The sequence below is a fragment of the Arthrobacter sp. 2MCAF15 genome (assembly GCF_052115605.1).
In the GTDB taxonomy this organism is placed as follows: Bacteria; Actinomycetota; Actinomycetes; order Actinomycetales; family Micrococcaceae; genus Arthrobacter.
In genome coordinates this window covers 227,273-281,779 of record NZ_JBFRGZ010000003.1, presented here as the reverse complement: position 1 = coordinate 281,779, position 54,507 = coordinate 227,273, and the positions used below count along the sequence as shown (strand labels likewise).

At 68.9% G+C, this 54,507-nt stretch carries 55 protein-coding genes, 4 tRNA genes and 1 pseudogene (2 of these 60 only partly in view); 41 read left to right on the top strand and 19 right to left on the bottom strand.

Annotation, left to right across the window (positions count from 1 at the left end; genetic code table 11):
• The 4 genes in view from narH to AB4089_RS04960 are tightly spaced (at most 59 nt apart) and all read left to right on the top strand, a layout consistent with a single transcriptional unit that may run on beyond the window.
• Window positions 1-926 carry the 3' portion of a nitrate reductase subunit beta gene (gene narH, locus AB4089_RS04975; protein ID WP_441408177.1) on the top strand. 775 nt of this gene lie to the left of the window's left edge, so 926 of the gene's 1,701 nt are visible here — the last part of the coding sequence; its start codon lies beyond the left edge, outside the window; it ends in the stop codon at window positions 924-926.
• Window positions 923-1,543 (top strand): nitrate reductase molybdenum cofactor assembly chaperone, encoded by a 621-nt coding sequence (narJ, locus tag AB4089_RS04970; RefSeq protein ID WP_441408176.1) that lies wholly within the window; start codon window positions 923-925, stop codon window positions 1,541-1,543. The genes narH and narJ overlap by 4 nt, the downstream gene beginning before the upstream one ends.
• A gap of 2 nt (window positions 1,544-1,545) precedes the next feature.
• Window positions 1,546-2,391, top strand: coding sequence for a respiratory nitrate reductase subunit gamma (gene narI / locus AB4089_RS04965; RefSeq protein ID WP_441408175.1), 846 nt, complete (start codon window positions 1,546-1,548; stop codon window positions 2,389-2,391).
• 59 nt (window positions 2,392-2,450) lie between these two features.
• A complete protein-coding gene (locus AB4089_RS04960) occupies window positions 2,451-3,674 on the top strand; it encodes an MFS transporter (RefSeq protein ID WP_441408174.1) in 1,224 nt (407 codons plus the stop codon).
• A gap of 24 nt (window positions 3,675-3,698) precedes the next feature.
• Here AB4089_RS04960 and AB4089_RS04955 read toward each other — a convergent pair whose 3' ends face one another.
• A complete protein-coding gene (locus AB4089_RS04955) occupies window positions 3,699-5,033 on the bottom strand; it encodes a DUF445 domain-containing protein (RefSeq protein ID WP_441408173.1) in 1,335 nt (444 codons plus the stop codon).
• Window positions 5,034-5,083: 50 nt separating this feature from the next.
• Here AB4089_RS04955 and AB4089_RS04950 point away from each other — a divergent pair, with 50 nt between their 5' ends.
• From AB4089_RS04950 to AB4089_RS04930, 5 genes are all read left to right on the top strand, one after another.
• Window positions 5,084-5,983: a glycerophosphodiester phosphodiesterase gene (locus AB4089_RS04950; RefSeq protein ID WP_441408172.1), complete on the top strand. Its 900-nt coding sequence runs from the start codon at window positions 5,084-5,086 to the stop codon at window positions 5,981-5,983.
• A 105-nt stretch (window positions 5,984-6,088) separates the two neighbouring features.
• A complete protein-coding gene (locus tag AB4089_RS04945) occupies window positions 6,089-6,535 on the top strand; it encodes a DoxX family protein (protein WP_441408171.1) in 447 nt (148 codons plus the stop codon).
• Entirely contained in the window at window positions 6,496-7,323 is an 828-nt protein-coding gene (locus AB4089_RS04940) for an AzlC family ABC transporter permease (RefSeq protein ID WP_441408170.1), read from the top strand. The genes AB4089_RS04945 and AB4089_RS04940 overlap by 40 nt, the downstream gene beginning before the upstream one ends.
• Window positions 7,320-7,631: an AzlD domain-containing protein gene (locus tag AB4089_RS04935; RefSeq protein WP_441408169.1), complete on the top strand. Its 312-nt coding sequence runs from the start codon at window positions 7,320-7,322 to the stop codon at window positions 7,629-7,631. The genes AB4089_RS04940 and AB4089_RS04935 overlap by 4 nt, the downstream gene beginning before the upstream one ends.
• 102 nt (window positions 7,632-7,733) lie before the next feature.
• Entirely contained in the window at window positions 7,734-8,024 is a 291-nt protein-coding gene (locus tag AB4089_RS04930; protein ID WP_441408168.1) for a hypothetical protein, read from the top strand.
• 16 nt (window positions 8,025-8,040) lie between these two features.
• Here the strand turns inward: AB4089_RS04930 and AB4089_RS04925 are convergent, their stop codons facing one another.
• Window positions 8,041-8,673: a TetR/AcrR family transcriptional regulator gene (locus AB4089_RS04925; RefSeq protein ID WP_441408167.1), complete on the bottom strand. Its 633-nt coding sequence runs from the start codon at window positions 8,671-8,673 to the stop codon at window positions 8,041-8,043.
• Between the two features lie 174 nt (window positions 8,674-8,847).
• Here AB4089_RS04925 and AB4089_RS04920 point away from each other — a divergent pair, with 174 nt between their 5' ends.
• The 3 genes from AB4089_RS04920 to AB4089_RS04910 all read left to right on the top strand — a co-directional run bounded on the left by AB4089_RS04920 (window position 8,848) and on the right by AB4089_RS04910 (window position 10,381).
• Window positions 8,848-9,210, top strand: a complete 363-nt coding sequence (locus AB4089_RS04920; protein ID WP_441408166.1) for a thiamine-binding protein — start codon at window positions 8,848-8,850, stop codon at window positions 9,208-9,210.
• Between the two features lie 141 nt (window positions 9,211-9,351).
• Entirely contained in the window at window positions 9,352-10,029 is a 678-nt protein-coding gene (locus AB4089_RS04915) for an O-methyltransferase (protein ID WP_441408165.1), read from the top strand.
• Window positions 10,030-10,162: 133 nt separating this feature from the next.
• Window positions 10,163-10,381: a three-helix bundle dimerization domain-containing protein gene (locus AB4089_RS04910; RefSeq protein ID WP_441408164.1), complete on the top strand. Its 219-nt coding sequence runs from the start codon at window positions 10,163-10,165 to the stop codon at window positions 10,379-10,381.
• A gap of 147 nt (window positions 10,382-10,528) precedes the next feature.
• Here AB4089_RS04910 and AB4089_RS04905 read toward each other — a convergent pair whose 3' ends face one another.
• Window positions 10,529-11,536 carry a zinc-dependent alcohol dehydrogenase family protein gene (locus AB4089_RS04905; RefSeq protein ID WP_441408163.1) on the bottom strand — a complete coding sequence of 336 codons (1,008 nt, stop codon included), beginning with the start codon at window positions 11,534-11,536 and terminating at the stop codon, window positions 10,529-10,531.
• A gap of 53 nt (window positions 11,537-11,589) precedes the next feature.
• Window positions 11,590-12,648, bottom strand: a complete 1,059-nt coding sequence (locus AB4089_RS04900) for a universal stress protein (RefSeq protein WP_441408162.1) — start codon at window positions 12,646-12,648, stop codon at window positions 11,590-11,592.
• 233 nt (window positions 12,649-12,881) lie between these two features.
• Between AB4089_RS04900 and AB4089_RS04895 the strand changes: the two genes are divergently transcribed.
• A complete protein-coding gene (locus AB4089_RS04895; protein ID WP_441408161.1) occupies window positions 12,882-13,823 on the top strand; it encodes a spermidine synthase in 942 nt (313 codons plus the stop codon).
• A 28-nt stretch (window positions 13,824-13,851) separates the two neighbouring features.
• On the opposite strand, the gene AB4089_RS04890 is transcribed toward AB4089_RS04895, so the two are convergent.
• Window positions 13,852-14,793, bottom strand: coding sequence for a LysR family transcriptional regulator (locus tag AB4089_RS04890; protein ID WP_441408160.1), 942 nt, complete (start codon window positions 14,791-14,793; stop codon window positions 13,852-13,854).
• Window positions 14,794-14,924: 131 nt separating this feature from the next.
• Here AB4089_RS04890 and AB4089_RS04885 point away from each other — a divergent pair, with 131 nt between their 5' ends.
• The gene (locus tag AB4089_RS04885; RefSeq protein ID WP_441408159.1) at window positions 14,925-16,307 is read left to right on the top strand and encodes an MFS transporter; all 1,383 of its coding nucleotides are present in this window, start codon (window positions 14,925-14,927) and stop codon (window positions 16,305-16,307) included.
• Between the two features lie 95 nt (window positions 16,308-16,402).
• On the top strand, window positions 16,403-17,152 hold the full coding sequence (locus tag AB4089_RS04880) for a 3-hydroxybutyrate dehydrogenase (RefSeq protein WP_441408158.1): 750 nt from the start codon (window positions 16,403-16,405) through the stop codon (window positions 17,150-17,152).
• A 99-nt stretch (window positions 17,153-17,251) separates the two neighbouring features.
• On the opposite strand, the gene AB4089_RS04875 is transcribed toward AB4089_RS04880, so the two are convergent.
• Complete coding sequence (locus tag AB4089_RS04875) at window positions 17,252-17,887, bottom strand: LysE family translocator (protein ID WP_441408157.1); 636 nt, start codon at window positions 17,885-17,887, stop codon at window positions 17,252-17,254.
• 129 nt (window positions 17,888-18,016) lie between these two features.
• A complete protein-coding gene (locus AB4089_RS04870) occupies window positions 18,017-19,522 on the bottom strand; it encodes an amino acid permease (RefSeq protein WP_441408156.1) in 1,506 nt (501 codons plus the stop codon).
• A gap of 277 nt (window positions 19,523-19,799) precedes the next feature.
• Between AB4089_RS04870 and AB4089_RS04865 the strand changes: the two genes are divergently transcribed.
• Window positions 19,800-20,771, top strand: a complete 972-nt coding sequence (locus AB4089_RS04865) for an NAD(P)-dependent alcohol dehydrogenase (RefSeq protein WP_441408155.1) — start codon at window positions 19,800-19,802, stop codon at window positions 20,769-20,771.
• A 40-nt stretch (window positions 20,772-20,811) separates the two neighbouring features.
• On the opposite strand, the gene AB4089_RS04860 is transcribed toward AB4089_RS04865, so the two are convergent.
• Window positions 20,812-21,252: a protein-tyrosine phosphatase family protein gene (locus tag AB4089_RS04860; RefSeq protein WP_441408154.1), complete on the bottom strand. Its 441-nt coding sequence runs from the start codon at window positions 21,250-21,252 to the stop codon at window positions 20,812-20,814.
• A gap of 68 nt (window positions 21,253-21,320) precedes the next feature.
• A complete protein-coding gene (locus AB4089_RS04855; protein ID WP_441408153.1) occupies window positions 21,321-22,238 on the bottom strand; it encodes an SDR family oxidoreductase in 918 nt (305 codons plus the stop codon).
• A 509-nt stretch (window positions 22,239-22,747) separates the two neighbouring features.
• On the opposite strand from AB4089_RS04855, the gene AB4089_RS04850 reads away from it, so the two are divergent.
• The 4 genes from AB4089_RS04850 (at window position 22,748) to AB4089_RS04835 (ending at window position 27,613) form a co-directional block, all read left to right on the top strand.
• Window positions 22,748-23,545 (top strand): IclR family transcriptional regulator, encoded by a 798-nt coding sequence (locus AB4089_RS04850; protein WP_441408370.1) that lies wholly within the window; start codon window positions 22,748-22,750, stop codon window positions 23,543-23,545.
• A 273-nt stretch (window positions 23,546-23,818) separates the two neighbouring features.
• Window positions 23,819-25,516, top strand: a complete 1,698-nt coding sequence (gene hutU / locus AB4089_RS04845) for a urocanate hydratase (protein WP_441408152.1) — start codon at window positions 23,819-23,821, stop codon at window positions 25,514-25,516.
• 116 nt (window positions 25,517-25,632) lie between these two features.
• Window positions 25,633-27,225, top strand: a complete 1,593-nt coding sequence (hutH, locus tag AB4089_RS04840) for a histidine ammonia-lyase (RefSeq protein WP_441408151.1) — start codon at window positions 25,633-25,635, stop codon at window positions 27,223-27,225.
• A gap of 151 nt (window positions 27,226-27,376) precedes the next feature.
• A complete protein-coding gene (locus tag AB4089_RS04835) occupies window positions 27,377-27,613 on the top strand; it encodes a hypothetical protein (protein WP_090579075.1) in 237 nt (78 codons plus the stop codon).
• A gap of 161 nt (window positions 27,614-27,774) precedes the next feature.
• On the opposite strand, the gene AB4089_RS04830 is transcribed toward AB4089_RS04835, so the two are convergent.
• From AB4089_RS04830 to AB4089_RS04820, 3 genes are all read right to left on the bottom strand, one after another.
• Window positions 27,775-27,845 (bottom strand) — tRNA-Cys (locus tag AB4089_RS04830).
• Between the two features lie 173 nt (window positions 27,846-28,018).
• The gene (gene hutG, locus AB4089_RS04825; RefSeq protein ID WP_441408150.1) at window positions 28,019-28,996 is read right to left on the bottom strand and encodes a formimidoylglutamase; all 978 of its coding nucleotides are present in this window, start codon (window positions 28,994-28,996) and stop codon (window positions 28,019-28,021) included.
• 234 nt (window positions 28,997-29,230) lie between these two features.
• Window positions 29,231-30,673 carry an NCS2 family permease gene (locus tag AB4089_RS04820; protein ID WP_441408369.1) on the bottom strand — a complete coding sequence of 481 codons (1,443 nt, stop codon included), beginning with the start codon at window positions 30,671-30,673 and terminating at the stop codon, window positions 29,231-29,233.
• 121 nt (window positions 30,674-30,794) lie between these two features.
• On the opposite strand from AB4089_RS04820, the gene AB4089_RS04815 reads away from it, so the two are divergent.
• Window positions 30,795-31,397: a copper resistance CopC family protein gene (locus tag AB4089_RS04815; RefSeq protein ID WP_441408149.1), complete on the top strand. Its 603-nt coding sequence runs from the start codon at window positions 30,795-30,797 to the stop codon at window positions 31,395-31,397.
• Between the two features lie 26 nt (window positions 31,398-31,423).
• On the opposite strand, the gene AB4089_RS04810 is transcribed toward AB4089_RS04815, so the two are convergent.
• Window positions 31,424-32,053: an FAD-binding protein gene (locus AB4089_RS04810; protein ID WP_441408368.1), complete on the bottom strand. Its 630-nt coding sequence runs from the start codon at window positions 32,051-32,053 to the stop codon at window positions 31,424-31,426.
• 472 nt (window positions 32,054-32,525) lie between these two features.
• Between AB4089_RS04810 and AB4089_RS04805 the strand changes: the two genes are divergently transcribed.
• From AB4089_RS04805 to AB4089_RS04780, 6 genes are all read left to right on the top strand, one after another.
• Entirely contained in the window at window positions 32,526-33,563 is a 1,038-nt protein-coding gene (locus AB4089_RS04805; RefSeq protein ID WP_441408148.1) for a universal stress protein, read from the top strand.
• Between the two features lie 41 nt (window positions 33,564-33,604).
• Window positions 33,605-36,319: a PEP/pyruvate-binding domain-containing protein gene (locus AB4089_RS04800; protein ID WP_441408147.1), complete on the top strand. Its 2,715-nt coding sequence runs from the start codon at window positions 33,605-33,607 to the stop codon at window positions 36,317-36,319.
• Window positions 36,320-36,383: 64 nt separating this feature from the next.
• Window positions 36,384-37,241 (top strand): hypothetical protein, encoded by an 858-nt coding sequence (locus tag AB4089_RS04795; protein WP_441408146.1) that lies wholly within the window; start codon window positions 36,384-36,386, stop codon window positions 37,239-37,241.
• A 113-nt stretch (window positions 37,242-37,354) separates the two neighbouring features.
• A complete protein-coding gene (locus tag AB4089_RS04790) occupies window positions 37,355-38,443 on the top strand; it encodes a LolA family protein (protein ID WP_441408145.1) in 1,089 nt (362 codons plus the stop codon).
• A 115-nt stretch (window positions 38,444-38,558) separates the two neighbouring features.
• Window positions 38,559-39,578: an ABC transporter ATP-binding protein gene (locus tag AB4089_RS04785; RefSeq protein ID WP_441408367.1), complete on the top strand. Its 1,020-nt coding sequence runs from the start codon at window positions 38,559-38,561 to the stop codon at window positions 39,576-39,578.
• 76 nt (window positions 39,579-39,654) lie between these two features.
• The gene (locus AB4089_RS04780; RefSeq protein WP_441408366.1) at window positions 39,655-40,455 is read left to right on the top strand and encodes an ABC transporter permease; all 801 of its coding nucleotides are present in this window, start codon (window positions 39,655-39,657) and stop codon (window positions 40,453-40,455) included.
• 57 nt (window positions 40,456-40,512) lie between these two features.
• On the opposite strand, the gene AB4089_RS04775 is transcribed toward AB4089_RS04780, so the two are convergent.
• The 5 genes and pseudogenes from AB4089_RS04775 to AB4089_RS04755 form a co-directional block, all read right to left on the bottom strand.
• Window positions 40,513-41,991, bottom strand: coding sequence for a C40 family peptidase (locus AB4089_RS04775; RefSeq protein WP_441408144.1), 1,479 nt, complete (start codon window positions 41,989-41,991; stop codon window positions 40,513-40,515).
• Between the two features lie 237 nt (window positions 41,992-42,228).
• Window positions 42,229-43,161 carry a cation diffusion facilitator family transporter gene (locus AB4089_RS04770; protein WP_441408143.1) on the bottom strand — a complete coding sequence of 311 codons (933 nt, stop codon included), beginning with the start codon at window positions 43,159-43,161 and terminating at the stop codon, window positions 42,229-42,231.
• Between the two features lie 10 nt (window positions 43,162-43,171).
• On the bottom strand, window positions 43,172-43,648 hold the full coding sequence (locus AB4089_RS04765; protein ID WP_441408365.1) for a metallopeptidase family protein: 477 nt from the start codon (window positions 43,646-43,648) through the stop codon (window positions 43,172-43,174).
• Between the two features lie 12 nt (window positions 43,649-43,660).
• Window positions 43,661-44,638 (bottom strand): annotated as a pseudogene (locus tag AB4089_RS04760) (DMT family transporter); the annotation flags it as partial.
• Window positions 44,639-44,724: 86 nt separating this feature from the next.
• Window positions 44,725-45,606, bottom strand: coding sequence for an ArgP/LysG family DNA-binding transcriptional regulator (locus AB4089_RS04755; protein ID WP_441408142.1), 882 nt, complete (start codon window positions 45,604-45,606; stop codon window positions 44,725-44,727).
• A 68-nt stretch (window positions 45,607-45,674) separates the two neighbouring features.
• Between AB4089_RS04755 and AB4089_RS04750 the strand changes: the two genes are divergently transcribed.
• Both AB4089_RS04750 and AB4089_RS04745 read left to right on the top strand, forming a co-directional pair.
• Window positions 45,675-46,277 carry a LysE/ArgO family amino acid transporter gene (locus AB4089_RS04750; protein WP_441408141.1) on the top strand — a complete coding sequence of 201 codons (603 nt, stop codon included), beginning with the start codon at window positions 45,675-45,677 and terminating at the stop codon, window positions 46,275-46,277.
• Window positions 46,278-46,358: 81 nt separating this feature from the next.
• The gene (locus AB4089_RS04745) at window positions 46,359-46,904 is read left to right on the top strand and encodes a methyltransferase family protein (RefSeq protein ID WP_441408140.1); all 546 of its coding nucleotides are present in this window, start codon (window positions 46,359-46,361) and stop codon (window positions 46,902-46,904) included.
• 4 nt (window positions 46,905-46,908) lie between these two features.
• On the opposite strand, the gene AB4089_RS04740 is transcribed toward AB4089_RS04745, so the two are convergent.
• Complete coding sequence (locus tag AB4089_RS04740) at window positions 46,909-47,928, bottom strand: PHP domain-containing protein (protein WP_441408139.1); 1,020 nt, start codon at window positions 47,926-47,928, stop codon at window positions 46,909-46,911.
• Window positions 47,929-48,104: 176 nt separating this feature from the next.
• Between AB4089_RS04740 and AB4089_RS04735 the strand changes: the two genes are divergently transcribed.
• The 12 genes from AB4089_RS04735 to AB4089_RS04680 all read left to right on the top strand — a co-directional run.
• Window positions 48,105-48,177: transfer RNA gene (locus AB4089_RS04735), tRNA-Glu, on the top strand.
• Window positions 48,178-48,289: 112 nt separating this feature from the next.
• Window positions 48,290-48,363, top strand: a tRNA-Asp gene (locus AB4089_RS04730).
• A gap of 48 nt (window positions 48,364-48,411) precedes the next feature.
• A tRNA-Phe gene (locus AB4089_RS04725) sits at window positions 48,412-48,487 on the top strand.
• Between the two features lie 261 nt (window positions 48,488-48,748).
• Complete coding sequence (locus AB4089_RS04720; protein ID WP_441408138.1) at window positions 48,749-49,207, top strand: hypothetical protein; 459 nt, start codon at window positions 48,749-48,751, stop codon at window positions 49,205-49,207.
• 363 nt (window positions 49,208-49,570) lie between these two features.
• Complete coding sequence (locus AB4089_RS04715) at window positions 49,571-49,981, top strand: Asp23/Gls24 family envelope stress response protein (RefSeq protein ID WP_441408364.1); 411 nt, start codon at window positions 49,571-49,573, stop codon at window positions 49,979-49,981.
• Window positions 49,978-50,169, top strand: coding sequence for a hypothetical protein (locus AB4089_RS04710; RefSeq protein ID WP_390201824.1), 192 nt, complete (start codon window positions 49,978-49,980; stop codon window positions 50,167-50,169). Before AB4089_RS04715 ends, AB4089_RS04710 begins: the two co-directional genes overlap by 4 nt.
• A complete protein-coding gene (locus AB4089_RS04705; protein WP_441408137.1) occupies window positions 50,166-50,549 on the top strand; it encodes a hypothetical protein in 384 nt (127 codons plus the stop codon). Before AB4089_RS04710 ends, AB4089_RS04705 begins: the two co-directional genes overlap by 4 nt.
• Window positions 50,546-51,205 (top strand): DUF6286 domain-containing protein, encoded by a 660-nt coding sequence (locus AB4089_RS04700; protein ID WP_441408136.1) that lies wholly within the window; start codon window positions 50,546-50,548, stop codon window positions 51,203-51,205. Before AB4089_RS04705 ends, AB4089_RS04700 begins: the two co-directional genes overlap by 4 nt.
• The gene (locus tag AB4089_RS04695; protein ID WP_441408135.1) at window positions 51,202-51,813 is read left to right on the top strand and encodes a hypothetical protein; all 612 of its coding nucleotides are present in this window, start codon (window positions 51,202-51,204) and stop codon (window positions 51,811-51,813) included. The genes AB4089_RS04700 and AB4089_RS04695 overlap by 4 nt, the downstream gene beginning before the upstream one ends.
• 149 nt (window positions 51,814-51,962) lie before the next feature.
• Window positions 51,963-53,246, top strand: coding sequence for an ABC transporter substrate-binding protein (locus tag AB4089_RS04690; protein ID WP_441408134.1), 1,284 nt, complete (start codon window positions 51,963-51,965; stop codon window positions 53,244-53,246).
• Window positions 53,247-53,253: 7 nt separating this feature from the next.
• Complete coding sequence (locus AB4089_RS04685) at window positions 53,254-54,291, top strand: carbohydrate ABC transporter permease (protein ID WP_441408133.1); 1,038 nt, start codon at window positions 53,254-53,256, stop codon at window positions 54,289-54,291.
• Window positions 54,288-54,507, top strand: the 5' end (the start) of a protein-coding gene (locus tag AB4089_RS04680; protein ID WP_441408132.1) for a carbohydrate ABC transporter permease. Its footprint extends 680 nt past the window's final position; only the first 220 of its 900 coding nucleotides appear in the window; the start codon lies at window positions 54,288-54,290; its stop codon lies beyond the right edge, outside the window. Before AB4089_RS04685 ends, AB4089_RS04680 begins: the two co-directional genes overlap by 4 nt.

Sequence of the window (54,507 nt, the reverse complement as noted above, 5' to 3'; positions counted from 1 at the left end):
CGGTCTGCTCCGAGACCTGCGTTGGCCGGCTGCGGTACCTGGGATTGTTCCTGTACGACGCCGACGCGGTCACCGGCGCGGCCGCCGTCACGGACCCGCAGGAACTCTACGACGCCCAGATGGACGTGCTCCTGGACCCGGACGACCCCGCCGTCCAGGCCGAGGCCCGCGCCCAGGGCATCCCGGAGGACTGGATCGACGCCGCCCGGCGCTCGCCGGTCTACGCCCTGGCCAAGGTCTACAAGGTGGCGCTGCCGCTGCACCCGGAATACCGGACCATGCCGATGGTCTGGTACGTGCCGCCGCTCTCGCCCGTGGTGGACCTGCTGCGCGACCAGGGGCACGACGGCGAGGACGCCGGCAACCTCTTCGGCGCCATCGACGCGCTGCGCATCCCGGTGGAATACCTCGCCGAACTCTTCACCGCCGGCGACGCGGACCGGGTCACCGCTGTGCTGAAGAAGCTCGCGGCCATGCGCTCCTTCATGCGCGGCATCAGCCTGGGCAACGACCCGGACGACTCCATCCCCGAGGCCGTGGGGATGGACAGCCAAAGCATGTACGAGATGTACCGGCTGATGGCAATCGCGAAGTACGAGGAGCGCTACGTCATCCCGAAGGCCCACGTGGAGCAGGCCCACGACCTCGAAGAGATGGGCTGTTCCCTCGATTTCGAGGGCGGACCGGGCATGCAGGATTCCGCCCCGTTCGGCGAGGCCAGCGGCCGGCCCGTCCCGGTGGCGGTGGAGACCTTCAACGCCCTCCGCGACCGGCAGACCTCCGGCTCCGCGCCCGGCGAGTCCACCCTGCGCGGCAGGGTGAACCTGCTGAACTGGGACGGCACCGGTGCGCCCTCCGGGCTCTTCCCTCCTCCAACCAAGCCCGCTGGCTCCGCGGCGGTCCCTCCGGAGGGGGAGCAGCCGTGACCCGCCGCCAGCAGGTCCTCTACCTCGCCGCAGCGTGGTGCCTGTCCTACCCGGATGAGGAACTGATCGGCCGGGTCCCGCTGATGCGGGCCGCGCTGGCCGAGTTTCCGGGGGCCGCGGCGGACTTCGCGGAGGTCCTGGATCAGCTGGAGTCCACGCCGCCGATGCAGCTCCAGGCCCACTATGTGCGCGAGTTCGACCTCGGCAAGCGGCACGCCCTGCACCTGTCCTACTGGACGGACGGGGACACCCGGCGCCGCGGCGAGGTCCTGGGCAACTTCAAGAAGACCTACCGGCAAAGCGACATCCTGGTGGACACGCACGGCGAACTGCCCGACTACCTCCCGATGGTCCTCGAGTACGCGGCCCTGGTGGATCTCGCCGCCGGCCGCGAGCTGCTGACGCGCTTCCGGGCGAGCCTTGAGATGCTCCGCTTCGGGCTGCTGCGGGACGAGCTTCCGCACGCCCGGATCCTGCAGGCCATCTGTGCCACGCTGCCCGGGAAATCCCCGGCGGACGAGCAAGCCGTCATGCGGATGGCGGGCTACGGCCCGCCCACCGAGGCCGTCGGCCTGGACCCCTACGATCCGCGCCTGCTGCCCGTGAAGGGGGCCTGACCATGCTGCCATCCGAAGCGGAGCCCGGATCCGCCGTCGAACTCTCCGCACTGGACATCCTGCTTTGGGGCGTGCTGCCGTACGTCATGGTGGTGGTCCTAGTCGGCGGGCTGGTCTGGCGTTACAAATACGACCAGTTCGGCTGGACCACAAGGTCCTCCCAGCTCTACGAGTCCAGGCTGCTGCGGATCGCGTCCCCGCTGTTCCATTTCGGCCTGCTCGCCGTGATCGCCGGCCACTTCTTCGGTCTTGTCATTCCGATGGTGTGGACCCAGGCGGCGGGGATGAGCCAGGAGTTCTACCACTTCAACGCCCTGCTGGTGGGCGGTGTGGCCGGGGTGGGGACCCTGGGCGGGATCATCCTGCTGATCTACCGCCGCCGCACCACCGGGCCCGTCTTCATGGCCACCACCGGGAATGACAAGACCATGTACGTGGTGCTGACGGCGGCGATCGTCTTCGGCCTGTGGACCACGCTCGCCAGCGTCTTTGAGGGCGAACACGGGCACAATTACCGCGAGACCGTAGCCCCGTGGTTCCGGTCGCTGTTCATCTTCCAGCCCGACATCGCGGCCATGGCCGCGGCGCCGTTCTCCTTCCACCTGCACACCCTCGTAGGCATGGCGCTGTTCGTGATCTGGCCGTTCACCCGCCTGGTCCACGCCTTCACGGCACCATTCCACTACCTCTTCCGTCCCTACATCGTCTACCGATCGCGGGACCGGGACACCGGCGGGGCCGGAGCCAAAGGGGCAGCCGGCTCCGCAGGCGCCCGGAGCTCCACGGTCGCCACGCGGCGCGGCTGGTCCGCGGTCGGGACCCGGGACCGGGACACCAGGAACCGGTAGAACGGGTGCCATTTGAAGTGCGTGGAAACCCGCATCACTGAACTGAAAAGGAGACCATCGTGGCCGGAGCAGTGTCCCCGTCCGTCGCTGCCCCCGCCGGGAGGACGCTCAACCTGGTGCTCGCCACCTCGGCGTCGGTGGCGGGCTTCTGGGCCTGGAACTCCATCGCCACGCTGGGCTCGTACTACACCCTGAACCTGCACCTCAACCCGGCCACCACCGGGGTGCTCGTGGCCATGCCCGTGTTCGTGGGCTCGCTGGGGCGGATCGTCGTCGGCACCCTGACGGACAAGTACGGCGGCCGCGTCATGTTCACGTTTGTCCTGCTTGCCTCCATCCTCCCGATCATGCTCGTGGCAGTGGGCGGCACCATCAACTCCTTCGCGCTCGTGCTGGGCGCCGGGGTGCTGCTGGGGGTCGCCGGAACCGTCTTCGCCGTCGGGATCCCCTTCGTCAGTGCCTGGTACGAGCCCGCCCGGAGGGGCTTTGCCACCGGCGTCTTCGGCGCGGGCATGGGCGGAACGGCCCTGGCGGCCTTCCTGAACCCCAGGCTGGTCGCGAGCATCGGCTACTTTCCCACGCACGTGCTGATTGCCGCGGTCCTGGCGGTCATGGCCGCCCTCGTCTGGTTCCGAATGAAGGAGGCACCGGGCTGGACCCGAAGCAACGCGCCCGTGATGCCCAAACTGGTCGACGCCGCGAAGACGCCGGTCACGTGGAAGTTGTGCTTCCTCTACGCCGTCCTCTTCGGCGGCTTCGTCTCCTTCGCCACGTATCTGCCCACCTACCTGCGGGATGTCTACAGCTTTGATCCCAGCGCGGCCGGCGCCCGCACCGCAGGATTTGCGCTGGCCGCCGTGCTGGCGCGGCCCCTGGGCGGGGTGCTGGCGGACAAGGTCGGCCCCAAACCCGTGGTGATCGTCGCGCTCGCCGGCGTCGCGGTGCTCGCCTGGGTGGTGAACCTGCAGCCCGACGGCGACGTCCCCGCCGGCCTGACGTTCGTCGCCATGGCTGCCGCGCTGGGTCTGGGCGCGGGCGGAGTGTTCGCCTGGGTGGGCGTGCTTGCGCCGCAGGGCAAAGTGGGCAGCATTAGCGGGGTGGTCAGCGCGGCCGGAGGCCTGGGCGGCTACTTCCCGCCGCTGATCATGGGAGCCACTTACGACGCCGCAGCGCACAGCTACGCGATCGGGCTGCTGCTGCTCGTGGTCACAGCGCTCGGGGCGCTGGCCTTCACGATCTTCGCCATGCAGGGCCGGACCAAGGCGAAGGTCGCGGCGGCCTGACCTGAGCCGCGAACCGGAAGGCGGCTAGCCGAACAGCAGGGTCGCCACCGTGAAGATGGCCAACCCGGCGAGGGCGCCCACCACCGTGCCGTTGATCCGGATGAACTGCAGGTCCTTGCCGACCTGCAGTTCGATCTTCTGGGACGTTTCCTCGGCATCCCAGCGCGCCACAGTGTCCGTGATGACCCCGGCGATGTCCGAGCGGTAGGTCTTCACCAGGTAGCCCGCTGCGTCGCCGATCCAGGCGTTCACCTTGCCGGCGAGCTCGGGATCGACCACCAGCCGGGTGCCGAAGTCATGCACAGCGGCCTTGAATTTGACGGTCAGTTCGCTGTGCGGATCATCGACGGCGCTGAGCAGGGCCGACTTGATGGTCTCCCAGGTGCGGGAGGCGAGCTCGCGGACCTCGGGATCACCAAGGACCTGCGCCTTGACGCCCTCGGCACGGGCGATCATCACCGGGTCATGCTGCAGGTCCTGCGCGAGTTCCTTGAGGTACTTGTCGATCGACTGGCGGACCTGGTGGTGCGGATCTGACTGCACGGCGCGGGTGAACTTCAGGATCTCCACGTACACCTTGTCGCCCACCAGCCCGTCCACGAACGAGGGCACCCACGTCGGGGAACGGTCGGTGACCAGCCTGTTGACCGTCTCCTGGTTGTCCCGCACCCAGTCCACGGTGCGGTCTACCAGCAAATCCACCAGCGCGTGGTGATGGCCGTCGGCGAAGATCCGTTCCGCGAGCCGGCCCACCGGCGGCCCCCACGGCGGAGTGAGCAGGTGCTTGCGGACCATGGACTCGATCACGGCCTGGACGTCGTCGTCGTTGAGGACCTTGAACGCGCCGCGGATGACGGCGGCACCCTCCTTGGCGACGCGGTCCGGCCCGCCGGGGCTGGACAGCCACGCCCCGGCCTTGCGCGCAATGTCCGCGGACGCCAGCTTCTCCTTGACCACCTGTTCGGAGAGGAAGTTGGTCTCCACGAATTCGCCCAGCGAGGCCCCGATCTGGTCCTTGCGGCGCGGGATGATCGCCGTGTGCGGAATCTTGATTCCCATGGGGTATTTGAACAGGGCCGTGACGGCGAACCAGTCGGCGAGGGCGCCCACCATGCCGCCCTCGGCGGCGGCGCGGACGTATTCGAATCCCGGATACTGCTTCTGCAGGGCGAACGCGATTACGAAGATCACGGCCATGACAACCAGGAGCGAGAGCGCCAGGAGCTTCATCCGGCGCAGCGCCGCCGCCTTGTCGGCGTCGCTGGACGCGGCGGGCCGCCGCCCGGCGGGGCCATCCGGAATGCCGCCGGGGCGGTCCGAGGCGCGGGTCGGGGCAGTTGGCTCAGTGTTCACCTGCATGAGCCCAGCCTAGTCCCGCCGGGGGCCCGGCAGTCCGCTAACGTGGCACCATGACCACAGAGCAGTCCGCCGCCGCCCGTCCACTGGTCTATGCCCACCGGGGCTCCAGCGGGGCCTTCGCCGAGCACACCCGGGCCGCGTACCTGCAGGCAATCGCCGACGGCGCCGACGGGGTGGAGTGCGACGTCCACCTGACCCGGGACCAGCATGTGGTGCTGCTGCACGATTCCACGCTGGACCGCACCTCTGACGGCACCGGGCAGGTCGCGGACCGGACCCTGGATGAGCTCCGGCTGCTGGACTTCTCTTCGTGGAAGGGAGCCCGGATCCCGGAAACCCACGGCGCCAAATCCGAGCAGTTCCTGACGCTGCCGGAATTGCTCGACATCCTGCGCGCGGCCGGCCGCCGGATCGGCCTGGCGATCGAGCTCAAACACCCCAGCCCGTTCCACCTCGGACTTGAGGACCGCGTCCTTGAGGTGCTCAGGAACGAGGGCTGGGATCCGGCGACGTCCATGCTGGAGAACATCAACGTTTCCTTCATGAGCTTTAGCCCCGACGCCGTGCGGCATCTGCTCGAGTCCGTGCCGGCAGAGGCCGTCTGCCAGCTCGTCGACGACGTCAACGTGGCGGAACTCCGTGAGGAACTGGGCCTCGGCGCCCTGACCGGCGGGGCACTGGCAAACGTCATGCGGGCCGCCCAGACCGAAGGCGAACGGATCCTGGACGCGGCCGAGGCAGGCATCGCCGGCCCCGGCATCGGCTACGTCCGCGCGCACACCGGGACCGTTGAGCGCTGGCTCGGCTCCGGTCTCCGGTTCCGGGTATGGACCGTCGACGCCGCGGACGACGTCGAAAAGTGCCGGGAGCTTGGGGTCCAGGAGATCACCACCAACTGGCCGGCCCAGGTCCTGTCCCAGCTCATGGCGGACAGCCAGCCCCTTCGGTAAGAGTCCGGTCCGGCCCGTCCGCGGAGGCCGTGCGGCTCCCGAGTGGACGCCCTGCGGATCCCTTGTGGATTACGGACGGCGGGACCGCTGTGGTTGAGTGGTTGCATGCCATTTCGCTGGTCCGGCCGGGACCTCCAGACGCTGTCCGCGGCAGCGATGAGTGCGCTGCTGCTCACCAGCGCCGCCAAGCACTTCCGCGAGCCCGAATTCTTCCACCCGGTGGTCCCTGGCTACCTGTGCCGTGACGACTCCGGCGCGCAGCCCAACGGCCCCCTGGCCGTCCTGTCTCGCGAGGAATGGGTGGCCGCGAGCGGCCTGCTGGAAGCGGCCACCGCCGTCGGGCTCCTGGTCCCGGCCGCACGGAGGGCCGCCGCCGGCTGCGTCACTGCAATGTTCGCCGCGTTCCTCTCCGGCCACGTTGATGCGCTGATCACGGCCTACGGGCCGGAAGGCACGCCGCGCCGGCGGCGCGTGCATACGCTGCGGCTCCCGCTCCAGGCACCCCTCATCGCGTGGGCCTGGACCCTGACGAGGCGGACCCGGCGGCCGTGAAAATCCTGCGGTCGCCGGCGGTGCGGATCGGGTTGTCGATCAGCATTGCCACCGGTCTCTACGGCGTCTCCTTCGGCGCGCTGTCCGTCACCTCGGGCCTCGACTTCTGGCAGACCATGGCCCTGAGCCTGCTGCTGTTCAGCGGCGGCTCGCAGTTCGCGTTCATCGGCGTGGTGGCCGGAGGCGGGTCCGGCGTCGCCGCGATGAGCGCCGCAACGCTGCTCGGGATGCGCAACGGAATCTACGGCATGCAGATCAACGCCCTGCTGCAGCCGCGCGGGTGGCGCAGGTTTGCCGCGGCCCAACTGACCATCGACGAGTCCACCGCCACGAGCACCGGGCAGGCCGACCCGGACGAGCAAAAGCGCGGCTTCTGGACCGCCGGCATCGGCGTCTTTGTCCTTTGGAACCTGTTCACGGCGCTCGGGGCTCTGGCCGGCGGGGCACTCGGCGATCCCAAACAATGGGGACTCGACGGCGCCGCCGTGGCGGCCTTCCTGGGCCTGCTCTGGCCGCGCCTGAAGGGCAAAGAACCTGTGGCCATCGCGGTTGTCTGTGCACTGGCCACTGTGCTGGCGGTGCCGTTCGTACCCCCTGGAGTGCCGATCCTGGTCGCCGCCGTGGTCGCCGCCGGAATTGGCTGGTTCAGCCACGGCCGCAGCGACGAGGGCCTGGAACCGGACGTCGATCCCTATGCGGAGGACCACGCACACCACCACGATGCGACCGGCGACCATCACGGACACCGCGGTGAACAGCCCGGACACCGCCCTGGAGGTGGCGCATGAACCTTTGGATGTGGCTGCTGCTCTCCTGCCTGCTCGCCTACGCCTGGAAGCTGCTCGGATACCTGGTACCGGCCAGCCTGCTCCAGAACCCGCGGATGTCCAGGATCGCCGGAACCATGACGATTGGGCTGCTGGCGTCCCTGACGGTGGTCAACGCCGTCGCCTCGGGCCAGTCGCTCGTCCTGGACGCGCGGCTGGGCGCATTGGCCGCTGCGGGCATCGCCTTGTGGTTCCGGGCACCATTCCTGGTGGTGGTGATCGCCGGCGCGGCGGCAGCGGCCGGGCTCCGGCTGCTGGGCTGGAACTGACCGGTTTCCTCTGCCCCTGCCTGCGCGGCGGGCCCTGGCAGGTGTAGCCGGAATGGTCTTTAGTCCCTACTTGTCACCGGGCACGCGTGGGAGCATTCGACCATGAGCGAACACGACGGCGGGCAGGACGCTGCGGCCAAAAACGCCGCCGACCATGAGGCTGCCGGGGACGCTGCTGCCGACCCGGAGGCTGCTGCCGACCCGGACGAGGCTGCGGATCAGGACGATGCGGGGCCGCGCAAGGATCAGCGCGCCAAGCAGCACGAGCCGTTTGATTCCGGCGGGGCCGAGTCCACGAGGGAAATGCGCGAGGTGTCCCGCCGCCGTCGGGACGCCGAAGGGAAGCTGCAGCAGCACCTTCAAGAGGCCAAGGAAAAGCCGGCCGAGGACTAGCGACGGCCGAAAGCGGCTAGCCGAGAACGGCGTCGAACGCGGTGCCCGGCAGTGGTGCCTGCGGCGGCAACGCCCGGTCCGGCCGCTCCGTCCGGATGGCGTCCTCAACCAGCGCAACGGGCCGCCGCCACGCGTCGGAGCCGGGTTCCATCGTGTCCACGACGCCGATCAGCATGGCCAGCAGGCGGATCATGTCCGTCATGGAAATATCGCTGCGCAGGGTGCCCTGGCCCTGGCCGCGGCCCAGCAGCACGGCGATGGACTCAATCAGCCCGCCCGTGATGCCGGTCAGCAGCCCGCGCCGGCCGGCGACAGCTCCCAGGAGGTTGGCTTCCTCGCTGGCGACATGCATGGTGGCATCGATGACCCGGAAGAGTCCGGCAGCGGCGTCGGGATCGGCCAGGGCCTCATCGATGGCCGGATCCACCTGGAGCCGAAGCTGACGGTTCAGGGCCGCGAGCACCAGTTCTTCTTTGTCGGCGAAATTCCGGAAGAGCGTGGCCGGGCCCACTCCCGCGGTGACGGCAATAGTTTGCAGCGGCACGTCGGGGCCGTGTTCGCGGAAGCACTGCCGGGCCGCGGCGATGATTTTGTCCACGTTGCGCGCGGCGTCTGCGCGGAGCGGCCTGCCCTCTACTGCCCGGTTCATTTGCCTAGGTTAGCAACGCACGGCCTGCTCGAACCGGTTACCGGCGGGTAGTGATTAATGTGACGGTTTCGGAGGCAAATCCGGGCGCCGCCGCCGGGAATCCCGTGAAAGACTGATGCGGGACAGCCCGGAATTTCGGCCCCGCTGTCCGGACTGAGTGAAGGGAACCACTACATGCTGGTCGCATTCTCCGTAGCACCCTCCGGTGACCCCGCCAACGGGCTGGCGCCCGGCGACGCGTCGGTCCACGACGCCGTCGCAGCCGCCGTGCGGATTGTCCGGGAGTCCGGTCTGCCGAACCGGACGAGTTCGATGTTCACCGAGGTCGAGGGGGAGTGGGACGAGGTCATGGACGTCGTCAAACGGGCCACGGATGCTGTGGGCGCCTACGGTTCCCGCGTCTCGCTGGTGCTCAAGGCGGACATCCGGCCCGGTTACAGCGGCGAACTGACCGGCAAGGTGGAGCGGCTTGAAAGCGCGATTGGCGGACAGGACGGCGGGTCCGTGCCGGACGTTTCAACCCGGCCGGGCACGTAAGGCCCGGTCCGCGCCCAAACCGCGGAGGCCGACCCCCGGGGCGGAGGCCGTCCCCGGAAACCGCGCCCGGAGGCTACCGCCGCGCCGGAAACCGCGCCCGGAGGCTACCGCCGGGCCCGGGCGGCTGGAACACTGGGGGACATGATCGAGCATCTGTCCACCCCCGGCTGGGTCGCCGTCGAGAACTTCCTCTCCGACGTCGTGGTCCGCCCGGACCCTGCGCTCAAGCGCGCCGTGACCACCGCCCTCGAAGCGGGCATGCCGCCCATCGAAGTGGCCCCCAACGCCGGCAAACTGCTGAAATTGCTGGTCCAGCTCTCCGGCGCCCGCCGCGTGCTGGAAATCGGCACACTGGCCGGCTTCAGCACCATCTGGATGGCCCAGGGACTGCCCGACGGCGGCCGGCTGGTCACCTGCGAGTACCTCCCCGCGCACGCCCGCGTGGCACGCGCCAACGTCGACGCTGCCGGGCTGGGCCACAAGGTGGACATCCGGGTCGGCGCCGCGCTCGACACCCTGCACGAGCTCGAAAGCGAAGCCGGGCCGCCCTTCGATTTCGTGTTCATCGACGCCGACAAGGAAAACAACCCCCACTACCTGGACTGGGCCATCCGGCTCGGCCGGCCCGGCACCACCATCGTGGTGGACAACGTCGTGTGGGAAGGTGCCGTGCTGGACGCGTCCATGGACCCGGTGAACGCCCCCGGGATCATCAGCGCACTCCAGATGATCGGCGACGACCCGCGGCTGGACGGCACCGTCATGCAGACCGTGGGCTCGAAAGGCTGGGACGGATTCGCCCTCGCCACGGTCCTCTAGCAGGCAAGAGGCCCTCCGCTGGTGGGCACGGGATGGCCTGTTAGGGCCCTCCCTCCTGTCCGCCGGATCCTGCCGCCTGCCTGCCGCCTGAGGATTCATTGACGCTGGAACCCGGCCGCTCCACACTGAAGGAATGGATGCCGTGGAGAACGAGCCCAGCATTGATAAGGTTGTCGACCGCCTGGCTGCCCGGTTCCCGCACGTACCGCGGCCACACATTGCCGGTGTCGTTGGCGAGGAATTCGACGCCCTGAGCGCCGGCCGGATCAGGACATTCATACCCACGCTGGCCGAGCGCGGGGCCCGCGTGCGGCTCCAAAGCGAGTTCGGGATCAGAGCCGCCAGCGACTGACCAGCCGCGAATACGCCGGATACCTGCCACATCGCCGGAACGTTCCGGCGAGCCCGCACCCCTCCGGCGATTTCGACGTCGGGGTCGTGGACGTCGGGGGGCAGGTCGAGGGGCGTCGTGGGGCCTAGGCCGGGGCCGTCTGGCGGCCTACTCCGGGTCCATGTGCAGCACGGCCGCACCCGTGATCCGGTCCTCCGCGAGGTCCAGCAGGGCCTGGTCCGCGGCCGAGAACGGGTACGCCACGGTGGTGGGGCGGAGCGGGATCTCGGCGGCGATCCGAAAGAACTCCTCGCCGTCTGCCTTGGTATTGGCCGTCACGCTGCGCAGCTGGCGCTCCTGGAAGAGTTCGTCGGAGTAGTGCAGCGGCGGGATGTCGCTCAAGTGGATGCCCGCGACGGCGAGCGTCCCGCCGCGGTCCAGGGCGCGAAGCGCAACCGGCACCAGCCCGCCTGCGGGGGCAAAGAGGATCGCGGCGTCCAGCGGATCCGGCGGCTGCTCCTCGGCCCCGCCGGCGAACGTCGCGCCCAAGATGAGTGCCAGCTTGCGCGCATCCTCGGACCGGGTCATGACGTACACCCGTGCACCGCGGTAAAGGGCGATCTGGGCGGCCAGATGCGCGGAAGCACCGAAGCCATAGATGCCCAGCCGGCCGCCGATCGGCAGCTCCGCCCGGCTCAGCGCACGGTAGCCGATGATGCCTGCGCACAGGAGCGGCGCGGCCTCCTCGTCGCTGAACGCGTCCGGAATCCGGTAGGCGAAGTTCTCGGCCACCGTAATGAGCTCGGCGTACCCGCCGTCGCGGTCCCAGCCGGTGAACGTGGGGGACAGGCAGAGGTTCTCCTGTCCGCGCAAACAAAACCGGCAGGCGCCGCATGTACCGCCCAGCCAGGCCACCCCCACGCGTTCGCCGAGGCCGAACCTGGCCGCCCCCGGGCCGTTCCCGATCACCTCGCCCACAACCTCGTGGCCCGGGATGATCCCCGGATGCCGCGGCGCGAGGTCGCCTTCGGCCAGGTGCAGGTCCGTGCGGCACACACCGCAGACCCGCACTTTCAGCAGGACTTCGCCGTGGCCCGGCACGGGGTCCGGGCGCTCGACGGCCACGAGGGGGCCGCTGGACATCGGCCCCGGAAGTCCAACTTGCCAGGCGCGCACCGCGGCCTCCTTCTCTGCAACCCGTGCAGTTCGAATCCGTGCGTTCGCGGCGGCTAGCGGGTCACCAGCACGTTGAAGCCCGCTTTGTGCAGCACCCCGGACACGGTGTTGCCGGGCCCGGCCAGGGGGCTGTGGGTCCCCAGCACCAGGACGTCGGAGTCGGCCGCGGCGGCGAGCAGCTCCCGGGCGGCGCTATGGCCCTCGCGCAGGACCCCCGAAACCTCGATCGCGGAGCCCAGTCCGCGGGCCTCGTCGACGGCGTGGTCCAGCAACTCCTGGCCGTGGAGCGTGCCGTGGCGGCCGTGTTCTTCCCGGGCGCTTCCCCGCTGCGTAGCGACGTGGACCAGCTGCAGCGGTGCGCCGAGGACGTCAGCGAGCCGGACAGCCTCGGCCACGGTGGCCGGGCTGCGGGGCGAGGCATCAACGCCCACCACGACGGGGTGCTCGGGGCTGCGCCGCCGCCGGACCACCATCACGGGGCAGGGCGCAGAGCCCGCCAGATCAAGGCAGACGGAGCCGGCCACCTGGTCCAGGACAATGCCAAAGCCCCGGCTGCCGACCACCAGCAGCGTTGCGCCGCGGGCTGCATCGCGCAGAACGGGCGCCGGGAGTCCGGCTTCCATGACGCCGTCGACGTCGGGTCCCCAGCGTTCCTGCTCATGAGCGGGAACGGCGCGTTCGACGCCGGGCGGCGAGACGCCGGCGGCGTCAGGGGCCGAGTCAGGGGGCGCTGCGTCGCCGCGTGCTGCTTCAGGACCTGCGGACGGGAGCGCCTGCCCGGGAATTGCGCCGGTCATTGTGTCGGGTTCCGCGACGCCGGCCGCTTGTCCGGGGCGCGTGGCGCCGCCTGCTTCGAGAACCGCGGCGCGGGCCAGTTCGATGCCCTCGGCCAGGATGGCCTCCGCGGAGTGCCGCAGCCCGCTGCCGGCCACGCCCTTGACGGGGCCCAGGTTCTTGGTGAAGACCGGCCACACCCATGCGTGGACCACCAGCAGGTCAAGCCCGGCGGCGGCCGCGTAGCCGGCGGCCCACTGAAGGGCGAGCTGGGCGGCCTCGGACCCGCCGTAGCCGACGGCCACGATGCCGCCCTGCTTCCCTGCGGGTGCCGACATTTTCCCTCCCGGCTCGGCGGACGCACCCGTTGGCCCAGCACCACGTGCAGGCCCAGTACAGCCCCGCTCCCCGGGAATGGCTAGGGGCTTTGGTCCCGCGGATTCTCCTCGTCCGGCGGCCCCGAAAGGGGAGCGGGGGCGTTCCGACCGGGCAGCGGGGACCGGGAAACGGGCGCGGGGGCCGGCCTGCCGGTGAACTAGGGTTGAATCATGCACAATGCGGGGGATATCTGATGGCCAAGCGGGGCAGGGGGCGGGGCGCCGGGACCGCCGAGCCTGGTGTGGTGGAAGTGCCCAAGGGTTCCCGCCCGGCCGGTCCCGTGGCCGGGGTGTATTACATCGACACCGGGGACTGCGAGCTGATCCCGGACCAGGACAATTCCACCGGCTGGCTCCTGCGCATCAACGGCGTCATGAGCTCCCACATTGACCTCGCGGACCCGTTGTTCCTGGACTTCGAGTACATGCGCTGGATGGCCGCGCTGGTGGAGTCGCGCTGGCCCCGCGATTCAAAGCCCAAGCTGCGCGCCCTGCACCTGGGCGGCGGAGCATGCTCGCTGGCCCGCTATTTCCACGCCGCCTACCCGGACGCCCGCCAGGTCGTCGTGGAGTTGGACGGCAAGCTTGCCGACTACGTCCGCGGCTGGTTTGACCTGCCCAAGGCCCCGCTGCTGCGCCTTCGCGTGGGAGAGGCCCGGGAAGTCACCGAGAGCCTGACACCGCAGACCCGGGATCTGATCATCCGCGACGTCTTCGCCGGCTCGCTGACCCCGCGGCCGCTCACCACCCGGGAATTCGCCGAGCACGCCAAGCGCGTCCTGGCGCCGGGCGGAATCTATGTGGTGAACTCCGGCGACGCCCCGGACCTCAGGAATGCCCGCGAAGACGCCGCCACGATCGCGGACGCCTTTGCCCACACCGTGATCATCGCTGATCCGGCCATGCTCAAGGGCCGGCGCTACGGCAACATGGTCATGGCCGGCAGCGACCACCCGTTCGACGACGATCCCGCCCTCGCGCGCCGCCTGCTCGGCGGTGCGGTGCCCGCCCACATCTGGAACGACGGGAAGGTTCGGGCCTTCGCGGCCGGCGCCACCGTCCGCCGCGACCCGAAGCGCTTGATCCTGGAAGAGCCAGCGGCTGAGACCCCGGCTGACTCATCGACTGCTCCGTAACGGCCCTTTTGCGGCCTCATAAGGGCGCCTACGGAGCAATCGATGCGTCAATCGATGGGCCAGCCGACGGCGGCACTCCCCGTCCCAGCAGCGCGTCGCGGTGCGCCGCGGTCTGCTCCCGCAGCGCCTGCACGAGGGCCGCCACTGCCGGCCGGCGCATCGAATCGGGCCGCAACACCATCCAATAGGGGAGCAGCTCCGCGAATTCCTCCGGCAGGAGCCGGACGAGGTCCGGATGCAGGTCGGCGGCGAAGCAGGGCAGGAACCCGATCCCGGCCCCGGCGCGGGTGGCCTCCACATGGACAAAGACGTTGGTGGAGCTCAGCCCGTCCCGCATGGCCGGCACCAGCCGCCGCGGGGCGTCCAGATCGTCCACCTGCAGCATCGAGTCGACAAAATACACGAGGGAATGCTCTGTCAGTTCCTTCACCGTGGCCGGCGTGCCGTACTCGGCCAGGTAGCCGCGGGAGGCGTACATCCCCAGCATGTACTCGCCCAGCTGGGCGGCCTCCGCACGGTGCACCTGCGGCTCCCCGACCACCACTTCGATGTCCAGGCCGGAACGCTGCTGCAGTGCCCGGCGGGTCACGGTGATGATCTCGACGCTGAGGCCCGGATGGTCGCGGCGGAGCCGGGCCACGGCCGGTGCGGCAATATAGGCGCTGAAGCCATCCGTGGCAGTCATGCGGACGACGCCGGTGATCGGATCCGGGGTGTGCCCGGGCTGTTCCAGGGTGCGCACGGCACTCTCCACCTGCTCGGCCACCCGTACGGCCTCGGCGCCGAGCTCGGTGAGCTCCCAGCCGCCGGACGCGCGGGAGAGGACCCGGCCGCCGAGGGCCTTCTCCAGCGCCGCAATCCGCCGCGAGACGGTGGTGTGGTTCAGTCCGAGAGTCTGGGCCGCCGTCGTAAATTTCGCCGAACGGGAGACGGCGAGCAGGACCAGCAGGTCATCAGGATTGGCGTTCATATCTGCAATTCTGCACATACTGGGTGCCGGTTTGGCCATTGAATCGCCGCGAATGTGCAGCAATACTCAATGGAGCCATTTCAGTGCTGTGCGTCACAGCGCGTGTCACCGTGGACACTAAGGAGAATCAGATGAGCGTAAACGAACGCTCTGCAACATCGCCCGCCGCACCCGCATCCAAGGGTTCCGGGCTCAAGAAAATCGTCGCAGCATCGATGGTGGGAACCGTCGTCGAGTGGTACGAATTCTTCCTCTATGCCACCGCCGCCACCTTGGTGTTCGGCAAGTACTTCTTTCCCCCCACCGGCAACGAACTGGACGGCATCATCCAGGCGTTCCTGACCTACGCCGTCGGTTTCGTGGCCCGCCCGCTGGGCGGCGTGGTCTTCGGCCAGATCGGCGACAAGCTCGGCCGCAAGCCCACCCTGCAGCTCACCATCATCATCATCGGTGTCTCCACCTTCCTGATGGGCTGCCTCCCGGGCTTCGCCACCCTCGGCTACCTGGCGCCGGCACTGCTGGTCTTCCTGCGCTTCATCCAGGGCTTCGCCCTCGGCGGCGAATGGGGCGGCGCTGTCCTGTTGGTCGCCGAGCACAGCCCCAACAAGTCCCGCGGCTTCTGGTCCAGCTGGCCGCAGGCCGCCGTACCCGTCGGCAACCTGCTGGCCACCCTGGTCCTGTTCATCATGTCCAACGTGCTTAGCTCCGCCGACTTCCTTAGCTGGGGTTGGCGCGTGGCGTTCTGGCTCTCCGCCGTGATCGTGTTCGTCGGCTACTACATCCGCACCCACGTCTCGGAGTCGCCCATCTTCCTCGAGGCCAAAGCCCAGATGGAAGAAGAGCAGTCCGTCAGCTACGGCGTCCGCGAAGTCATCCGCAAATACCCCAAGGGCATCCTGCAGGCCATGGGCCTTCGGTTCGCGGAAAACATCATGTACTACCTCGTGGTCAGCTTCGCGATCGTCTACCTGAAGAGTGTGCACAAGTACGACACCTCCTCGCTCCTGCTCGCCCTGCTGATCGCCCATGTCATCCACTTCCTGGTCATCCCGCAGGTGGGACGGCTCGTGGACAGCTGGGGCCGGAAGCCGGTCTACCTCGTCGGTGCCATCGCCGGTGCCACGTGGCCGTTCTTCGCCTTCCCGATGTTCGATACCCGCAACCCGGTGGTCATCGTCCTGGCCGTCACGATCGGCCTCTGCCTGCACGCCTTCATGTATGCCGGCCAGCCGGCCCTCATGTCGGAGCTCTTCCCGACCCGGATGCGCTACGCCGGGGTCTCCCTTGGCTCGCAGGTCACCTCGATCTTCGCCGGTTCGCTGGCGCCGCTCCTGGCCACCCAGTGGCTCAAGGACACCGGCTCCTGGCTGCCGACCGCGATCTACCTGGTGGTCGCCTGCGCCATCACCACCGTGGCAGTGCTGAGCCTGAAGGAAACCAAGGGCATTGCGCTGGAGGACGTGGACCGGGCCGACGCCGAACGCGAAGGCCTGCCCGTAGCGGCCATGCGCTGAGCTGCCTGAATCACTGGGCTGCTTGAGTTTTGGGCCGGCTCCAGCCACGCTGGAGCCGGCCGCCTCATCGAATTTTTGATATGGAAGGCAGAGTTATGGAACAGACGCTGAACGGACGCAAGGCCCTGGTCACCGGCGGAGCCGGCGGGATCGGCGCAGCCAGCGTCCGGGCCCTGGCAGCGCGCGGGGCCAAGGTGGTGATCGCGGATATGGACGAGTCCGCCGCCGCCGCGCTCGCCGACGAGGTCGGTGGCACGTCCTGGGCGGTCAACCTGCTGGACGTGGAGTCCCTCGAATCGGTCAGCCTGGACTGCGACATCCTGGTCAACAACGCCGGAATCCAGCGCATCAGCCCCATCGAGGAGTTCGATCCTGCCGACTTCCGCCGCATCATCACCCTCATGCTCGAGGCGCCGTTCCTGCTGATCCGGGCCGCGCTGCCCCACATGTACGCCAACAACTTCGGCCGCATCATCAACCTGTCCTCCGTGCACGGGCTCCGGGCCTCACCGTTCAAGAGCGCCTACGTCTCCGCCAAGCACGGACTGGAGGGCCTGAGCAAGGTAACGGCCCTCGAAGGCGGGGCGCACGGCGTCACATCCAACTGCATCAACCCCGGCTACGTCCGGACCCCGCTGGTGGAGGCGCAGATCGCCGACCAGGCCAAGGTGCACGGCATCCCGGAGTCCGAGGTGCTGGCCAAGATCATGCTGACCGAATCGGCGGTGAAGCGGCTCGTGGAGCCCGAGGAAGTCGCGTCCCTGGTGACGTGGCTGGCCTCGGACGACGCCGGCATGGTCACCGGCGCCAGCTACACGATGGACGGCGGCTGGTCCGCGCGGTAGGCCCCGCCGCTCAAGACCAACACGGGGTCACTTAGCGCCCATTCGGAGGGCATTAGAGGGCGCTAAGGCCCCGCGTTGTGCTGCTCCTGGATCAGGGTGCTAGTCCTTGTTGCCGACCAGGGCCAGGGTGCTGCCCAGCCCGATCATCATCACGCCGCCGGTGGTGCTGAGTGCGGCGATCCGGCGCGGCGAGCGGGCAAACCAGTGCCGGGCCGTTCCCGCCGCGAGGGACCAGGTACTGTCCGACACCAGGGCAATCAGCAGGAAGACCACGCCCAGGGTTCCGAGCTGGACAGGAATCGCGCCGGCGGAATAGTCCACAAACTGCGGAAGCACGGCCACGAAGAACACAATCGACTTGGGGTTGGTCGCACCCACAATGAAGCCCTCCCGCAGCACCCGCGCGGTCGAGGACGGACCGGCGGAAGACGCCCCCGCCGTCCCGCTGCCACGGTGCCGGATTGCCTGGATTCCGAGGTAGACAAGATAGGCAGCACCGGCGAATTTCACCACGCTGAACAGCAGCAGGGACTGGGCCAGCACCACCCCGACGCCCAGGGCCACCGCGGCGATCTGCACCAGCTCGCCTGCCGCATTCCCCACAACGCTCAACAGGCCGCCCCGGCGGCCCAGGGCAAGGGTCCGTCCGATCACGAACAGCACGCTGGGCCCCGGGATGGCGATCAGGACGAAGGCGGCAAGGGCAAAGGCCAGGAGGTTGGCGACTGGAACCATGCCTGATCTTAACCCCGCGGGGCCGCTCGCGGCAGGTGCGCCGGGGGATGGCCGTGCTACCGCCCGGCAGACCGACCGGCAGGCTGCCGGTCGGCCGTGCTACCGACCGGCAGTCTGCCGGCGGCGGTGCTACCGCCCGGCGGGGACCTGCGGCAGCTGGGCCGTTTCGTCGATGAGTTCCGCCCGCACCCGGCCGTGGCCGCGGACCCAGAGCCGGTACGCAACCACCAGGACGCCCAGCCACACGGCGCCCACATACAGCGCCACCCGCGTGTCCTCGAAGGCGCCAAGGATCACGATCACCAGGGCCATGAACGCGATGGTCAGCACCGAAGCGGCCGGCCACCACGGTGAGGGGAACTCCGACGCCGGGAGGCCCTTGCGGTCGATCTCGCGTTTCATGGCGACATGGGAGGCGAGGATCATGGCCCAGACCCACACAGTGGCGAAGGTCGCGATCGAGGCGATCAGCAAGAAGACATCCTCCGGGATCACGGCGTTCAGGACCACGCCCACCAGCAGGATGCCCGTCATCATCACAACGGTCATCCACGGCACCCCGTGGCGGGAAACCTTGCCGAAGCTCGCCGGGGCGTGGCCCTGCCGGGCCAGGCCGAAGAGAATCCTGCCGGCACCGAAGATATCGCTGTTGACGGCCGAGAGCGCCGCCGTGATCACCACGGCGTTGAGAATGTGGGGCGCGGCCGGGATGCCCAGGCCGCTGAAGATCTGCACGAACGGGCTGCCGTTGCTGCCAATTTCGTCCCAGGGGAACAGGCTCATCAGCACGCCGAGGGTCAAGACGTAGAACAGCAGGACCCGCACGGGCACGGTGTTGACGGCCTTGGGGATCACCTTTTTGGGATCGGCGGCCTCACCGGCGGTGATGCCGAGGGTTTCCACGCCGCCAAAAGCGAACATGACCACCGCGAAGGAGGCGAGGAGCCCTTCGAACCCGTTAGGGAACAGGCCCCCGTGCTCCACCAGGTTGCCCAGCCCGGGCGCCACCGTCGCGCCGCCGGCCTGGAAGCCGAAAACGATGATCGCCGCGCCGCCCGCGATCATCGCGATGATGGCCGCCACTTTGATGATGGAGAACCAGAATTCGAGTTCGCCAAAGACCTTGACGCTGAGCAGGTTCAGGGCCGCCAGGAAGAAGATGATGGCCAGGATCCAGACCCAGCGCTCCACCCCGGGGAACCAGAACCCCATGTAGATGCTGAAGGCCGTGACATCCGCGATGGCCACGATTGCCATCTCGAAGACATAGGTCCATCCGGTCACAAACCCGGCCAGCGGGCCCAGGTAACGGCTCGCGTACTGGCCGAAGGATCCTGACACCGGATGCCGCACCGCCATTTCACCCAGGGCGCGCATCACCATGAAAACTGCGGCGCCACCGATCATGTAGGCAAGCAGGACGGCGGGCCCGGCCTTCTGGATGGCGGAGGCGGAGCCGTAGAAAAGCCCCGTGCCGATCGCCGAGCCCAGCGCCATGAACCGGATGTGGCGGACGTTCAGTCCCCGGCTGAGTACGGAGTCGACGGCGGCGCCGACGGCGGTGACGGCGCCCCCGGCGTTGCCGTTGCCTGCTGCGTCGGGTGCCGTCTTCGTGGCGGTTTGGGCTTGTTGCATGCGAATACCTTCTCGTCATTGGGAGGGGGATCGCTATCCAGCAGACCATGTCCGGCCGTGCTGTGATGAGGCTCACGAGGACTTAGTGTCTTTGATTTCAGACTGTGCGGCCGCCGCGGCACCCGCGGCACGGCACCCGCGGCGCCGGCCGCCGTCGTCGTCGCCGGACCCAAACGGAAGTGAGCCGAACCTCTTGACACCAGGTCAGGTTTTCCTTAGTGCTTGAAGCCGCCGCTCGACGACGTCCTCCGGTACCCGACCTTGAAGGAGAAGCACCATGAAAGCGATCGTTCAGGATGTCTACGGTTCCGTTGAGGTGCTGGAACTGCGCGACGTCGAGGTCCCCGTGCCTGGCGATGACGACGTGCTGATCCGGGTCCGGGCCGCCGGCGTGGACCAGGGCGTCTGGCACCTCATGACCGGCCTTCCGTATTTGACCCGCGTGGTGGGCTACGGGCTGAGGAAGCCGAAGACCCGCATCCGGGGACGGGCCGTGGCGGGCCTGGTGGAGGCCGCGGGCCGGAACGTCGTCGGTTTTCGGGCGGGGGACGAGGTGTACGGCACCTGCGAGGGATCGTTTGCCGAGTACGTGTGCGCCAAGGAGGACCGGCTCGCGCTGAAGCCGAAGAACCTCAGCTTCGAGCAGGCCGCCGCCGTCCCGATCTCCGCTGTCACGGCCCTCCAAGCGCTGCGCGACTCCGGAAGGGTCCGGGCCGGGCAGGAGGTCCTGGTCATCGGCGCGGCCGGCGGCGTCGGGGCGTACGCGGTGCAGCTCGCCAAGGCGTTCGGGGCGCAGGTGACCGGGGTGTGCAGCACCGCCAAAACAGACCTGGTCCGCTCGATCGGCGCGGACCACGTGATCGACTACAAGCACGACGACTTCGCGGACGGGGCCCGGCAATTCGACCTGATCGTCGACACGGCCGGCAACCGCCCGCTCAGCGTCCTCCGGCGGGCGCTCAAGCCGAAGGGAACCCTCGCGATCGTCGGCGGGGAAGGCGGCGGACGCCTGGCTGGCGGTATTGGACGCTCGCTTGGCGCGGCAGCCCTGTCCGTGGGTGTCGGCCAGCGGCTGCTGGGCGTCATGTCCACGGAGCGCGCGGAGGACCTTCGGTTCCTGACCGGGCTCATCGAGGCGGGGGCCGTGACCCCGGTCATCGGCAAGGTCTACGCCCTGGCGGACGCACCCGCGGCCATCCGGGACCTGCGCGAGGGCAAGGTGCGGGGGAAGGCCGTCGTCACCGTGTGACCGTCGTTGGGTGTGACCGTCATTTTGGTGGCCGCGACGGCTACGGCGTCCCCGCCCGGAACCGCGCGACGTACTGCCGCTGCCACGGAGTCTCCACCGTCCGGCGCCGGTACTGGCGGCGCACGTAGGACACCGCCTGGCCGGGAGGGACACCGTCCAGGATGGCGATGCAGGCCAGTGCAGTGCCGGTCCTGCCGATGCCGCGCCAGCAGGCCACTTCGACGCGTTCGGCCTCGGCCCGGCGCCAGGCCTCCCGGAACGCCTCGAGGGCATCCGGATGGTCGGCCGGCAGACGAAGGTCCGGCCAGAGCACCCACCGGGACTCCCAGCCCACGGGCGGCGGCTTCTTGCCCAGCAGGTACACGCCGAATTCGGGCGACGGTCCCGCCGGAACCGGGTCATGCAGGCCGCGGCCACGGATGAGCCGGCCGGAGGGAAGGCTCATGACGCCGTCCGCGGAAGCTTCCCACGTCTGCTTCATGTTCCAGATCGTAGTCTTTCCCGCCTTGTGTTGTCCGTGGGCCGCACCCGCCGGAGTCTGGCCGGCAGTCAGCGGTAGCCGGTGGCATCTGCGGCGAGTCCGGCTTCCTGGACTTCCACGAGGTATCGCCAGCAGTCCGGCTGCGAGCCGTCGGCGTCGGTGAAGCCGTACTCGCGTGCCAGGGCCCCGGAGGAATAGGAGCCGCCGGTGCGGCCATGCACGTTGGGGTCCGCCGCGAGGGCCGCCACTGCTCGCCCGACGAACAGCGGGCTTTCCGAGATCGCGGCAAAGTGCGGTTGCGTGCTTGCCGCCTCCCGCCAGTTCGCCTCGGTGACGCCAAAGTGTTCGAGCATCATTTCGGAGCGCATCCAGCCGGGCGTGAGGGCCAGTGCCGTGCACCCGGAGGACTTCAGTTCCTCGGCCTGGCTGAACGCCAGGCGGAGCACCGCGGACTTGACGAGGTCGTAGAACACGGAGACCCGGTAGTGCCGCGCGTTGTATTCGCGCGTGCCGTCGGTCATCTCCACCACGAGGCCGCCGGGCACGCGGGCAAGGAGCGGAAGCGCGAAGTGGCTCGTTATGAGGTGGGTGTCCAGGCCAAGGTGGAGCATCTCCAGGCCGGCGTTCAGATCGTGGGCCCAGAGCGGAGTGTTCCATTCAATGAGGTCCTCCCCTCCCCAGATGTCGTTCACCAGGATGTCCAGCCGGCCCTGCTCGGCCTCGATCCGGCGCACGAGGGCTTCCACCTGGGCTGCGTCGCGGTGGTCGATCCCGACGGCGATGCCCTTGCCGCCCGCGGCGTTGACGAGGCCGGCCGTTTCCTCGATCGTCTCGGGCCGGTTGTAGTCGGAGCGGTAGCGGGAGGTCGTGCGGCCGGTGCAGTACACCACCGCTCCCGCTTCGCCGAGGGCGACGGCGGTGCCGCGGCCGGCGCCGCGCGTGGCCCCGGCGACGAGGGCGACCCTGCCCGACAACGCTGAATCCATGAACTTCCCTTCCCTCCGGACTATCCACTCCGGACTGTCCGGCGATGGAGCGAATGGACTGCCAAGGTACTGCCTTGACCCGGCTCCTGGCCCATCCGAACATCGAGAGCCGGGCCCCGCCAGAGGCAGAAGGCCCCTGCCCTGGCAACAGGAGCTTGTCCGGAATCCCAGACAAGGGATCCCGTGCGAGACTGTCAGCGGACCGCGGCAGGGCGCATGCTTAAGTACGGGATACCGGACACCGCCCGAACCCTGAAGAAGGATCCATGCCAGCCACCAGCACCGCCGAGAGCACCGCCGCAGCGACACAGCCCGCGGCGCCGCCCGTTTTCCAGCCCGCAGTTCAGTCGCCAGCTCAGCCCGCAGCTCAGGCGCCGGCTCAGCCGCCAGTTCAGCCCGCAGCTCAGGCGCCGGCTCAGCCGCCAGTTCAGCCCGCTGGGCCTGGGGTGCCCGGGGCGCCTGAGGCGCCGGCTGAGTCCGCCGTCGTCGAAAAGCCGGCGCCCAAAGCGGTGCACAGGACCGCCGGGGCGAAGGTGGCGTCGAAGGTGCCGGCCGCCGAGAACACCCTGCGCATCCTGAAGCTGCTGGCTTCCAAGCGCGGCCCGATGGCGGCGTCGAACATTGCCACGGCACTGGGGCTGCCGCGCTCCAGCGTCTACCACCTGCTCGGCGTGATGGAGGCGAACGGCTTTGTCCTGCACCTGCACGAGGAGCAGCGCTACGGCCTGGGCATCAGCGCCTTCGAACTCAGCTCGGCCTATTCCCGGCAGGAGCCTCTGTCCCGGCTGGGCCGGCCAATGCTCGCCTCGCTTGTGGATGTGATTGGCGAAAGCGCCCACCTGGCCGTGCTGCACGGCCGCGACGTGCTCTACATCGTGGAGGAGCGGGCCAAGAACCGGCCGTCCTTGGTGACCGACGTCGGGGTCCGGCTGCCGAGCCACCTCACCGCGAGCGGGCGGGCGATTCTTGCTGCCCTGCCGAAGTCCCAGGTGCGGGCGCTGTACCCGAACGCGGCCGCGTTCTCGGCCCGGCACGAGACCGAGTCGCCCATCATGAAGTACTCCGCCCTGTCTTCCCACCTGGACCAGGTGCGGCAGCGCGGCTACGCCACCGAACATGGCGAGGTGACGCCCGGGTTCGGCTCGATCGCCGCCGCCGTGACCGACCACGTGGGGTGGCCCACGGCCGCCGTCGCCGTGACCTTCCTTGAGGAGAAGCTGCCCGCGGACCAGTGGCCGGTCCTGGCCGCCCGGGTCCGGAAGGTCGCCGACGAGCTCTCGATCCGGATCCACGGCCGCCCCGCCTGACCCAACCACCCTCACCCGCCCCAGGTTGCACTATCACTTAGGGCTGCCATTCGCCCGTTTTAGCGACCGGAAGTGATAGCGCAACGGGGGAGAGGGAGGGTCTGGAATCCCGGACAGCACCCCTGCGATCGGCCTGTTTCCTAGGCCGCAAAGGGGCTTTAGTTGATACAGAACCTCATTCCTCCCGATACACCCGGCACAGAAGCAAGCTGGCACAGACGCCAGCCATCCAGACACCATCCAGCTACACAACCAGCCACAAAGGAGATCCTCATGGCACCCGCCGATTTCACCACCGGTGCCCGCCCGGTCAAAGCTGCCCGCGGCACCGAGCTCACCGCCAAGAGCTGGCAGACGGAAGCCCCGCTGCGCATGCTCATGAACAACCTTGACCCCGAGGTCGCCGAACGCCCCGATGACCTTGTGGTCTACGGCGGCACCGGCCGCGCCGTCCGGTCCTGGGCCGCGTTCGACGCCATCACCCGCACCCTGGAAACCATGGAAAAGGACGAGACCCTCCTGGTCCAGTCCGGCAAGCCCGTCGGCGTATTCCGCACCAACGAATGGGCCCCGCGTGTGCTGCTGGCCAACTCCAACCTCGTCGGCGACTGGGCGAACTGGCCAGAATTCCGCCGGCTCGAGGCCGAGGGCCTGATGATGTACGGCCAGATGACCGCCGGGTCCTGGATCTACATCGGCACCCAGGGCATCCTGCAGGGCACCTTCGAGACCTTCGCCGCGATCGCCCGCAAGCTCACCGGGGACGAGAACGGCACCCTCGCCGGCACCCTGACCCTCACCGGCGGCTGTGGCGGCATGGGCGGCGCCCAGCCGCTGGCCGTCACCCTGAACGAGGGCGCCTGCCTGATCGTCGACGTCGACGAGACCCGCCTGCGCCGCCGCGCCGGCAAGCGCTACCTCGACGAGGTCGAAACCGACCTCGACACCGCGATCGCCAAGGTCCTGGCAGCCAAGGAAGAGCGCCGCGGCTGGTCCGTGGGCTACGTCGGCAACGCCGCCGAAGTCTTCCCCGAGATCCTGCGCCGCCACAACGCCGGCGAGCTCACGGTGGACATCGTCACGGACCAGACCTCAGCCCACGATCCCCTGAGCTACCTCCCCGAGGGCATCACTGTCGAGGAATGGCACCGCGAAGCCGCGGCGGACCCGGAAGGCTTCACCAAGAAGGCCCAGGCCTCCATGGCCAAGCACGTCCAGGCCATGGTCGAGTTCCAGGACGCCGGCGCCGAGGTCTTCGACTACGGCAACTCCATCCGCGACGAGGCCCGCATTGGCGGCTACAACCGTGCCTTTGAGTTCCCCGGTTTCGTCCCGGCCTACATCCGCCCCTTGTTCTGCGAGGGCCTCGGCCCGTTCCGCTGGGTTGCCCTCTCCGGCGACCCCGAGGACATCGCGGTTACGGACAAGGCCATCAAGGAGCTCTTCCCCGAGAACAAGCACCTGCACCGCTGGATCGACGCGGCGCAGGAACGGGTCGAGTTTGAAGGCCTGCCCGCCCGCATCTGCTGGCTGGGCTACGGCGAACGCGCCAAGGCCGGCCTGCTGTTCAACCAGCTCGTCAAGGAAGGCAAGGTCAAGGCGCCCATCGTGATCGGCCGCGACCACCTGGACTCCGGCTCTGTCGCCTCCCCGTACCGCGAGACTGAGGCCATGGCCGACGGCTCCGACGCGATCGCCGACTGGCCGCTGCTCAACGCCCTGCTCAACACCGCCTCCGGCGCCACTTGGGTCTCCATCCACCATGGCGGCGGCGTCGGGATCGGCCGCTCCATCCACGCAGGTCAGGTGTCCGTCGCCGACGGCACCGACCTCGCCGCGGAAAAGCTGGAGCGCCTGCTCACCAATGACCCCGGCATGGGCGTCATCCGCCACGTCGACGCCGGCTACGACCGCGCCGTCGAGGTCGCCAAGGAACGCGGCGTCCGCATCCCCATGTCCGAGTCCCGCTAACAAAGCCCGCGAAACCTCGTCGATTGCTCCGTAAGCGCCGTTTTGAGCCCTGAAAAGGGCCGTTACGGAGCAATCGATGAGGGGCCGGCTCAACCATCAGATTTAGGTAGATAACAATGACCATCACCACCCACTCACCGCTCACCGTCACCCTCGGCTCCAGCGGAGTGACCCCCGAGGACGTCGTCGCCGTCGCCCGCCATGACGCCCAGGTGACCATCGCCCAGGACGCCCTCGATACGGTCGCCAAAGTACGCGCCCACATCGACGACCTCGCTCACAGCGAGGTCCCGGCCTACGGCATCTCCACCGGATTCGGGGCACTGGCCAACCGGCACATCCCCAACGAGCTGCGCACCCAGCTGCAGAAGTCCCTCATCCGCAGCCACGCTGCCGGCATGGGCCCGGCCGTGGAACGCGAAGTGGTCCGCGGCATCATGTTCCTGCGCGCCAAGACCCTCGCCTCCGGCCGCACCGGCGTCCGCCCCGTGGTCCTGCAGACCATGGTGGATGTCCTCAACGCCGGCATCACCCCGGTGGTCCGCGAATTCGGCTCGCTCGGCTGCTCGGGCGACCTCGCGCCGCTCTCGCACTGTGCCCTGGTCCTCATGGGCGAAGGCGAAGCGACCGGCCCCGACGGGGAACTGTACGGCGCCAAGGGCGGCCGCACCGTCGCGGAACTCCTCGCCGAGCACGGGATCGAACCCGTCACCCTCGCCGAGAAGGAGGGCCTGGCCCTGGTCAACGGCACCGAGGGCATGCTGGGCATGCTCCTGATGGCCATCGCGGACATCCGCCAGTTGCTCACGACGGCGGACATCACCGCCGCGCTCAGCGTCGAGGCGCTGCTCGGCACGGACCAGGTGTTCCTGCCCGAACTGCACGCGGCCCTCCGCCCGCACCCGGGCCAGGCCGCCTCCGCGGACAACATGCTCCGGGTCCTGTCCAACTCCCCGATCGTGGCTTCACACCGGATCAACGACACCAAGGTCCAGGACGCTTACTCGCTGCGCTGCGCACCCCAGGTGGCCGGCGCCGTCCGCGACACCGTTGACCACGCCGCCCTGGTCGCCTCCCGCGAACTGGCCGCCGCGACCGACAACCCGGTGGTCCTGCCCGACGGCCGCGTCAGCTCCAACGGCAACTTCCACGGCGCCCCGGTGGCCTACGTGCTGGACTTCCTGGCGATCGCCGTCGCGGACCTCAGCTCCATCGCCGAGCGCCGGACCGACCGGATGCTGGACCCGGCCCGCTCGCACGGGCTGCCCGCCTTCCTGGCCTCGGACCCCGGCGTCGACTCGGGCCTCATGATCGCCCAGTACACCCAGGCCGGGCTGGTCTCGGACAACAAGCGGCTGGCCGTCCCGGCGTCGGTGGACTCGATCCCGAGCTCGGCGATGCAGGAGGACCACGTATCCATGGGCTGGCACGCGGCCCGCAAGCTCCGCCGCGCGGTGGAGAACCTGCGGCGTGTCCTGGCGGTCGAACTCGTGACCTCGGCCCGTGCCCTGGACATCCGCATCCAGCTCTCCGGCGGCGAACTGACGCCGGGTCCCGCGGGCGCGGCAGTGATCGCGGCGCTGCGCGAGGTCGTCGACGGTCCGGGCACCGACAGGTTCCTGTCGCCGGAGCTGGAAGGGGCGGACGCCCTGGTGGCGTCGGGCAAGGTCCGGGCGGCGGCCGAATCCGCCGTCGGAAATCTGGCCTGATAACAAACAAAGTGCACGGCAGCTGAACAATTCCCGGCGTCCCCGAAATCTTTGGCGACACGGAAGGCGGGGGCCCGGGAACTGTAGTACAAATGGAAAGTCACACCAATGAAGTTGTGGCAAAGAACACATACAAAGGGGTAAAAGTTCTATGAAAGCACGCGGCACGGTTCTGTCCAGGCGCCTTGCATCCGCAGCGACGGTTTCCGACTGGAGCGGCCTCCGGGTCGGCGAACGGGTCGAAATCGTCAAGCACGCTCAGGTCATTGCGGCCGGCGAGGTCGAAGAAGTCTCACTGAGCGGAAATGTGCTCTGGCTGGTCCCCGCGGGGCCGTCCGAGACGCAGCTTTTCCTGCAGTCCGACGGCGTGCAGGTGCGCCGGGCGTAGCTTTAACACTGCAGCTTCAAAACTGCAGCAGGAAACCGGGGCTCGTTCGCCGTTCCGCACCAGGTGGTGCGGTCAGGCGAGTGGGCCCCGGTTTTCTCTGTGGGGCCTGCCTAGCGGCTGACCACGGCCCGCAGGGACAGGGAATGGACCAGTAACCCCAGACGTGACGGCGGGATTCGAACCCGCGTGCGCTGCTTTGCAGGCAGCTCCCTGGCCGCTCGGGTACGCCACGTGCATCGAGAGTAGGCAGGCCAAGGGGTCCACTCCAAGGTTGGTTTCGCCCGGTTGCCCGGCGTTGAGCCCGGTTGCCCGACATTGAGCACTGTGACTTTCCGCGACACCCATCCGACCACGCTGGGCCGGACGCCCGCGAAACCCGGCTGGCGCCTCCGGACCCCTGCGCGCCTACCCCAGCAGCGTATTGACCAGCCGGGCGGCCACCTTGGCGGTGCGGCCGTCGATATCGAACTCCGGGTTCAGTTCCGCGATATCCAGGTGCAGGAGCTTCCCGCTCGCGGCCACCTGCCGGCACACAGCGCTGATCACCGGCAGCGGCACACCGTAGGCGGCCGGGGCGCTGACACCGGGGGCCACCGAGGCCGGCAGCACGTCCAGGTCGATGGTCAGGTACAGCGCGTCCACTTGCGCCAGGAACTCCGCGACAAACGTCTGTGCGGCCTCCGCCGAGCAGTCCTCGTCCAGCAGGTAGTCCACGCCGAGCTCCTCTGCCGTTCCGAACAGCGCCCGGGTGTTGTTCGGCTCGGAAATTCCGACGACGGCGTACCGCAGTTCGCGGCCGGCCGCGGCTTCCGCCCGGGCCATCTGGAGGAACGGCGTGCCGGAGCTGGGCACGGATTCGTCGCGGAGGTCGAAGTGCGCGTCGAGGTTCAGCACCCCGACCGTGAGGCCTTCCCGGACCGCGGCGGACCCGGCCACGCCGAGGTAGCTCGCAAAGGCGGTTTCGTGCCCGCCGCCCAGCACCACGGGGAGCCTCCCGGCGTCCAGCAGCCTGGTGATGGCGAGCCCGGCACGTGCCTGGCCAGCCTCCAGCGCGTCGCCGGCCACGGTGACGTCACCGGCGTCGAGCACGTCCCGGGACAGGTGGAAGGCCAGCGGGCCGAGTGCGGCGCGGATGGCGGCCGGGGCCGCCGCGGCGCCGGTCCGGCCCTTGTTGCGCCGCACGCCGGCGTCGCTGCCGAAGCCGAGGATGACGGCGGGCCGCTGGCCTGTGCCGGCCGCCGCCGGATCCGCGGGGGGAGTGAGCGTTGGGGGAGTGAAGGGTGTGACGGCCTGCCACCAGCGCCGGTGCTCGACGCCATCGCCGTCGAACCGGCCCGTCCAAGGCTGCGGCGGGACATCAACAGGGAGCGCGGGAGAAACCATTCCCCTAGCTCACCGCAGCCCGGGCCGGAACACCAGCGGCGCCGCCGTCGGGCTGTCCGGAATCCCGGAAACTGCCCTTAAAAGCCGCCGAGGGGGCCCATGCCCGCAGGGTTCCCTGACCGAGCTTGCGAGGTTAGGGCGCGGGTGGGGAGGCACTTCGCGGCAATGTTTTCGAAAAACACTGCCGCGAAGTGCCATCTCCGCGGGCGAAGGGGGCTGGCCGGCGAACGGACCCTAGTGGATGCCGAGGGCCGCCTCGATGGGACCGATCGCGAAGAAGAGCAGGAAAGCGCCCGCGACAGCCCACATGAGCGGGTGCACCTCGCGGGCCCGGCCCTGGAACAGGCGGATCAGCACGAAGGAGATGAAGCCCGCGCCCAGGCCGTTGGCGATCGAGTAGGTGAACGGCATGAGCGTGAAGGTCAGGAAGGCCGGGATCGCGATGCCCCAGTCCTGCCAGTCGATCTTGCCCACCTGGGAGACCATCATGAAGCCGACGATCACGAGCGCGGGGGCCACGGCCTCGAACGGCACGAGGTTGATCAGCGGGGTGAAGAACATGGCCACGAGGAACAGCAGGCCGGTCACGACAGAGGCCAGGCCGGTGCGTGCGCCTTCGCCGATGCCGGCACCGGATTCGACGTAGATCTGGTTCGAGGACACGGAGGCTCCGCCGCCGATGATCGCGCCCAGGGCGTCCACCTGCAGCACACGGTCGACGTTGGGGATGTTGCCGTCCTTGTCGATGGTGCCGGCCTCCGTGGCCAGGCCCACCATGGTGCCCATGGCATCGAAGAAGATGCTGAGCAGGATTACGAACGCCAGCAGGGTCGCCGCGACGAAGCCGAGGTGCTCAAAGGCACCAAACGGGTTGGCCTGGCCGAGCAGGGACAGGTCCGGGGCCGCCCATTCGGAGAATTTCGGCGCCACCAGGGACCAGCCCTGCGGGTTGTGGTTCGTGCCGTCAAAGCTGGGGCCGATGTGCAGGGTGGCTTCCAGGATCACGGACAGGATGGTCGAGGCGACGATGCCGATCAGGATGGCGCCCTTGACCTTGCGGACCACCAGCGCGATGGTCAGGACCAGGCCGAAGACGAACACGAAAGTGGGCCAGCCCAGGAGCTTGCCGTCGAAGCCCAGGCCGACCGGGACGGTGGTGCCGGCGACATCCGGGATGCGCCGCACGAAGCCCGCGTTGACGAGCCCGATCAGGGCGATGAAGAGGCCGATTCCGACCACGATCGCGGTCTTGAGTCCCTCGGGGACGGCCTTGAATACGGCGGTCCGGAAACCGGTGAGGACCAGGATCAGCATGGTGACGCCCGAGAGCATCACCAGGCCCATCATGTCCGGCCAGGACAGTCCGGGGTTGGTGGCCACGGTGACGGCGACGAACGCGTTGACGCCGAGCCCGGTGGCCATGGCGAAGGGATGCTTGGCCCACGCGCCCATGAGGATGGTGAGGATGCCTGCCACGAAGGCGGTGACGGCGGCGACAGCGGGGAAGCCCAGCGTTGCGCCCGTGGAGTCCGGCCCGGAGAGGATCAGCGGATTCAGCACCACGATGTAGCTCATGGCGAAGAACGTGGCGAACCCTCCGCGGATCTCGCGCGAGAAGTTCGACCCCCGTTCGGAGATCTTGAAATACCGGTCGAGTGCGGAGCCCTGCTTGAGCATTAGGTCTTGCATTAGTCCTCCGGGGGTGATGGGTGTTGCCTTAATCCTATTTGGAGCCCAACGGCCAACCCGGCGTTTTCGCCTAGTCTGTAAGGAAGCCAACACTAGGAGTAGCTTGCCCATGCGCCGTTTCCGCCAGCTTCGCAGTGCCCTGCTGGGCGCCGTCGTCCTCATGGCCGTCCTGTTGGGAGCAGTGAGCCCGGCGTCGGCGCACGACACCCTGGAGTCCTCCAGCCCGGCCGACGGAGCAACCCTTGCGGCGCCGCCGGAGCAGGTCGCGGTCACGTTCAACCACAATCCGCTGGCCCTGGGCTCGCAGATCCTGGTCAACGACGCCGCGGGCGCCAACTGGGCGGACGGCCCGGTGGAGATCGTGGACAACGTCGCCGCGCAGAAGCTGAAGTCCGGCGCCCCGGCCGGGAAATACACCGTGCACTGGCGGGTGGCCAGTTCCGACGGCCACCCGATCGAGGGCAGCTTCACCTTCACCGCGACGGCGGCTGCGTCCAGTACGACGACGGCGGCTGCGGTCCCCACGATGGGAACCGCCCAGCCGGGCACCACGCCGGCGCCCGCCCCGGCGCCGGCCGGTTCACAGCCGTTCCCGTGGAGCGTCATGGTCTTCGTTGCCGTCGCGGTCGGCATCCTGGTGGCCCTGGGCCTCATGGCCAAGCGCCGGCTCACGCCGGGCAACGGCGGCGACGCAAGCGACACCGAGGTCTGACCCCGCGTTGGGGTAGGAAGCTGGAGTCAGGCCGGGGCCGCCAGGGCGAAGCCGCCCGGCAGCAGCGAGGGGACGCCGTGCGGGTGGACCTTGGCGGAGATCGCCTGGCCCACCACTTTGGCCTGGCGCAGGACTTCCTTGGGCGTGGGGGTAATCAGCTCGCCCACCCCCACGAGGTACATCCCCAGAGCATGCATCGCGGCCATGAGGTTCGCTCCGGCGGCCATGCCCAGGTCCGAGAGCATGCGGCGCAGTTGGCTGTGCGCGCAGCGGGTCAGGACAAGGTGATCGGCCAGCAGGACACCGCCCGGGGTCCGGACGGCCCATTTCTCGGTGGGTGCCCCGTCAGTGCCGGCCTCAAGCAGGTCCAGCTGCAGGGCCCGGATGTTGTTCCGCACGTCGAGCTTGTGGCTTGCGGCGTAGTTGCGCAGATGCCGCAGGATTTCATTGCGCTCCCGCAGGCTGGCGGCGTCCGCCGCGTCGCAGCGCTGGAGCGAGGAGGTGTTGGCGGGGTGGCCCGCACCCAGGAGGTCGAGACCGTCCACAATGATGGACGCGACACCGCGGCGCTGGAGCTCGCTGGCCACGGCCAGGCCAGAGAGCCCGGTCCCGATGACCACGGCGGTGGTCCGCTCAATCCCGCCGTACAAAGGCATGCTCGACACTGCAGGGTCCCTCCTCGAAATGATGCCAGTCGCGGGGAAGACCCCGGACGCCAACCCAGGCCTGGTCAGGCAGCCTCAGCGGCTGCGTTCTGAAATACCAGTCTCGGTTCAGCAGTGCCTCGAAGGATACCTAAGATTCCCGCCCGTGGATAGAGGAGGTAGGACATTGGCCGTGGTGCCGAATTTCTGGGGTTTTCGGGCCCGGAATCCAGTCGAAACCGTCCCGAAAGCCCGGCATTCCCGGCCGCTGAACGGCATGTTAACTCTGCGTAAATCCTTTCGCCGCCGCCCGGCGGGGACGCCCGGGGGCCGTCTTGAATGTTGGCAATTAACCGAGAATAGTGAGAAAAATCAGGGGTTCTAGCGCACAAATTCCGGGCCGCCTCGCCGGTGGACGCCGGGCGCCGGTACTTCTGGCAGAATAGCCGAAACATCAGGCAAGTATCGCGAGGAGGCGGACCCAATGGGCCGTGAACAGGTGCATCCGGACCCGGCATGGGAGGCCGGCGGCGAACCGGCGCCTCCCCGGGGAATAGTCGTAGGAGTGGATGGCTCGGACCACAGCCACTGCGCCCTCGTGTGGGCAGCCCGCGAGGCAGAGCGTCGCCGCCGCCCGCTGCACATCGTGACCGCTTACTCGGTTCCGATTTTCGCCGCTTCCGGGCTCGACGGCGGCTACGCCACCGTGGACGACTCCGTGATCCGGGAGGGCGCCGAAGCCATTCTCAAGCACGCCCTGGACAAGATCGCCGGCTACAACATCGACGTCGACGCGTCCGTCGAAAACGGGGACGCCTCCGGTGTGCTGCTGGAAATCAGCGAAACCGCCGAGCTTCTGGTCTTCGGAACCCGCGGCCGCGGCGGCTTTGTGGGCCGGCTGCTCGGTTCCGTCAGCAGCGCCCTGCCCGCCCACGCCAAGTGCCCCACGGTGACTGTGCCGCTGATCTGCGCGGACCGGCTCGGCGAAACCACTGACGACAAACACGTCCTGGCCGAACGCGCGAAGTCCGGCCGCCAGCCGGTCGAAAACGTTGTGGTGGTCGGCGTCGACGGTTCCGAGCAGGCCCGTGTCGCAGTGCTGGAAGCGGCAGCCCAGACCGAACGGCTCGGGGCCCGGCTGCGGGTCGTGTGCGCCGTGCCCCAGTACACCGGCTCGCTGGCCTGGGTGCCAACGCCGATGGACCGCGACGCCCTGTTCGCCGACATCAAGGTCCAGCTCGACGCCGGCGTGGCCTGGCTGCGGAGCCACTTCCCCGCACTGCAGGTGGAGACGCAGCTCGTGGACGGCTCTCCGGTCGACATCCTCGTCGAAACCAGCCGGCACGTGGAACTCGTGGTGGTCGGCACGCGCGGGCGCGGAGGCTTCGCCGGAATGCTGCTCGGATCCACGTCCGACGGCGTCCTCCACCACGCCAAGGGGCCGGTCATGGTGGTGCCGGACCGCGACGACCCGCGGCTGGCTGACAGAGCCAGCTTCGGCCCGATGCTCGGCGACTCCTAGGTCCCGGGCCCCAGATCCGGCGTCGGAAGGACGGTTTGCAGATGGAGCACCGCGAGACGCCGGATCCGGGCGAGGTCGGCCCGGTCTTGGCCTTGGAGCGCCTGAGGCAGGACATGCTGGCCCAGGCCGGCGGCAAGGCGGCCAACCTGGGCGAGCTGACGCGGGCCGGACTCCCGGTTCCCCCCGGCTTCTGCCTGACCACCCGCGCGTACCTGGACGCCACGGCCTCCCCGGCGCTGGCCGACGTGCACCGCGCCCTCGCCGCGACGGCCTCCGATGACCTGGCAGGGCTGGCCGCACTCGCCGCGAAGGCCCGCGCAATGGTGCTCGACGCCGACGTTCCCGCCGGCATCGACGCTGCCGTCCGTACCGCTTATGCCGCGCTTGGCACGGACACTCCGGTCGCGGTGCGGTCCTCCGCGACCGCCGAAGACCTGCCCTTTGCCAGTTTCGCCGGCCAGCAGGACACCTACCTGAACGTCGTCGGCGCGGACGCCGTACTGGCCGCCGTCCGCCAATGCTGGGCCTCCCTGTGGACGGACCGCGCCGTGACCTACCGGGCAGTGCAGGGGATCGATCCGTCCGCGGTGTCCCTCGCCGTCGTCGTCCAGCACATGGTGGACGCGGCCGTGGCCGGCGTGCTGTTCACGGCCAACCCCGTGACCGGCCGGCGGCACGAGGCCGTCATCGACGCCAGCCCGGGGCTGGGGGAGGCCGTGGTCTCCGGTGCCGTCAACCCGGACCACTTTGTGCTCGACGGCGCCACCGGGCGGATCCTCGAGCGGCGGATAGGGGACAAGGGCCTGCTCATCCGCCCCCTGCCTGGGGGCGGCACCGAGCGCGTGGCACAACCCGACGCCGGAACGGCGCCCAGCGTGGACGATACCCAACTGGCGGTGCTGGAGCTCCTGGGCCGCCGCGCGGAACTGCACTTTGGCTCGCCGCAGGACCTCGAATGGGCCATCGGACAGGACGGCGCCGTGTGGCTGACCCAGTCCAGGCCCATTACAACGCTCTATCCGATGCTGGACAAGCAGCGGTCCGGGCCCGGACCGCGCGTCTATCTGTGCTTCAGCCTCGCCCAGGGACTGACCCGGCCGCTGACGCCGATGGGTCTCGCCGGCATCCGGCTGATCGCCTCCTCCGTCGCGGAGGCGGCGCATTTCCCGGTGCCGGAGCGCCGGGAGGGGCCGGCTCCTTACGCCGAGGCTGGACAGCGCATCTTCTTCGACCTCACGCCCGTGGTCCGCAGCAGGGCCGGCCGGGCCATCGTCCCCCGGGTTTTCGACGTCATGGAGGCCCGCTCCGCGGCCGTGCTCCGCAACCTCTTCGCCGACCCCAGGTTCTCCGTCACCATCAAATCGCCGTGGCCGCTCCTGCGCCACGTCGCCCCGGTGGCGGCGCGGGCCAGAGTCCCGGAGACCCTGGTCCGCGCCCTCATCCGGCCCGAGGAGGCGCTGCGCCGGGCTGACCGGGTGGGCGAAGAACTCAGGGCCGCACTCGCGGTGCCGGCCGGCGCCACCGCCACCCAGCGCCTGGACCACGTGGAGCGGATCCTCAGCCGGAGCGTCTTTCGCGTGGTCCCCGCCGTCCTGCCGCTGCCCGCCCTGGGGTTCGCCCTGCTCGCGGCGGCCGGAAAACTCGCGGGGAGCCCGGGGAACGGGGCCCTGCAGGAAGTCCTGCGGGGCCTGCCCAACAACGTGACCACTGAAATGGACCTGGACCTCTGGTCGCTGGCCACGGCCATCCGGACGGACCCGGCGTCGGCGGCGGTGTTCGAGGAGGCCGAGCTGCACGAGATAGCCCGGCGTTACCGGGCAGCGGAGCTTCCCGGGGCCGTGCAATCCGGGCTGGCGGACTTCCTGGGCCGATACGGCCACCGCGCCGTGGCCGAGATCGACGTCGGCATGCCCCGCTGGTCTGACGACCCGACCCACATCCTCGGGGTCCTGGCCAACTATCTGCGCATGGACGATCCCGTGCTCGCCCCGGACCGGCAGTTCGCCAAGGCGGCTCGCGATGCCGAAGCGCAAGTGGGGCGGCTCGTGGCAGCGGCGGGGCAGCGCAGCCGCCTTCGTGGAGCACTTGCGAAGGCCGCGCTGCGGCGGACCCGGATGTTCGCCGGGCTGCGTGAACTGCCAAAGTTCTATCTCGTGGAAGCCCTGGGCGCCGTCCGGCAGCAGCTTGCGGCCGTCGGGGCCGAACTCGCCGCGGCGGGGGCCATCGATGCGGCGGACGATGTTTTCTTCCTTGACCTGACCGAGGCCCACGTGGGGCTGCGCGGCGCCAAGCTGCAGGGTCTCGTGGCACAGCGCCGGGAGGCCTACGGGGCTGAACTTGGCCGGCGGCACATTCCCCGCGTGCTGCTCTCGGACGGCACCGAGCCCGAAGCGGTGCAGACCGGCGGCCGTGGCCCGGCGGACGCGGACGGTTCGACAGGGCGGCTCGCCGGGACGCCGGCCTCGGCCGGCGTCGTCACGGCCCGGGCCCGGGTGATCCTGGACCCCCAGGGCGCGCACCTGGAGCCCGGCGAGATTCTCGTGGCTCCGTCCACGGATCCCGGCTGGACGCCGCTGTTCCTGACGGCCGGCGGCCTGGTGATGGAAATGGGCGGCCCCAACTCCCACGGCGCCGTCGTCGCCCGGGAATACGGGATCCCCGCGGTGGTGGGGGTTCCCGACGCAACCGCGCGGATCGCCACAGGCCACAACATCACGGTCGACGGCGCCGCCGGCACCGTTACGCCGGAAAGCTGACCCCGGAATGATGGCGCCGGAATGAAGGCGACGGGGCGGGCCGCCGGATCGCTACAGTGGGGCCATGAGCGAAGTGCGCGGTTCCGAGGGTAAGGATCCCGGCGCCACCGGACGTGCCGCCGCGGGCAGCCCGGAACCTGATGCCCGGCCGCCCGAAAACGCCGGTGCCGGCACCCCCGATGCGGGCACTCCCGATGCGGTCACCGCCGGTGCCGCCGGTGCCGCGCCCGGACCGGCCGCGCCGGGATCGGACGCTCCCGTCGCCGCCGGGGCGGGTGAGCGGGACGCGTGGCTGCCGGCGTGGCTTGTGCAGCGTCCGCTCACGGCCGGGTGGGCCTGGACCGGGGCCTGGGCAGTACTGATCGTGGCCGATGAATTCCTGGATCTGGCCGGCTGGTCCTGGTACGTGCTGGTCGGCATGGCCGCGCTGCCCACTCTGCTGGCGAGCCTGGCCCTGCTGCACGCCACCCCGCGCCGGTACCTGAAACCACGCCGGGACACGGTCCTGGGCCACTTCTTCGTCCGCTTCCTTGCCCTGATCGCCGCCTTCCTGGTCTGGGGCGTGTCCGTTGTCATGAGCGCCTCGATCTCAACAACAGTCCAGTCGCTCGTTGGCGAGTCCGAACGCGAGGTCACCGCGGTGGGCTTCAACCTCCTGCTGGCCGGGATCCCGCTGGTGGTCTCCGTGCTGTGGCTGGCCTTCATCATCCGCTGCGCCTGGTTCCTGCGCAGACTCCGGGGCTGGAAACAGACGCCGGAACCCGGCACCGTGCCCAAGAAGTTCCTCCGGGACAGGCCGCGGCTGAAACGGGTGGTGGTCGGCCTCGCCCACCCTGGGCTGCTGCTCGTGGCGGGCCTTGGCACTTCGGTGCTCGCGCTCCTGCTTGGCTCAGTGGAGCTCACCTTGAATGTGCTCAAGTAGGACAATCCTGCCCGGGCGCAGGCGTACTGTTGACCTATGAGCAGCTGCAATGTTGGAGCGCGCATTCTTCAGACGCGGATTTTCGGAACTTCTGGACCTGGGGCGCGGTCACTATGACGCGCAAGTGGCTACGCTGGCTGCCCGCCGTCGCCGTGCCTGCCGTGATAGCCGCCAGCGCCCTGGCCGGATCCCTGCCCGCCAGCGCCGGGGATCCGCTGCCGTCCAAGACACCGGAGCAAGTGCTGCAGCTGATCGCCCAGCACCGCGAACCGGCTCTCTCCGGAACATTCGAACAGTCCTCCGAGCTCGGTCTTCCGGAGCTGCCCAAGACCGGTGCCGGGACGGACTCTTCCAGCACCGCCTGGCTGGAACTGCTGACAGGCCCGCACACCGCACGGGTCTACCGCGACGGCCCGGACAACGCCCGCATCCAGATCATGGACCGGCTGGCCGAACGCAACGCCGTCCGCCACGGCAACGACGTGTGGTTCTACAATTCCAAGGACAACACCGCCGCCCACCTCCAGATCCCCGCTGACGCCGCCAGCCAGACCGGCCGCCATGACGCCGGCAAGGAGGCCACGGCCACGCCCGACGAGCTCGCCGCGATGCTGCTGGCCAAGATCGATCCCAGCACGGACGTGACGGTGGGCGACGACGTCCAGGTGGCAGGCCGGCCCGCCTACAACCTGGTGCTCACGCCGAAGACCGAAGCCACCTTGGTCGCGTCCATCGCGGTAGCCGTTGACGGCCAAACCGGGCTGCCGCTGGGCGTCGAAGTCAAGGCGCGCGGACAGTCCGAGCCGGCCTTCCGCGTCGCCTACACGAGCCTGGCCCTCGGCGCACCGGACGCGTCGGTCTTCACCTTCAGTCCGCCGCCCGGCGCCACCGTCAAGGAGATCCAGGTACCGCAGCACAAACACGGGAACGACGCCGCGAACGCAACACCGCCGGCCGCCAAGGACAGCGCGGGCAAGCCCGCCGTCACCGGCTCCGGCTGGGACTCGATCGTGGAGTTCCCGGCGGGAACGGCAAGTCCGGCGTCGGACGCCACGGCCCTGCTCCAGCAGGCCACTGTTCCGGTCCAGGGCGGCAGGCTCCTGTCCACCGCGCTGGTGAACGTGTTGGTGCTCGACGACGGCCGGGTCTTCGCCGGCTCCGTCCCGCCGGAGCGGCTCCAGGCCGCCGCAGCGCAGAAGTGATTGCGGGCGCGGCATCGGGCCGCCATCAAGTGACGGCCGCGTGAGCGCCGCCGGGCCGGGTGCGGCGCCGGATGTCGAACCGGGTGCAGCGCCGGATGTCGAACCCGGTATCGAGCTGAGTATCGAAACGAGAGGCCTGACCAAACGGTTTGGCCAGCAATTGGCGGTCGACGGCGTCGATCTGGCCGTGCCGAAGGGCGCGGTCTTCGGCTTCCTGGGACCGAACGGCTCGGGGAAGACCACCACCATCAGGCTCCTGCTCGGACTGGCCACAGCCACCGGCGGCTCCATGCGTGTCCTGGGCAAAGAGATGCCGAGAAAGCTGGATGACGTGCTTCCGCGGGTCGGGGCGCTCGTCGAGGGGCCGGCGTTCTACCCATTCCTCTCCGGCGCCGCCAACCTGCACCGGATGGACGCCGCGGATCCTTACGGTGCGGGCGCTACCCGGCGCGCCCGGGTCCACTCAGCCCTGGAACGGGTGGGCTTGACCCACGCCGCGGACAAGCTGGTCCGGGCCTACTCGCTGGGCATGAAGCAGCGCCTCGGGATCGCCAACGCCCTGCTGGCCCCGCGGGAGCTCCTGGTGCTCGACGAGCCCACCAACGGACTGGATCCCCAGGGCACCCGGGAGGTGCGGAACCTGGTGCGATCGCTTGCCGCGGACGGCGCCACGGTGTTCGTCTCCAGCCACTTGCTGGCCGAAGTGGAACAGATCTGCACGCATGCGGCCATCATGAGTGCCGGCCGGCTCGTGGCGCAGGGAACCCTGGCGGAACTGCGCGGGGCGGGCCAGGCAAGGATCCGCGTGCTGACGCCGGACCCCGGTACCGCCGTGCAGGTGCTGGCCGGCCTGGGCCTGGCCGCGACGATGACCCCCGACGGCGGCACTGCTGATGCAGGCGGCCCGGACGGCCGCGGCGGCCCGGGACGGGACGCTGTCCTGTTCGCGTCGCTGGTGGGGGCTCCGCCAGCCGGGCCGGACGGCGCAGGGCCGGGCCGGGGCGTGGCACCGGAAGCCGTCGTTGCCGCCCTTGTGGCGGCGGGGGTCCGGGTCCGCGGCTTCGCGACCGAACAGGCCAGCCTCGAGGACCGCTTTGTGGCGTTGACGGGGGAGGGGTTCGACGTTGTCCAGTAGCAGCTCACCTTTGCGCGATCCGTCGGGCGCACCCCCGAGCGGCGCGCCAGCCCGGCCCGGGTCCCAGACCGCCGGGCTGCTGGCGTCCGAGATCGGCGTGCTGTTCCGCCGCCGCAGGACCTGGGCCATGTTGTGTGCGCTGGCGGCCATTCCGGTCCTGATCGCAGTGGCCGTGCGTGTCTCCTCGGCCGTGCCGCCGGGCCGCGGTCCTGCCTTCCTGGACCGGATCGCCCAAAATGGCCTGTTCGTCGGCGTCACCGCCATGGTGGTCTCCGTTCCACTGTTCCTGCCGCTCACCGTCGGCGTGGTGGCCGGAGACACGATCGCCGGCGAGGCCGGGCAGGGAACCCTGCGGTACCTGCTCGTGGCTCCGGCCGGGCGGATCCGGCTGTTGATCGTCAAATATGCCGGCGCGGCCCTGTTCGTCGTCGTGGCGCCGCTCGTGGTGGCCCTGACGGGGGCGGGAATCGGCGCCGCGCTTTTCCCCGTGGGGCCGGTGACCCTGCTTTCCGGTGACACTATCGGCACCGGCGAGGCCATGATCCGGCTCCTGCTGATCGCCGCCTATCTGGCTGTATCGCTGCTCGGGTTGTCGGCGATCGGCCTGTTCATCTCCACCCTGACCGACGTTCCGGTGGGGGCCATGGCGGCCACCGTAGTGCTCTCGGTCGTCGCGCAGGTCCTGGACGCGCTGCCGCAGCTGGAGTGGCTGCATCCGTGGCTGTTCAGCCATTACTGGCTGGACTTTGGCGATCTCCTCCGGCAGCCCGTTTCCTGGGACTCCTTTGCCGTCAACGCCCTCCTGCAGGGCGGCTATGTCGCCGTGTTCGGGGCGCTGGCCTACGGCAGGTTCATCACCAAGGACGTGCTCTCCTAGTCTCGGAAGAGAACGGCCAGGGGCCGAGCTTTAGGAACGGCGCGCCGGGGACGGGGCTCAGTAGCGGGCCACGTAGCCGTAGAGCTGCATCCCTGACATGGCGGCAACATCGGTCACGGTAATGCCGGCGTCGGGATTGAGGGCCTGGACCACGCGGCCGCCGCCCAGGTAGATGGCCACATGATAGAAGCCCGGTGCCGAACCCCAGACCAGCAGGTCGCCGGGGCGCGCCTGCGAGAGCGGGACGTGGACGGGGGCCTGGGCAAACTGCTGGGATGCGGTGCGGGGCAGGTACTTGCCGGCGGCGGCAAACGCGTTCTGCACCAGGCCTGAGCAGTCAAAGCCATAGGCACCGGTTCCGCCGTACTGGTAGAAGAACGGCGATCCGGTCTTGCCGAGTGCAACTGAAATGGCGGTCTGGTTTGACCCGCCCGAAATCGGCACGGGAACGGGAACCGGCGCAGGGACTGGAATAGGCGCAGGAACCGGAACCTGAATCGGCGCAGGCGCAGGCGCAGGCGCAGGAACCGGAACCTGAATCGGCGCAGGAGCAGGAGCAGGAGCAGGAGCCGGAGCGGGCACGGGATCCGGCGCGGCGACGGGTGCCGGTTCGGGAGCGGGTGCCGGGGCTGCCGGCTGCGGCGCGGCCGAATCGTCACGCCCCGGTGATGCAGGAGCAGGCTCCGGGCCCGTGGCGGGCTGCGGCGCGGCGGCGGCCGCAGCGGTCAGCGCCGCCAGCCGGTCCTGCTGACGTTGACGGTCCAGGGCATCCACGCGGGCCGATTCCAGTGCCGCGGTGGTGTTTTTCAGGGTTGCCAGCTGGTCTACGAGCGCGCTCCGCTGGGCTTTGGCATCAGCCACGGCCTGGCGCTGGGCCGCGGTGGCGCGGTCGGCATCGGTCTTGCGGGCTTCCGCCGTCGTGGCAGCTTCATCGGCGGCGCGGTTGGCGTCCGCCGCTGCTTCGGTCAGCGACTTTGCGGCGGCGGCCGCGGTTTCTGCCGACTGGAAAGCCCGCGCGCGTCCGGCCGTTACGGCTTCGAGGGTCGCGGCGTCTTCGAGCGCATGCCCCGTGCCGCTGACAAAACTGCTCAGGGCAGGATTCAGGCCGCCGTTGCGGTACAGATCGCCGGCCAGCTGGCCCACCTGCTTGCGGGTCTTGGCCTGGTCCGCCTCGGCGGCGGCAGCCCTGGCGGCCGCCACAGCCGCAGCGTCTCGGCGCGTGGCCAGCTCCACGAGGGCCTCGCCATACGCGTTGTTCGCCTGCAGGGACGCGGCGAGGCTGGCTTCCTGGCCGGCGGATGCATCGGCCAGAAGCCCATCGATCCTGGTGACCTCCGCCGCCGTCGCGCTTTCACTGGATTTGGCCGCTGCGATCTCTTCCGGCGAGGGGATCTCCGGCGACGCCGGAACGCGGACTGCGGCCGCCAGCGGCGCGGAAGCAAGCGGTGCGGCCTTTGCCGGGAGCGCGAGCGTTCCAAGAAGGACGACGGCGGTGCAGAGCACAGCAGTCTTGCGACCGGATCCAATCCAGCTCATGGGCAAACCTCGAAGTCTCAGGCTGGAATGAGCGAGGTCGGAATTTGACACATGAAAAGCCCCTCTGCGGATCACCCAGCAGGCATGAGGCTACGTGCCAAAGACCACTTTGGCAACACGAGTCACATTAATAACATAAACAACACTGGTGTCATTTGGCCACGTCCGCGCGGGGTGTGTCTCGCGAGCGGCGCGGGGAAATCTCCGCCGCCGGCGCCCGCAGATGGGCGCCGCCGGTTAGGCGTGCTGGTGGGCCTCGTGTTCCGAGTGGGTGGCCGGCTCGAGCTGGAAGGTGCAGTGCTCGGTGTCGAAATGGGAGCCCAGGCAGGTGGTGAGTTTGTCCAGGACCCGGTCGGCGCCGCGGGCTCCGAGCGCCGCGTCCTCCACCACCACGTGCGCGGAGAACACGGGGACGCCCGAGGTGATGGTCCAGATGTGGATGTCGTGGACGGACACCACGCCGTCCACCGCGAGGATGTGCTCGCGGATCATCTGGACGTCCACGCCCTTGGGCGTGGCCTCGAGGAGCACGTCCACCACGTCGCGCAGCAGGTGCCAGGCCCGGGGCAGGATCATCAGGGCGATGAGGATCGACGCAATGGTGTCGGCCGCCGGGAACCCGGTGACCATGATGACCACCGCGGCCACGATGACGGCAAAGGAGCCCAGCAGATCGCCCAGGACCTCCAGGTAGGCGCCGCGGACGTTCAGGCTTTCCTTCTGGGCGCCGCGCAGGATCAGCAGGGACACCAGGTTGGCGACGGCGCCGAGGACGGCCGCGGCGAGCATGATGTCGGTGTGGACCTCCGGGGTGGAGCCGAGCCGGCGGATGGCTTCGGTGAAAATGACCACGGAGATGACGATCAGGACCAGGGCGTTTGCCAGCGCCGCCAGGACTTCTGCGCGCTGGTAGCCATAGGTGCGCTGGTCGCTGGCTGGCCGGGCAGCGATCCACGCGGCCAGCAGGGCGATGAAGACGCCGGCGGCGTCGGAGAGCATGTGCCCGGCGTCGGCGAGCAGGGCCAGGGATCCCGAGACCACCGCGCCAATCGTCTGCACGAGCACCACGGCCAGCGTGATGGCCAGGACGGCGACCAGACGTTTCCGGTGTTTTGCTGTGCCAGTGCCAGAGGCGGAGATGCCGTGCGAGTGGCTGTGGTCGTGTCCCATGCCTACAAGGCTATCCCCAGCCGAGCTCGTGCAGGCGCGCGTCGCTGATGCCGAAGTGGTGGGCGATCTCGTGCACCACGGTGATGGTGACTTCCTCGATCACGTCCTCGCGGGAGGCGCAGATGTCCAGGATGGGCTGGCGGAAGATGGAGATGCGGTCCGGCAGGGAACCGGCGTCCCACCAGGAATCCCGCTCGGTCAGCGGGACCCCCTCGTAGAGCCCGAGCAGCACGGTGTCCGGATCCTCCCCGGGTTGCGGGGTGTAGTCGTCCTCGATGAAGATCGCGACATTGCTCATGGTCTTCGCCAGCTCCGGCGGGATCCGGTCCAGGGCGTCAGTCACCGCGGCCTCGAAATCGGCGTCGGACATCGGATAGGGTCCGTCGCCATCGCCGCGTCCGTCGCCTTGACCGTCTCTTTGACCGTTGAAGGGCCCGTCGTCGCCATTTGGAACGATCGGCAGGCCAGGCGGGAGCGACGGGGACATAGGGAAACCCTGGCGGGACCGGCGCCGGGTCAGGGCCACGCCCACCAGGCAGATCACGCCGCCCACCAGGCCCCAGATGGTGGGAATCTCGCCCAGCACCAGCCAGGAGATCAGGATGGTGGTGCCCGGGACCAGGTAGGTGGTGGCGGCGAGGCGCCCGGCGTCAATCAGCGAGAGCGCATAGGCCCAGGTGGTAAATGCGATCGCCGTCGGGAAGATGCCCAGATAGACCAGGCCCAGCGTGGCCGGCAGTGGCGCGGCCTGCAGTTCGGCGATCAACTGGCCGCTGAAGGGCAGGCAGCAAAGCGCGCCCACCATGATGCCGAACCAGGTGGCCTGGGCGGCCGGGAACTTGCGGAGCACCGGCTTTTGGACGATCACGCTCACCGCGGCCAGAGCTGCAGCAAGCAGGCACAGCAGCACGCCTGCCACGTCCGCCGTCGACTTCTGGCCGGAACCCAGCGCAATCACGGCGACGCCGCCGAACGCTATCAGGCTGCCGATGATCAGCCAGCGGGGGAACCCCTCTTTAAGGATGATCCCGGCCATCACGGCGACAAGGATGGGGTTGACGTTGATCAGCAGGGCAGCGGTGCCGGCGTCCAGCATGTGCTCCGCCGCGTTGAGGGCCACGTTGTAGCCGCCGAACCACATGACGCCGTAGGCCAGGATGGGCCACCATTCGCGGCCCCGGGGCAGCCCCTTGAGCTTGGGCACCACCAGGAGGCCCAGCGCGACCGCGGCGACCGCCAGCCGGCCGAGGGTCAGCGGGCCGGGGGAGAAGCTCGGGCCCACGGCCCGGATGCCCACGAAGGCGGAAGCCCACAGGACCACAGTGACGACGACGGCGGCGATGCCGAGCCTGCTGATCGTGGCCGGCTGTCGGGGCGGGGTTGGTGCGGGTTGCGGGGCGGGAGCGGGGGCAGCGTGCGGAGACCCTTCGTGGGGGCCTGCGGACGGAGTGGGGCCGGAAGCGGCGGTGGTAGCCATGCTGCCAATCTAGCCCGTGCCGCGCCCTCCCGGCTGGCGGGAATCGGCCACGTCTAGTCGAGATCCTGCCAACATGCCGGATTGCCTCAGCGCAGGAGACGCGCCGCCGCGCGGACGGCGTCCGCGACCTCGGTCAGCGCTGCCGATCCGCGACGCCATTGCTGCCAGTAGAGGGCGACGTCCACCTGCGCGCGGGGCGAGAGCCGCTCAAGCGTGCCGTTCGCAAGGTCTTCGCCGATTTCGATCTCGGGCATCATGCCCCATCCCATGCCCCAGCGGATGGCGTCGCCAAACTCTTGGGAGGCCGGAACGTAGTGCCGCGGCGGCTGAAGGGTTGCGCGGCGGAACCGGCGCAGCCAGCGGTCCTGCAGATCGTCTTTGCGGTCAAAGAGAACGACGGGTGCTGCGGCCAGGGTCGCGGCGGTGACCCCGGCCTGAAACCAGCGGGTGGCGAACTCCGGAGCGCATACCGGCAGATAGCGCATGACTCCCAGCCTGGTGGAGGAGCAGCCGGGCACAGGCTTGGCTGTCTCGGTGATGGCGGCGGCTGCGGCGCCGGCGCGCAGGAGGTCCAGCGAGTGTTCCTGGTCTTCGCGCAGGATCTCCAGCTGGATGTTGCTGCTGGCCGCCGCGAGGCCGGCCAGCGCCCAGGTGTGCAGTGAATCGCTGTTGATCACCAGGGTCAGACGCGTCCCGCCCCGGGGTTCCGCCGGCTGCAGTTCCTCGGCCAGGTCCGCAGAGAGCAATTCCAGCTGCCGGGCGAACCGAACCACGGCCTGGCCGGACTCGGTGAGTCCGGGCGGACGCGCCCGGGTCAGGACGGGCCGGCCGACGGCGGTCTCCAGGGCCCGGATCCGCTGGCTGATGGCCGACGGCGTGACGGACAGGTAGGCGGCTGCGGCGTCGAAGCTTCCGTGCGTGAGGATGGCGGCGAGGGTCCGGGCCTGCTCGGGGGCTATTTCCATCATTAGATCATCTTATGTATGACCAAGAACTTTAACTGGTTTCATCTCGTGCCGGAGCCTACCGTGGAGTGGTGATCCTCCCCCTGTTCTCCGGCCTTTCCGCCGGACTGTCCCTGATCGTGGCCATCGGCGCGCAGAACGCCTTCGTCCTGCGCCAGGGCATCCAGCGCTCGCACGTCGCCATGGTGGTGGCGGTCTGCGCCGTGTCGGACCTCGTGCTGATCCTGCTGGGCGTCGCCGGCATCGGAGTCCTTTTGGACCGGGCGCCCGCCGCGCTGGTCGTGATCAGGTGGGTCGGCGCCGCGTTCCTCCTCGCCTACGGGGCGCTCGCGGCTCGGCGTGCGGTCCGTGGGGAGCACATGGAGCATCCGGGCGACAAGCCGCCAGGAAGCAGGGCGGCGGTGCTGGGCACCTGCCTGGCCTTCACGTGGCTGAACCCGCACGTCTACCTGGACACGGTGCTGCTGCTCGGATCCCTCGCTGCCGCCCAGGGCCCGTCCGGACGCTGGTGGTTCGCCGCCGGGGCCGGCCTGGGCAGCATTGCCTGGTTTGCCGCCCTCGGCGCCGGCGCGCGTTTGCTGACCACCCTGTTCCGGCGCCGGGCGGCCTGGCGCGTGCTCGACGCCGGCATCGCCGTCGTGATGTTCACGCTGGCAGTGCTGCTGCTCGCCTGAGTGCCCGCGTCCGGAACCGGTCCCGGACCATGGGCCGGCAGGCCCTTGTCCGCCCAGCGTGGCGGGTTCACGATGGGCGGTATGGCAATATCCCCAGCTTCGGCCCGCGAACGACGGCGTGCGGCCATCGGTACCGCCGTCTTCGCGGTTGCCCCCGCAACGGCCGCGGGCGTGGTGCCGTGGCTTCTGACCCGCTGGGAAGTGAAGGACCCGGTCCCCGGAGGGGTTCCCGCACAGATCACGGGCGCCCTGCTGATCGGCGCGGGCGCCGCGGTGATTGCGAACTCCTTCGTGCATTTCGCCGTGGAGGGCATCGGGACTCCGGCGCCGTTCGCCCCACCCAGGCAGCTGGTGGTTGGCGGACTCTACCGGTACGTGCGGAATCCGATGTATGTGTCCATTGCCGCGGCCATCGCCGGGCAGGGACTCCTGCTCGGCCAGCCGAAGCTCTTCGTGGCCCTGGGCATCGGCGCCGTCCCGGTGCTGGCCTTCGTCCGGCTGTACGAGGAGCCGGCACTGACCCGGAAGTTCGGTGCGGACTACGAGGAGTACCGCAGTAACGTCCCGCGCTGGCTGCCCCGGCTCACGCCGTGGCGGCCTGAGGATCCGGAACGGGCGCGGGGCTAGGCCGCTATTTGCCTCGTCCGGCCCACTCCAGCAGGCGATCCAGCGGCCAGGTGGTGACTATCCGCTCGGCGGGCACGCCGTTCGAGGCCGCGCGCTCGGCGCCATACTGCAGGAAATCCAACTGGCCCGGTGCGTGGGCGTCACTGTCGATGCTGAAGAGGCAGCCGGCGTCGAGGGCAAGCCGGATCAGCCCGTCCGGCGGATCCTGCCGTTCGGGGCGGGAATTGATTTCGACCGCGACGTCATTCTCGGCACACGCCGCGAACACCTGCGCAGCGTCGAACTCGGACTGCGGCCGGGTGCCCCTCGAGCCCTGCAGCAGCCGGCCTGTGCAGTGGCCGAGGACGTTCATCTGCGGATCCTTGATGGCGCCCAGCATCCGCTCGGTCATGGTGCGCGGATCGGAGCGGAGCTTCGAATGGACACTTGCCACCACGATGTCCAGCCGCTCCAGCATGTCCGGGGACTGGTCCAGGGTGCCGTCCTCCAGGATGTCCACCTCGATCCCGGCCAGGAGCCGGAAGACCCCGCCGTCCGCGTTGATGTCCGCGACAACGTCCAGTTGTTCCAGGAGGCGTTCGGCGCTCAGTCCGTTGGCGATCTTGAGGCTGGGGGAGTGGTCCGTCAGGGCGAGATACTCCCGGCCCAGCGTCCGGGCGGCGTCAGCCATGAGCCCGATCGGGGACCCGCCGTCGGACCAGTCGCTGTGGCTGTGCAGGTCACCGCGGAGGGCGGAGTGCAGTTCCGCGCCGCCGTTCGCGAGGGGCTGCTGCCCGCGTTGCCGCAGGCCCTCAAGGTAGTCGGGCACGCCGCCGTCGACAGCCTGCCTGATGACTTCGAAGGTCCTGTCCCCGATCCCCTTCATGCTTTTCAGCCTGCCGTTGCGGGCCCGGGCCGCGACCTCGTCCGGTTCCAGGGCGCCGATAATCCCGGCCGCCTTCCGGAACGCCTGGATCTTGAACGTGGGGGCCAGTTCCCGTTCCAGCCAGAACGCAATCTCATTGAGGGCATCAACGGCATCCATCCGTACATCTTGCACCCACCGTGCGCCCGCGCGTGGCCCACGCGGGGGCGATTTTGGATAACCGGGGGTCTGCCCTTATAGTTTTATAGTCCCGTTCGGAGGAACCCGAGAGGGCAAAAACGAAAGGCTTCGGCCCTTAATTTTTGCCCTGATGAGTTCAATCGGATGGCGTTCTGGCCCCCATCGTCTAGCGGCCTAGGACACCGCCCTTTCACGGCGGCGGCACGGGTTCGAATCCCGTTGGGGGTACGCAAGGAACTGGTCAAACCGGATCAAAAAGTCTGGTAGGCTAAAGGCCTTGAAAAATTGCGGAAGCGAAACCGCAGACAGCAAGAAACGCAGTACAAGCAGTAACAAGCAAGGCCCTGTAGCGCAGTTGGTTAGCGCGCCGCCCTGTCACGGCGGAGGTCGCGGGTTCAAGTCCCGTCAGGGTCGCTCTGATTGCCGGAAGAAATTCCGGCCTTCAAGGTGACACGTCACCTAGGCTCTGTAGCTCAGTTGGTAGAGCGTTCGACTGAAAATCGAAAGGTCACCGGATCGACGCCGGTCGGAGCCACCACTGGGAAGCATCAGTTCTTTGAGAACTGGTGCTTTTCTTCTTTAACGCCATCGATTGCTCCGTAGGTGCCCTTCTGACGGGTCGAAAGGGCGCTTACGGAGCAGCCGATGGTGAGGCGGGCGGCGAATTCCACGGCGGCCGCCGGTTGGGGGCCGGGCCGCCGGCCGGGCTAGACTCGCACGCTGGGGAAAGAACACCAAGGCCGCCGGCAGCCCGGTCCGGGCGGGCGGCGCAATCTCAACCGAAAAGTGATTCTGCAACGTGACTTCGAAGAAAATTGCCCGCCCTCTCACCGCAGCGGCCCTCCTCGCAGCCTTGGCCCTTGCCGGCTGCTCGGCCCCGCAGGCCGGGAGCGCGCCGTCGTCCGCCGTGGCAACGTCCAGTGCCTCAGCGTCCGCTACGCCGACCCCCAGCAAGACCTCCGGGCCGTTCGGCGGTTTCACCAGTGCCGCGGAGGCGTGCGCCAAGATCTCGGAGCAGGCCACCGGTGCCACGCTCCTTCCGATGTCGGCGGCCCAGGGCAAGACGGCGGAACTGGAACAGTCCAAGGCTGAACTGGCCCAGACCGCCGAGCTCGTACCGGACAGCCTCAAGGCCGATTTCGCCAACCTCAAGGACGTGGCCATTGCCGGCGTCACCGACCAGACTGTCTTCTCCAGCGGCAAGCTCCAGGCTGCAATGGCGCCCGTGACAACCTGGATCGCCACGAACTGCAAGTAGCCCCTCCCGGGGCGTCGGCGCGGATCCGCACCCGCTGCTGACAGGCGGACGCTGATCCTGCTCCCCGCCGCACACCGCCCGTTCCCACGGCCCTCACCTGCGACGGCTGTGGGGACGGGCGCTGCAAGATTCCCCCGCGCGGCCCAAGTCAGGGACTAGGGTTGTGTCAAAGAGAAGGGGGACTGCGTTATGGAATACCAGAATTCTCAACCCGGGGCCGGACCTGCGGCCGAACCCGTGGCCGAACCCGGGCCCGGACCTGCGGCCGAACCCGTGGCCGAACCCGTGGCCGAACCCGTGGCCGAGCTGCCGGCTGCAGCGGGTGTCCACGTTGCCCGCGCCGAGGCCGAACCCGCGCCCGGGCTGCCCGTTCCGGTGGGCACCGGGCGCACCGTCATTTCAGAAGCCGCCGTCGCCAAGGTCGCGGGCATTGCCGCCCGCTCGGTACCGGGCGTCTACTCGCTCGGATCGGGACCCTCGCGTGCCCTTGGCGCCATCCGCGACGCCGTCGGCAGCGCCGACCACGCAGCGGGCGTCCGCGTGGAAATCGGCGAAACCCAGGTGGCCGTGGACATCGACCTCGTCGCGGTGTACGGCACCCCCCTGCATTCCCTCGCCAACCAGATCCGCGCCGCCGTCTACTCCGCCGTGGAGGAACTGGTGGGGCTGGAGGTGATCGAGGTAAATATCGAGATCAATGACGTTTATGTGCCCGGCCCGGCCAAACCGGCCGCGCCCGCCGAGGTCCGGCCAGTCAGGGAGGCCATCCAATGAGTCTGACGGTAGTGGGAATCGCCATCGGGGCCTTCGTGGCTTTCATGTCCTTCCAGTTCGGTGTGTGGGGATTCCTCGGCGCCCTGTTCTTCATGGGCATCGGCGCGCTCTTTGGCCGGGCGGCCGAGGGGAAGCTGGACCTGCGCAGCGTGCTCGACGCCCTCACGGGCCGGCGTTCCTCTTCATGAGCATCACGGCTGGGACGCCGACCCGCGGCGCCGCGTTGGCCGGGCACAACCGCATCAGCACCCAGGCCCTGACCAGCGTGGCGCGGGCGGCAGCGGGTGAGGCCCTGGGTGTACCGGCGCACGACGTGCGCGCCGCGTGGTCCGACGACGACGGGCTGCTCGCCCTGTCCCTGGTCATGCCCGTCGCCGTCCCGCCCCTCACAGTGGTCCTCCGGGATCCGGGCCGTGTCGCGGGCTTCGGCGGTTCCATTTGGGAGCGTGCCGTGGCCGCCAAGGCCGAAATCCTGAGTCGCGTGACCGAGCTGACCGGAGCGCAGCTGAGCCGCGTGGACATCCGCATCAGCGGTGCAGCTCTGCGCGGGGGAGGTCGGGTGCATTGAGCCAGGACACCCAGAACGCCGGCATCGACTCCGGCCCGGACGGCGCCGGCGCGGCGCCGGAGAGCGGACCGTTGGGTTCCGGCGCCGCGGGCATGGACCGGGTGCTGAAACGGGAGATGCACTCCTCGCGGGCCGTCGTCTCCGTGATCGCGGCAGCCCTGGTCATGGCCGTGTGCGCCTATGCGCTGCTCGAGACGGCGGTCCGCGCGATCGGGCAGCCGCCGTGGCTTATCGATCCGCAAACGGCAGCCGAACGGGTGGTCGCCCTCCCGGAGGGCGTCCCGCCGCTTTTGCTCTTCGTCACCGGCGCCGTGATCGCCATGGTGGGATTGTTTTTCTTCCTCAACGCAGTGCTGCCGGGCCGGAAGGCACGGCACCTGCTCCCGGACCGCCGGGCCGCCGTCGTGGTGGACGATGAGGTGATCGCCGCCGCCCTGGCCCGCCGGGCCCGGCTGGCCGCCAACGTGGCACGGGAACAGGTGATGGTGACCGTGTCGCGGAACCGGGTCATGGTCAGCGTCCGGCCGACCTCCGGTGTGCCGCTGCGCCCGGACGCCGTCCTTGAGGCCGTGCGCCGGGAATTGCAGGAAATGGGGCCATGGCCCATGCCGGAAGTGCGGATCCAGGTATCCACCGCCGGGGTGGTGGGGGCATGAACAACACTCCCCGGGTCCTTAACCGCATCCTGATCGGCATCCTTGGCATCAAGGTTTTCGCCGTTGGCATCCTCCTGATTCTGCTTGTCAGCGTCCCCGCCGTCGCCGCGTGGTGGCACGTTTGGGCGGGCGGCGTCTTGATCTTCTGGTTCGATTTGTTTGAACGGACGCAGTTGCCCCGCAGTCAGGAGAGCTGGCTGTGGATTGCCATCTGCCTGGGGCTGGTGGTGGTGCTTGGCCTGATGGTGGCTTGGGTGGCCCAGCAGGGCAAGGGCCGGACCAGCCTGATCGTGGCCGAGGAGGACCCGGGAGCCGTTCCTGGCAGCGTCGGAATCGGCGGCGGCGTAGCTGAGCAGGCGATCCGTGCGGCCCTCGCGGACCGGTCCGATCTGGCCGGCGTCACGGTGGCCGCCTACGAAATCCGGGGCGAGCCGGCCCTCAAAATTTGGGTGGAGCCACGCCAGGGGGTCGCCCCGCACGCGCTCGCCGCCGAACTCTCGGCCCTGGTGGAGGCGCTCGACGCCGTGATCGGCAAGCGCACCCCGGTCCTGATCCACATCGGATCCGGGGCGAGATCGCGGTTCGGCCGGGCCGAACGGGTCCGCTGAGGCGGGTCCCGACGGGTCCCACGCAATCTCCTTTGCATAAAGGTTTCATGTAAACGCTTGCATTCCTCGCCATCTGTTGATTACTGTGATGGTCGGCACACAGACTACACGGCCGTTTTTCACCGGTACTCAGCGAGGAGCACTCCAGTATGAAAACCCGCAATTTCCTACTTCCCGTCGCCACGGCAGGCATTTTGGCTATTACCCTCTCGGCATGTGGCGGCGGCGGTGGCGGCACTACTGGCGGCAGCGACGCCGCCTCGCAGGGCCTGGACGGACGCGGCCCCATCACCTACGTTCAGGGCAAGGACAACAGCAACGTTGTCCGTCCGCTGATCGACAAGTGGAACGCAGCCCACCCCAATGAGAAGGTCACCTTCAAGGAGCAGACGGACCAGGCCGACCAGCAGCACGACGACCTCGTCCAGCACTTCCAGGCCAAGGACGCCGGCTACGACGTCGCGAGCGTCGACGTCGTCTGGACTGCGGAATTCGCTGCCAAGGGCTGGCTGCAGCCGCTCAAGGACAAGATGGCGCTGGACACCTCGGCCATGCTGAAGCCGACCGTTGACGCCGCCTCCTACAAGGGCACGCTGTACGCGGCACCGGAATCCTCCGACGGCGGCATCCTGTACTACCGCAAGGACCTGGTCCCCACGCCCCCGAAGACCTGGGACGAGATGGTCAGCATGTGCTCGGTGGCCAAGACCAACAACATTGGCTGCTACTCCGGCCAGTTCAAGAAGTACGAGGGACTGACCGTCAACGCCTCCGAGGCGATCAACTCCGCCGGCGGGTCCGTGCTGGACAAGGACGGCAAGCCGAGCCTGAACACCCCCGAGGCCAAGGCGGGTCTGGAAAACCTGACCAAGGCCTACGCCGACGGAGACATTCCGAAGGAAGCCATCACGTTCCAGGAAGAGGAAAGCCGCCAGGCATTCCAGGACGGCAAACTGCTGTTCCTGCGCAACTGGCCCTACGTCTACAACCTGGCCACCACTGAAGGCTCCTCCAAGGTCAAGGACGTCCTGGGCATGACCGCCCTCCCGGGCAAGGCCGGCCCGGGCGCCTCGTCCCTCGGCGGCCACAGCGCCGCGGTCAGCGTCTACTCGAAGAACAAGGCCACGGCCCTGGACTTCCTGAAGTTCCTCACCACGGAAGAGACCCAGAAGTTCTTCGCCACGCAGGGTTCTCTCGCTCCGGTGCTCGGCAAGCTCTACGACGACAAGGAACTCGTCGCCAAGCTGCCGTACCTGCCGGTCCTGAAGACCTCCATCGAGAACGCCGTGCCGCGTCCGGTTACCCCGTTCTACCCGGCCGTTACCAAGGCCATCCAGGAAAACGCGTACTCGGCCATCAAGGGTGAGAAGACCGTCGACGCTGCCCTGTCCGACATGCAGAAGTCCATCGAGTCCGCTAGCGCGGGACAGTAGGTCCATCATGGCAACTGAAGTAGGCCCGACGTCGGTCAAGGCACCGACGTCGGGCGGGGCCCCGATCCACCACGCACCCAAGGGTGTTGGGGAGGACAACCGCATCGCGACGCAGGGGCGCTGGGCAGCCTGGCTCCTGGCGCCGACCATCCTCGCACTGTCGGTCGTGATCGTTTACCCGATCATCACCGCCATTGTGATGTCATTCCAGAAGGATGCCGGCCTGGACCCCGCGACGGGTCTTTTCACCGAAGGCGGCCCGGCCGGCCTCTCGAACTACTACAACTGGATTTTCCAGCAGTGCCCGGCTCCTGGCGGCGGAACGGTTGACTGCCCGCCGGGTACCCTCGGCGCACAGTTCTGGTCCGCCACCGGCACCACGTTCTTCTTCACGATCGTCACGGTGGCACTGGAAACGGTGCTCGGCTTCTGGATGGCCGTCATCATGGCACGGGCCTTCAAGGGCCGCAGCCTGGTCCGCGCAGCCGTCCTGGTGCCGTGGGCCATCCCCACCGCCGTCACGGCCAAGCTGTGGCTGTTCATCTTCGCCTTCGAAGGCATCGGCAACAAGCTCTTCAACACCACAGTCCTGTGGACCGGCAGCGAATGGCCGGCCCGGTGGGCGGTGATCATCGCGGATGTCTGGAAGACCACCCCGTTCATGGCGCTGCTGATTCTCGCCGGCCTGCAGATGATTCCCGCGGAGGTGTACGAGGCAGCCAAGGTCGACGGCGCCTCAGCCTGGCAGCGGTTCCGGATGATCACCCTGCCGCTGGTGAAGCCGGCGCTCATGGTGGCCATCCTGTTCCGCACCCTGGATGCACTGCGCATGTTCGACCTGCCATACATCCTGACGGGCGGAGCCAACAACACCACTACGCTGTCCATCCTGGTGATCAACCAAATCAGGCAGGGCTTCAACGCGGCGGCGGCTTTGTCCACCATCACGTTCATCATCATCTTTCTGGTGGCTTTCATCTTCGTACGCTTCCTTGGAGCGAACGTGGTGGAGCAGCAGACCGGCGCAGGTAAGGGGAAGAAATGACCGCCGCGACGAGCGCCGCAACCGAGCTGCGCGCAGAGCAGGACCGGGGGCGGAAGGTCGCGCAGAACCGCGAGAAGTGGGCCCAGTCACGGACCTACATCAGTGCGGTCGTGATCCTCTTCTGGTGCCTGGCTCCGGCCTACTGGATGGTGGTGACGGCGTTCCGCGATGTCGGCTACACATACGACACGTCGATCCTGCCGACCCACGTGACGC

Excerpts from the sequence above, each read along its gene's own strand:
- hutU (WP_441408152.1), top strand. The coding sequence starts at position 23,819 with ATGGCACCCGCCGATTTCACCACCGGTGCCCGCCCGGTCAAAGCTGCC.
- AB4089_RS04910 (WP_441408164.1), top strand. The coding sequence starts at position 10,163 with ATGGATGCCGTGGAGAACGAGCCCAGCATTGATAAGGTTGTCGACCGC.
- AB4089_RS04895 (WP_441408161.1), top strand. The coding sequence starts at position 12,882 with ATGGCCAAGCGGGGCAGGGGGCGGGGCGCCGGGACCGCCGAGCCTGGT.
- AB4089_RS04820 (WP_441408369.1), bottom strand. The coding sequence starts at position 30,673 with ATGCTCAAGCAGGGCTCCGCACTCGACCGGTATTTCAAGATCTCCGAA.
- AB4089_RS04755 (WP_441408142.1), bottom strand. The coding sequence starts at position 45,606 with ATGATGGAAATAGCCCCCGAGCAGGCCCGGACCCTCGCCGCCATCCTC.
- AB4089_RS04770 (WP_441408143.1), bottom strand. The coding sequence starts at position 43,161 with ATGGGACACGACCACAGCCACTCGCACGGCATCTCCGCCTCTGGCACT.
- hutH (WP_441408151.1), top strand. The coding sequence starts at position 25,633 with ATGACCATCACCACCCACTCACCGCTCACCGTCACCCTCGGCTCCAGC.
- AB4089_RS04835 (WP_090579075.1), top strand. The coding sequence starts at position 27,377 with ATGAAAGCACGCGGCACGGTTCTGTCCAGGCGCCTTGCATCCGCAGCG.
- AB4089_RS04875 (WP_441408157.1), bottom strand. The coding sequence starts at position 17,887 with ATGGTTCCAGTCGCCAACCTCCTGGCCTTTGCCCTTGCCGCCTTCGTC.
- AB4089_RS04945 (WP_441408171.1), top strand. The coding sequence starts at position 6,089 with ATGCCATTTCGCTGGTCCGGCCGGGACCTCCAGACGCTGTCCGCGGCA.
- AB4089_RS04705 (WP_441408137.1), top strand. The coding sequence starts at position 50,166 with ATGAGCATCACGGCTGGGACGCCGACCCGCGGCGCCGCGTTGGCCGGG.
- AB4089_RS04815 (WP_441408149.1), top strand. The coding sequence starts at position 30,795 with ATGCGCCGTTTCCGCCAGCTTCGCAGTGCCCTGCTGGGCGCCGTCGTC.
- narI (WP_441408175.1), top strand. The coding sequence starts at position 1,546 with ATGCTGCCATCCGAAGCGGAGCCCGGATCCGCCGTCGAACTCTCCGCA.
- AB4089_RS04920 (WP_441408166.1), top strand. The coding sequence starts at position 8,848 with ATGCTGGTCGCATTCTCCGTAGCACCCTCCGGTGACCCCGCCAACGGG.
- AB4089_RS04865 (WP_441408155.1), top strand. The coding sequence starts at position 19,800 with ATGAAAGCGATCGTTCAGGATGTCTACGGTTCCGTTGAGGTGCTGGAA.
- AB4089_RS04955 (WP_441408173.1), bottom strand. The coding sequence starts at position 5,033 with ATGCAGGTGAACACTGAGCCAACTGCCCCGACCCGCGCCTCGGACCGC.
- AB4089_RS04880 (WP_441408158.1), top strand. The coding sequence starts at position 16,403 with ATGGAACAGACGCTGAACGGACGCAAGGCCCTGGTCACCGGCGGAGCC.
- AB4089_RS04890 (WP_441408160.1), bottom strand. The coding sequence starts at position 14,793 with ATGAACGCCAATCCTGATGACCTGCTGGTCCTGCTCGCCGTCTCCCGT.
- AB4089_RS04685 (WP_441408133.1), top strand. The coding sequence starts at position 53,254 with ATGGCAACTGAAGTAGGCCCGACGTCGGTCAAGGCACCGACGTCGGGC.
- AB4089_RS04950 (WP_441408172.1), top strand. The coding sequence starts at position 5,084 with ATGACCACAGAGCAGTCCGCCGCCGCCCGTCCACTGGTCTATGCCCAC.
- AB4089_RS04800 (WP_441408147.1), top strand. The coding sequence starts at position 33,605 with ATGGAGCACCGCGAGACGCCGGATCCGGGCGAGGTCGGCCCGGTCTTG.
- AB4089_RS04885 (WP_441408159.1), top strand. The coding sequence starts at position 14,925 with ATGAGCGTAAACGAACGCTCTGCAACATCGCCCGCCGCACCCGCATCC.
- AB4089_RS04935 (WP_441408169.1), top strand. The coding sequence starts at position 7,320 with ATGAACCTTTGGATGTGGCTGCTGCTCTCCTGCCTGCTCGCCTACGCC.
- hutG (WP_441408150.1), bottom strand. The coding sequence starts at position 28,996 with ATGGTTTCTCCCGCGCTCCCTGTTGATGTCCCGCCGCAGCCTTGGACG.
- AB4089_RS04900 (WP_441408162.1), bottom strand. The coding sequence starts at position 12,648 with ATGTCGGCACCCGCAGGGAAGCAGGGCGGCATCGTGGCCGTCGGCTAC.
- AB4089_RS04745 (WP_441408140.1), top strand. The coding sequence starts at position 46,359 with ATGGCAATATCCCCAGCTTCGGCCCGCGAACGACGGCGTGCGGCCATC.
- AB4089_RS04695 (WP_441408135.1), top strand. The coding sequence starts at position 51,202 with ATGAACAACACTCCCCGGGTCCTTAACCGCATCCTGATCGGCATCCTT.
- AB4089_RS04690 (WP_441408134.1), top strand. The coding sequence starts at position 51,963 with ATGAAAACCCGCAATTTCCTACTTCCCGTCGCCACGGCAGGCATTTTG.
- AB4089_RS04790 (WP_441408145.1), top strand. The coding sequence starts at position 37,355 with ATGACGCGCAAGTGGCTACGCTGGCTGCCCGCCGTCGCCGTGCCTGCC.
- AB4089_RS04805 (WP_441408148.1), top strand. The coding sequence starts at position 32,526 with ATGGGCCGTGAACAGGTGCATCCGGACCCGGCATGGGAGGCCGGCGGC.
- AB4089_RS04915 (WP_441408165.1), top strand. The coding sequence starts at position 9,352 with ATGATCGAGCATCTGTCCACCCCCGGCTGGGTCGCCGTCGAGAACTTC.
- AB4089_RS04855 (WP_441408153.1), bottom strand. The coding sequence starts at position 22,238 with ATGGATTCAGCGTTGTCGGGCAGGGTCGCCCTCGTCGCCGGGGCCACG.
- AB4089_RS04870 (WP_441408156.1), bottom strand. The coding sequence starts at position 19,522 with ATGCAACAAGCCCAAACCGCCACGAAGACGGCACCCGACGCAGCAGGC.
- AB4089_RS04795 (WP_441408146.1), top strand. The coding sequence starts at position 36,384 with ATGAGCGAAGTGCGCGGTTCCGAGGGTAAGGATCCCGGCGCCACCGGA.
- AB4089_RS04740 (WP_441408139.1), bottom strand. The coding sequence starts at position 47,928 with ATGGATGCCGTTGATGCCCTCAATGAGATTGCGTTCTGGCTGGAACGG.
- AB4089_RS04810 (WP_441408368.1), bottom strand. The coding sequence starts at position 32,053 with ATGCCTTTGTACGGCGGGATTGAGCGGACCACCGCCGTGGTCATCGGG.
- AB4089_RS04925 (WP_441408167.1), bottom strand. The coding sequence starts at position 8,673 with ATGAACCGGGCAGTAGAGGGCAGGCCGCTCCGCGCAGACGCCGCGCGC.
- AB4089_RS04860 (WP_441408154.1), bottom strand. The coding sequence starts at position 21,252 with ATGAAGCAGACGTGGGAAGCTTCCGCGGACGGCGTCATGAGCCTTCCC.
- AB4089_RS04765 (WP_441408365.1), bottom strand. The coding sequence starts at position 43,648 with ATGTCCCCGTCGCTCCCGCCTGGCCTGCCGATCGTTCCAAATGGCGAC.
- AB4089_RS04930 (WP_441408168.1), top strand. The coding sequence starts at position 7,734 with ATGAGCGAACACGACGGCGGGCAGGACGCTGCGGCCAAAAACGCCGCC.
- AB4089_RS04710 (WP_390201824.1), top strand. The coding sequence starts at position 49,978 with ATGAGTCTGACGGTAGTGGGAATCGCCATCGGGGCCTTCGTGGCTTTC.
- AB4089_RS04775 (WP_441408144.1), bottom strand. The coding sequence starts at position 41,991 with ATGAGCTGGATTGGATCCGGTCGCAAGACTGCTGTGCTCTGCACCGCC.